This window comes from Streptosporangium sp. NPDC000239, assembly GCF_040300765.1.
Lineage (GTDB): Bacteria > Actinomycetota > Actinomycetes > Streptosporangiales > Streptosporangiaceae > Streptosporangium.
On the sequence record NZ_JBEPEI010000008.1, the window covers coordinates 1 to 55,911 of the forward strand.

53 protein-coding genes and 1 riboswitch (1 of these 54 only partly in view) are annotated in these 55,911 nt (G+C 71.2%); of the genes, 25 read left to right on the forward strand and 28 right to left on the reverse strand.

What is annotated here, in order from left to right; all coding sequences use genetic code 11:
- The 5 genes from ABT340_RS20820 to ABT340_RS20840 all read right to left on the reverse strand — a co-directional run.
- Positions 1-5,208 (reverse strand): non-ribosomal peptide synthetase (locus tag ABT340_RS20820; RefSeq protein ID WP_352012431.1); only part of this gene is annotated, 5,208 nt, incomplete at its 3' end.
- A 37-nt stretch (positions 5,209-5,245) separates the two neighbouring features.
- On the reverse strand, positions 5,246-5,461 hold the full coding sequence (locus tag ABT340_RS20825) for an MbtH family protein (RefSeq protein WP_352012432.1): 216 nt from the start codon (positions 5,459-5,461) through the stop codon (positions 5,246-5,248).
- Between the two features lie 34 nt (positions 5,462-5,495).
- Positions 5,496-6,302 carry a thioesterase II family protein gene (locus ABT340_RS20830; protein ID WP_352012433.1) on the reverse strand — a complete coding sequence of 269 codons (807 nt, stop codon included), beginning with the start codon at positions 6,300-6,302 and terminating at the stop codon, positions 5,496-5,498.
- A 346-nt stretch (positions 6,303-6,648) separates the two neighbouring features.
- Positions 6,649-6,807 (reverse strand): hypothetical protein, encoded by a 159-nt coding sequence (locus tag ABT340_RS20835; protein WP_352012434.1) that lies wholly within the window; start codon positions 6,805-6,807, stop codon positions 6,649-6,651.
- Between the two features lie 177 nt (positions 6,808-6,984).
- Complete coding sequence (locus ABT340_RS20840; RefSeq protein WP_352012435.1) at positions 6,985-7,317, reverse strand: hypothetical protein; 333 nt, start codon at positions 7,315-7,317, stop codon at positions 6,985-6,987.
- Positions 7,318-7,530: 213 nt separating this feature from the next.
- Between ABT340_RS20840 and ABT340_RS20845 the strand changes: the two genes are divergently transcribed.
- Positions 7,531-8,469 carry a helix-turn-helix transcriptional regulator gene (locus ABT340_RS20845; protein ID WP_352012436.1) on the forward strand — a complete coding sequence of 313 codons (939 nt, stop codon included), beginning with the start codon at positions 7,531-7,533 and terminating at the stop codon, positions 8,467-8,469.
- On the opposite strand, the gene ABT340_RS20850 is transcribed toward ABT340_RS20845, so the two are convergent.
- Positions 8,466-9,725, reverse strand: a complete 1,260-nt coding sequence (locus ABT340_RS20850) for an MFS transporter (protein ID WP_352012437.1) — start codon at positions 9,723-9,725, stop codon at positions 8,466-8,468. The two genes, ABT340_RS20845 and ABT340_RS20850, sit on opposite strands and share 4 nt — an antisense overlap.
- 125 nt (positions 9,726-9,850) lie before the next feature.
- Between ABT340_RS20850 and ABT340_RS20855 the strand changes: the two genes are divergently transcribed.
- Positions 9,851-10,492 (forward strand): helix-turn-helix domain-containing protein, encoded by a 642-nt coding sequence (locus ABT340_RS20855; RefSeq protein WP_352012438.1) that lies wholly within the window; start codon positions 9,851-9,853, stop codon positions 10,490-10,492.
- Here the strand turns inward: ABT340_RS20855 and ABT340_RS20860 are convergent.
- Positions 10,472-11,647, reverse strand: coding sequence for an MFS transporter (locus tag ABT340_RS20860; protein WP_352012439.1), 1,176 nt, complete (start codon positions 11,645-11,647; stop codon positions 10,472-10,474). The two genes, ABT340_RS20855 and ABT340_RS20860, sit on opposite strands and share 21 nt — an antisense overlap.
- Positions 11,648-11,910: 263 nt before the next feature.
- Here ABT340_RS20860 and ABT340_RS20865 point away from each other — a divergent pair, with 263 nt between their 5' ends.
- The 6 genes from ABT340_RS20865 (at position 11,911) to ABT340_RS20890 (ending at position 16,917) form a co-directional block, all read left to right on the forward strand.
- Positions 11,911-12,705, forward strand: a complete 795-nt coding sequence (locus ABT340_RS20865) for a hypothetical protein (RefSeq protein WP_352012440.1) — start codon at positions 11,911-11,913, stop codon at positions 12,703-12,705.
- The gene (locus ABT340_RS20870) at positions 12,705-13,817 is read left to right on the forward strand and encodes a sensor histidine kinase (protein ID WP_352012441.1); all 1,113 of its coding nucleotides are present in this window, start codon (positions 12,705-12,707) and stop codon (positions 13,815-13,817) included. Before ABT340_RS20865 ends, ABT340_RS20870 begins: the two co-directional genes overlap by 1 nt.
- Positions 13,814-14,455 (forward strand): response regulator, encoded by a 642-nt coding sequence (locus tag ABT340_RS20875; protein ID WP_352012442.1) that lies wholly within the window; start codon positions 13,814-13,816, stop codon positions 14,453-14,455. Before ABT340_RS20870 ends, ABT340_RS20875 begins: the two co-directional genes overlap by 4 nt.
- Positions 14,456-14,688: 233 nt before the next feature.
- Positions 14,689-15,591 (forward strand): NAD(P)H-binding protein, encoded by a 903-nt coding sequence (locus tag ABT340_RS20880; RefSeq protein WP_352012443.1) that lies wholly within the window; start codon positions 14,689-14,691, stop codon positions 15,589-15,591.
- The gene (locus tag ABT340_RS20885; RefSeq protein WP_352012444.1) at positions 15,588-16,424 is read left to right on the forward strand and encodes an NAD(P)H-binding protein; all 837 of its coding nucleotides are present in this window, start codon (positions 15,588-15,590) and stop codon (positions 16,422-16,424) included. The genes ABT340_RS20880 and ABT340_RS20885 overlap by 4 nt, the downstream gene beginning before the upstream one ends.
- A 187-nt stretch (positions 16,425-16,611) precedes the next feature.
- Positions 16,612-16,917, forward strand: coding sequence for a hypothetical protein (locus ABT340_RS20890; protein WP_352012445.1), 306 nt, complete (start codon positions 16,612-16,614; stop codon positions 16,915-16,917).
- Between the two features lie 175 nt (positions 16,918-17,092).
- On the opposite strand, the gene ABT340_RS20895 is transcribed toward ABT340_RS20890, so the two are convergent.
- Positions 17,093-17,524, reverse strand: coding sequence for a winged helix-turn-helix transcriptional regulator (locus tag ABT340_RS20895; RefSeq protein ID WP_352012446.1), 432 nt, complete (start codon positions 17,522-17,524; stop codon positions 17,093-17,095).
- A 97-nt stretch (positions 17,525-17,621) separates the two neighbouring features.
- Here ABT340_RS20895 and ABT340_RS20900 point away from each other — a divergent pair, with 97 nt between their 5' ends.
- Together ABT340_RS20900 and ABT340_RS20905 are read left to right on the forward strand one after the other, a co-directional pair.
- Positions 17,622-18,956, forward strand: coding sequence for an MFS transporter (locus ABT340_RS20900; protein WP_352012447.1), 1,335 nt, complete (start codon positions 17,622-17,624; stop codon positions 18,954-18,956).
- Positions 18,953-19,423 carry a pyridoxamine 5'-phosphate oxidase family protein gene (locus ABT340_RS20905; RefSeq protein WP_352012448.1) on the forward strand — a complete coding sequence of 157 codons (471 nt, stop codon included), beginning with the start codon at positions 18,953-18,955 and terminating at the stop codon, positions 19,421-19,423. The genes ABT340_RS20900 and ABT340_RS20905 overlap by 4 nt, the downstream gene beginning before the upstream one ends.
- Positions 19,424-19,500: 77 nt before the next feature.
- Here ABT340_RS20905 and ABT340_RS20910 read toward each other — a convergent pair whose 3' ends face one another.
- The 3 genes from ABT340_RS20910 to ABT340_RS20920 all read right to left on the reverse strand — a co-directional run bounded on the left by ABT340_RS20910 (position 19,501) and on the right by ABT340_RS20920 (position 20,982).
- On the reverse strand, positions 19,501-19,857 hold the full coding sequence (locus tag ABT340_RS20910) for an arsenate reductase family protein (RefSeq protein ID WP_352012449.1): 357 nt from the start codon (positions 19,855-19,857) through the stop codon (positions 19,501-19,503).
- A 117-nt stretch (positions 19,858-19,974) separates the two neighbouring features.
- On the reverse strand, positions 19,975-20,400 hold the full coding sequence (locus ABT340_RS20915) for a hypothetical protein (protein ID WP_352012450.1): 426 nt from the start codon (positions 20,398-20,400) through the stop codon (positions 19,975-19,977).
- Positions 20,401-20,457: 57 nt separating this feature from the next.
- Positions 20,458-20,982 (reverse strand): DUF2231 domain-containing protein, encoded by a 525-nt coding sequence (locus ABT340_RS20920; protein ID WP_352012451.1) that lies wholly within the window; start codon positions 20,980-20,982, stop codon positions 20,458-20,460.
- 117 nt (positions 20,983-21,099) lie between these two features.
- Here ABT340_RS20920 and ABT340_RS20925 point away from each other — a divergent pair, with 117 nt between their 5' ends.
- Positions 21,100-21,843, forward strand: coding sequence for a helix-turn-helix transcriptional regulator (locus tag ABT340_RS20925; RefSeq protein ID WP_352012452.1), 744 nt, complete (start codon positions 21,100-21,102; stop codon positions 21,841-21,843).
- 19 nt (positions 21,844-21,862) lie between these two features.
- Here ABT340_RS20925 and ABT340_RS20930 read toward each other — a convergent pair whose 3' ends face one another.
- Entirely contained in the window at positions 21,863-22,480 is a 618-nt protein-coding gene (locus ABT340_RS20930) for a TetR/AcrR family transcriptional regulator (RefSeq protein WP_352012453.1), read from the reverse strand.
- 116 nt (positions 22,481-22,596) lie between these two features.
- Between ABT340_RS20930 and ABT340_RS20935 the strand changes: the two genes are divergently transcribed.
- Positions 22,597-23,622: a glycoside hydrolase family 113 protein gene (locus ABT340_RS20935; protein ID WP_352012454.1), complete on the forward strand. Its 1,026-nt coding sequence runs from the start codon at positions 22,597-22,599 to the stop codon at positions 23,620-23,622.
- Positions 23,623-23,631: 9 nt separating this feature from the next.
- Here the strand turns inward: ABT340_RS20935 and ABT340_RS20940 are convergent, their stop codons facing one another.
- The 3 genes from ABT340_RS20940 to ABT340_RS20950 all read right to left on the reverse strand — a co-directional run bounded on the left by ABT340_RS20940 (position 23,632) and on the right by ABT340_RS20950 (position 28,774).
- Positions 23,632-24,621, reverse strand: a complete 990-nt coding sequence (locus ABT340_RS20940) for an NADPH:quinone reductase (protein WP_352012455.1) — start codon at positions 24,619-24,621, stop codon at positions 23,632-23,634.
- A gap of 109 nt (positions 24,622-24,730) precedes the next feature.
- The gene (locus tag ABT340_RS20945; RefSeq protein WP_352012456.1) at positions 24,731-25,582 is read right to left on the reverse strand and encodes an alpha/beta fold hydrolase; all 852 of its coding nucleotides are present in this window, start codon (positions 25,580-25,582) and stop codon (positions 24,731-24,733) included.
- Positions 25,583-25,888: 306 nt separating this feature from the next.
- Positions 25,889-28,774 carry an AfsR/SARP family transcriptional regulator gene (locus ABT340_RS20950; RefSeq protein WP_352012457.1) on the reverse strand — a complete coding sequence of 962 codons (2,886 nt, stop codon included), beginning with the start codon at positions 28,772-28,774 and terminating at the stop codon, positions 25,889-25,891.
- Between the two features lie 233 nt (positions 28,775-29,007).
- Here ABT340_RS20950 and ABT340_RS20955 point away from each other — a divergent pair, with 233 nt between their 5' ends.
- Positions 29,008-29,268, forward strand: coding sequence for a hypothetical protein (locus ABT340_RS20955; protein WP_352012458.1), 261 nt, complete (start codon positions 29,008-29,010; stop codon positions 29,266-29,268).
- Between the two features lie 53 nt (positions 29,269-29,321).
- Here the strand turns inward: ABT340_RS20955 and ABT340_RS20960 are convergent, their stop codons facing one another.
- The 3 genes from ABT340_RS20960 to ABT340_RS20970 form a co-directional block, all read right to left on the reverse strand.
- Positions 29,322-30,149 (reverse strand): alpha/beta fold hydrolase, encoded by an 828-nt coding sequence (locus ABT340_RS20960; RefSeq protein WP_352012459.1) that lies wholly within the window; start codon positions 30,147-30,149, stop codon positions 29,322-29,324.
- Positions 30,150-30,353: 204 nt separating this feature from the next.
- Positions 30,354-30,896, reverse strand: a complete 543-nt coding sequence (locus ABT340_RS20965; RefSeq protein WP_352012460.1) for an MmcQ/YjbR family DNA-binding protein — start codon at positions 30,894-30,896, stop codon at positions 30,354-30,356.
- A gap of 154 nt (positions 30,897-31,050) precedes the next feature.
- The gene (locus ABT340_RS20970; protein WP_352012461.1) at positions 31,051-33,087 is read right to left on the reverse strand and encodes a catalase; all 2,037 of its coding nucleotides are present in this window, start codon (positions 33,085-33,087) and stop codon (positions 31,051-31,053) included.
- A gap of 382 nt (positions 33,088-33,469) precedes the next feature.
- Here ABT340_RS20970 and ABT340_RS20975 point away from each other — a divergent pair, with 382 nt between their 5' ends.
- Positions 33,470-35,728: a PxKF domain-containing protein gene (locus tag ABT340_RS20975; RefSeq protein WP_352012462.1), complete on the forward strand. Its 2,259-nt coding sequence runs from the start codon at positions 33,470-33,472 to the stop codon at positions 35,726-35,728.
- A gap of 171 nt (positions 35,729-35,899) precedes the next feature.
- Here the strand turns inward: ABT340_RS20975 and ABT340_RS20980 are convergent, their stop codons facing one another.
- The gene (locus ABT340_RS20980) at positions 35,900-36,787 is read right to left on the reverse strand and encodes a TetR/AcrR family transcriptional regulator (RefSeq protein WP_352012463.1); all 888 of its coding nucleotides are present in this window, start codon (positions 36,785-36,787) and stop codon (positions 35,900-35,902) included.
- Between the two features lie 54 nt (positions 36,788-36,841).
- On the opposite strand from ABT340_RS20980, the gene ABT340_RS20985 reads away from it, so the two are divergent.
- The 3 genes from ABT340_RS20985 to ABT340_RS20995 are packed head-to-tail and all read left to right on the forward strand — an operon-like array spanning position 36,842 to position 39,752.
- Positions 36,842-38,584 (forward strand): right-handed parallel beta-helix repeat-containing protein, encoded by a 1,743-nt coding sequence (locus ABT340_RS20985; RefSeq protein ID WP_352012464.1) that lies wholly within the window; start codon positions 36,842-36,844, stop codon positions 38,582-38,584.
- A gap of 43 nt (positions 38,585-38,627) precedes the next feature.
- Complete coding sequence (locus ABT340_RS20990) at positions 38,628-39,122, forward strand: nuclear transport factor 2 family protein (RefSeq protein WP_352012465.1); 495 nt, start codon at positions 38,628-38,630, stop codon at positions 39,120-39,122.
- Between the two features lie 51 nt (positions 39,123-39,173).
- Positions 39,174-39,752 (forward strand): TetR/AcrR family transcriptional regulator, encoded by a 579-nt coding sequence (locus tag ABT340_RS20995; protein WP_352012466.1) that lies wholly within the window; start codon positions 39,174-39,176, stop codon positions 39,750-39,752.
- A gap of 10 nt (positions 39,753-39,762) precedes the next feature.
- On the opposite strand, the gene ABT340_RS21000 is transcribed toward ABT340_RS20995, so the two are convergent.
- Both ABT340_RS21000 and ABT340_RS21005 read right to left on the reverse strand, forming a co-directional pair.
- Positions 39,763-40,296 (reverse strand): MFS transporter, encoded by a 534-nt coding sequence (locus tag ABT340_RS21000; RefSeq protein ID WP_352012467.1) that lies wholly within the window; start codon positions 40,294-40,296, stop codon positions 39,763-39,765.
- Positions 40,254-41,231, reverse strand: coding sequence for an MFS transporter (locus ABT340_RS21005; RefSeq protein WP_352012468.1), 978 nt, complete (start codon positions 41,229-41,231; stop codon positions 40,254-40,256). The genes ABT340_RS21000 and ABT340_RS21005 overlap by 43 nt, the downstream gene beginning before the upstream one ends.
- A gap of 24 nt (positions 41,232-41,255) precedes the next feature.
- Here ABT340_RS21005 and ABT340_RS21010 point away from each other — a divergent pair, with 24 nt between their 5' ends.
- Positions 41,256-41,705 carry a MerR family transcriptional regulator gene (locus ABT340_RS21010; protein ID WP_352012469.1) on the forward strand — a complete coding sequence of 150 codons (450 nt, stop codon included), beginning with the start codon at positions 41,256-41,258 and terminating at the stop codon, positions 41,703-41,705.
- A 155-nt stretch (positions 41,706-41,860) separates the two neighbouring features.
- Here the strand turns inward: ABT340_RS21010 and ABT340_RS21015 are convergent, their stop codons facing one another.
- A complete protein-coding gene (locus ABT340_RS21015) occupies positions 41,861-42,199 on the reverse strand; it encodes a P-loop nucleotide/nucleoside kinase family protein (RefSeq protein ID WP_352012470.1) in 339 nt (112 codons plus the stop codon).
- A gap of 381 nt (positions 42,200-42,580) precedes the next feature.
- Between ABT340_RS21015 and ABT340_RS21020 the strand changes: the two genes are divergently transcribed.
- The gene (locus ABT340_RS21020; RefSeq protein WP_352012471.1) at positions 42,581-43,135 is read left to right on the forward strand and encodes an RICIN domain-containing protein; all 555 of its coding nucleotides are present in this window, start codon (positions 42,581-42,583) and stop codon (positions 43,133-43,135) included.
- Positions 43,136-43,226: 91 nt separating this feature from the next.
- Positions 43,227-44,021 carry a peptidylprolyl isomerase gene (locus tag ABT340_RS21025; RefSeq protein WP_352012472.1) on the forward strand — a complete coding sequence of 265 codons (795 nt, stop codon included), beginning with the start codon at positions 43,227-43,229 and terminating at the stop codon, positions 44,019-44,021.
- 71 nt (positions 44,022-44,092) lie between these two features.
- On the opposite strand, the gene ABT340_RS21030 is transcribed toward ABT340_RS21025, so the two are convergent.
- Positions 44,093-44,350, reverse strand: a complete 258-nt coding sequence (locus tag ABT340_RS21030) for a hypothetical protein (RefSeq protein ID WP_352012473.1) — start codon at positions 44,348-44,350, stop codon at positions 44,093-44,095.
- Positions 44,351-44,510: 160 nt separating this feature from the next.
- Between ABT340_RS21030 and ABT340_RS21035 the strand changes: the two genes are divergently transcribed.
- Entirely contained in the window at positions 44,511-45,842 is a 1,332-nt protein-coding gene (locus ABT340_RS21035) for a serine hydrolase domain-containing protein (RefSeq protein WP_352012474.1), read from the forward strand.
- 46 nt (positions 45,843-45,888) lie between these two features.
- Here ABT340_RS21035 and metH read toward each other — a convergent pair whose 3' ends face one another.
- Positions 45,889-49,527 (reverse strand): methionine synthase, encoded by a 3,639-nt coding sequence (metH, locus tag ABT340_RS21040; RefSeq protein WP_352012475.1) that lies wholly within the window; start codon positions 49,525-49,527, stop codon positions 45,889-45,891.
- 16 nt (positions 49,528-49,543) lie between these two features.
- A riboswitch (S-adenosyl-L-homocysteine riboswitch) is annotated at positions 49,544-49,620 on the reverse strand.
- 241 nt (positions 49,621-49,861) lie between these two features.
- On the opposite strand from metH, the gene ABT340_RS21045 reads away from it, so the two are divergent.
- Positions 49,862-50,209 (forward strand): RNA polymerase sigma factor, encoded by a 348-nt coding sequence (locus ABT340_RS21045; RefSeq protein ID WP_352012476.1) that lies wholly within the window; start codon positions 49,862-49,864, stop codon positions 50,207-50,209.
- A gap of 6 nt (positions 50,210-50,215) precedes the next feature.
- Here the strand turns inward: ABT340_RS21045 and ABT340_RS21050 are convergent, their stop codons facing one another.
- Positions 50,216-50,920: a bactofilin family protein gene (locus ABT340_RS21050; RefSeq protein WP_352012477.1), complete on the reverse strand. Its 705-nt coding sequence runs from the start codon at positions 50,918-50,920 to the stop codon at positions 50,216-50,218.
- Positions 50,921-51,382: 462 nt separating this feature from the next.
- Between ABT340_RS21050 and ABT340_RS21055 the strand changes: the two genes are divergently transcribed.
- The 3 genes from ABT340_RS21055 to ABT340_RS21065 all read left to right on the forward strand — a co-directional run bounded on the left by ABT340_RS21055 (position 51,383) and on the right by ABT340_RS21065 (position 53,340).
- Positions 51,383-51,802 carry an ArsR/SmtB family transcription factor gene (locus ABT340_RS21055; RefSeq protein WP_352012478.1) on the forward strand — a complete coding sequence of 140 codons (420 nt, stop codon included), beginning with the start codon at positions 51,383-51,385 and terminating at the stop codon, positions 51,800-51,802.
- Positions 51,803-51,907: 105 nt separating this feature from the next.
- Positions 51,908-52,555 (forward strand): amino acid ABC transporter permease, encoded by a 648-nt coding sequence (locus ABT340_RS21060; RefSeq protein WP_352012479.1) that lies wholly within the window; start codon positions 51,908-51,910, stop codon positions 52,553-52,555.
- Positions 52,552-53,340 (forward strand): amino acid ABC transporter ATP-binding protein, encoded by a 789-nt coding sequence (locus ABT340_RS21065; RefSeq protein ID WP_352012480.1) that lies wholly within the window; start codon positions 52,552-52,554, stop codon positions 53,338-53,340. The genes ABT340_RS21060 and ABT340_RS21065 overlap by 4 nt, the downstream gene beginning before the upstream one ends.
- A gap of 338 nt (positions 53,341-53,678) precedes the next feature.
- Here the strand turns inward: ABT340_RS21065 and ABT340_RS21070 are convergent, their stop codons facing one another.
- The 3 genes from ABT340_RS21070 to abc-f form a co-directional block, all read right to left on the reverse strand.
- Positions 53,679-54,296, reverse strand: a complete 618-nt coding sequence (locus ABT340_RS21070) for a hypothetical protein (protein WP_352012481.1) — start codon at positions 54,294-54,296, stop codon at positions 53,679-53,681.
- Positions 54,297-54,353: 57 nt separating this feature from the next.
- Positions 54,354-55,307: an aminoglycoside phosphotransferase/kinase family protein gene (locus ABT340_RS21075; protein ID WP_352012482.1), complete on the reverse strand. Its 954-nt coding sequence runs from the start codon at positions 55,305-55,307 to the stop codon at positions 54,354-54,356.
- 64 nt (positions 55,308-55,371) lie between these two features.
- Positions 55,372-55,911 carry the final stretch of a ribosomal protection-like ABC-F family protein gene (gene abc-f, locus ABT340_RS21080; RefSeq protein ID WP_352012483.1) on the reverse strand. It continues 1,104 nt past the right edge of the window, so 540 of the gene's 1,644 nt are visible here — the last part of the coding sequence; its start codon lies beyond the right edge, outside the window — the gene reads right to left on this strand; it ends in the stop codon at positions 55,372-55,374.

Sequence of the window (55,911 nt, forward strand, 5' to 3'; positions counted from 1 at the left end):
CCCACCACCGGACAACAACCGGGCGAAATCAGCCGTGGCGAGCTGCCCCGGCGGCGCCACGACCACCCGGCCACCCGACAGCAACGGCACCCACAGCTCGTAGGTCGAGGCGTCGAAGGCCAGCGGGGAGTGGACCAGCACCCGGCGGTGCTCCTCTCCACCGAACCGGCCGTCGGCGGCCAGCGCCACCACGTTCCCGTGGGTGACGGCCACGCCCTTCGGCACCCCCGTGGACCCCGAGGTGAACATCAGGTAGGCCCGGTTGTCCGGCAGGACGCGGACGGCGGGACGTTCCCCGGCCTGCTCCGCCGCGTGCACCCGGATGGTCCGCAGCCGGTCAGAGCCGGTCAGCGGGTGTCCCTGGTGCGCCTCGTCCACCAGCAGCAGCCCGGCGCCGCTGTCGGCCAGCACGCGGCTGAGCCGTTCCAGCGGGTGGCGGTCGTCGAGCGGCACGTACAGGCCGCCGCCCTTGAGGATCGCCAGCAGCGCGGCCACCTGGTCGGCGGAGCGGTCCATCAGCAGCGCGACCGGCGTCTCCAGGCCCATGCCCGCCGCGGCCAGCCGGTCGGCCAGCCGTTCCGCCCGCAGGTCGAGGTCCCGGTAGGTCAGCTCCTCCTCGCCGCAGCGCAGAGCCACCGCGTCCGGGACGCGCGCCACCTGTTCGGCGAACAGCTCAGGGAGGCTCCGCTCGGGGACCGGCCCCGCGGTGCCGTTCCATCCGCCGAGGATCTCGGCCCGCTCCCCGGGCGTCAGGACTCCGGCCTGGCCGACCGGCGCCCCGGGGTCGTCCAGCAGGTGGCCGAGCAGTCGTTCGAACCGGCCGAGCAGGGTCGTGGCCGCCTCTCCGGTGATGACGGAGGGCTGGTGGTCGAGATGCAGGCCGAGCCGTTCGCCGGGGGTGACCGCGAGCAGCAGCGGGTAGTGGGCGCTGTCGGCGTCCTCGACGAGTGCGACGTCCAGGACGCCTTCGACGCCGAGAGGCGCGTTGTCCGGGTAGTTGCCGTAGACGACGACGGTGTCGAACAGGCCGCCGAGCCCGGCGCACCGCTGGATCTCGGCCAGCCCCAGATGCTGGTGGTCCAGGAGTTCGGCCTGTTCGGCCTGCACCCGGGTGAGCAGCGCCGCCCAGCTCTCCGCGGGGCGGACCCCGATCCGGACGGGGACGGTGTCGATCAGCAGGCCGACCATCCGCTCCACTCCGGGGATCTCGTGCGGGCGGCCGGAGACCGTCATGCCGAAGGCGACGTCGCCCCGGCCGGTCAGCCGGGTCAGCAGCACCCCCCAGACCGCCTGGATCACGGTGTTGACGGTCACGCCGTGCCGCCGGGCGAGCCGTACGAGCCGGTCGGTGGTCTCGGCGGGCAGCTCCCTCCGCAGCCGCTGGGGCGGTTCCGGCGCCCTCTGGCCGGGCGCGACCAGCGTGGGCTCCTCGAATCCGGTCAGCGCCGCGGTCCACGCCCGCCTGGCGGCCTCCCGGTCCTGCCGGCCGACCCAGGCCAGATAGTCCCGGTACGGCACGCGGCGCGGCAGCGCGGAGTCGTCGCCGGAACTCGCGTACAGGGCCCACAGCTCCTCGGCGAAGATCGGCATGGACCAGCCGTCGAGCAGGATGTGGTGGATGGAGGCGACGAGCCGGTGACGTTCCGGTGCGGCGCGCAGCAGCAGCCAGCGCACCAGCGGTGGGCGGGACAGGTCGAAGCGGCGGGCGCGTTCCTCCTCGACGATCCTCGCGGCGTGTTCCTCGAAGTCGTCCACGCCGGACAGGTCGATCTCGGTGAAGGGCGCCCGCGCGCCGTCCACGACGACCTGGAGCGTCGAGCCGTCCTCGCCCCGGTGGAAGGCGGCGCGCAGGTTGGGGTGGCGTTCCAGCAGCGCCGTGGCGGCGGCGCGCAGCCTGGGCACCTCAAGCTCCCCGGTCAGGTCGAAGCTGCACGCGGCGGTGTAGACGTCGGCGGCCCCCAGGTCGTACTGGGAGTGGAAGGCCATGCCGCTCTGCGTCGCGGACGCGGGCCACACGTCGCCGATCTCGGCGGGCCGGTGCGCGGCCACCAGGGCGTCCAGTCCGGCCTGGTCGATCTCGACGAGGGGGAAGTCGGAGGGGGTGTAGGTGTTCACGGTGTTTCGCCGTACGTGGGCGGCGATACCGCGCAGCGCGGTGAACCAGGCCTCGGCGAGTTCGGCGGTCTCCCGCTCGGTGAGCAGTTCGCCCGCCCAGGTCCACTCGGCCAGCAGCGCCGGGCCCTTCGGGGTGTCGAGGGTGAGGGCGTCGAGGCCGAGGGCGTGCGGCAGCGACATGCCGGGTTCGCCGCCCTCGCCCACCAGGTCGGCTCCGGCCAGCCAGTCCTCGCCGGTGACGTCGTCCATCGGGAAGCGGCCCAGGTAGTTGAACTCGATCCTCGGTTCGGGGTGTTCGCCCAGGACGGCCCCGGTCTCGGGGTTGAGGTATCTGAGCAGGCCGTAGCCGATGCCGTGGTCGGGGATGGCGCGCAGTTGTTCCTTGACCCGTTTGAGCGCGGCGCCGACTCCCGCGCCTCCGGCGGTCACCTCCGGCCAGGGAACCGTGCCCGGGTCGAGCCGTACCGGGAAGACCGAGGTGAACCAGCCGACCGTCCTGGACAGGTCGACCCCGTCGACGATCTCCTCCCGGCCGTGTCCCTCGACGGCCACGAGCACGGGCGTCCCGGAACCGGGAGTGCGGCGTGCGCGCCAGTGCCCGAGAGCGAGGGAGAAGGCGGTCAGCAGCACGTCGTTGACCTGCGCGTGGAAGGCGGCGGGGGCCTGGGTGAGCAGTGGTTCGGTGATCTCGGGCGGCAGCGCGAGGCGGAGTGAGCCGACGGTGGCGTAGGTGTCGCGGGCCGGGTCGAAGGCACGTCCGCCGAGCGGTGTCTCCGGTGTCCTCAGGGTCTCGGCCCAGAACGGCAGTTCGGCCACGCGGGCGGGGGACAGGGCCGCCTCGCCGAGCCGCCGCGCCCAGTGGCGGAAGGAGGTCGGCACCGGTTCGAGCGGCGTTCCCGGTTCGCGCAGCGCCGCCAGCAGGTCCGCCTGGAGGGTCCGCCAGGACACCCCGTCGACGACCACGTGGTGGACGACGAGCAGCAGGCGCGCGCCGTACCTGACCGCCTGGAGCATCACCCCGGCCTCGGGCCGCAGCCGGGCCGGTGCCGTGCGCGCCGCCGCCGCGAAGTCCGCCTCGCCGGTCACGAACTCGACCACGTCCCCGGCGCGCACGGCGCCCTCGGGCCGGGTCCAGAGCCGCCACGGCCGTACGGCGGGCGCCGAGGTCCGCATCCGCAGCACGTCGTGCCGGTCCAGTACGGCCTGCAGCGCGGCGGTCAGCCGTTCGTCGGTCGTCTCCGCGGGGATCGACAGGCTCATCGACTGGTGGTAGCCGTCCAGCGGGCCCCGCTGCGCGGCCAGCCAGGCGATGACGGGGGTCTGCGGGACCTCGCCGAGATTGGCGCCCGCCTCCTCCGTCACGGCGGGTCGTTCCTCGACCGTCCCGGCGATCCTGGCCAGGGCCGCCACGCTGCCCGCGGTGAAGACGTCACGCGGGCTGATCCGCAGCCCGGCCCTGCGTGCCTCGGAGACCAGCTGGATCGCGGTGATCGAGTCGCCGCCGAGTTCGAAGAAGGACTCCTCGACCCCCACGTCGGCCAGGCCGAGGACCTTCCGGTAGAGCTCGTGGAGGGTCCGCTCCAGCTCGTCGGCCGGGGCGGGCGTCCCCACGTCGGCCTGGCCGAAGACCGGGGCGGGCAGGGCCTTCCTGTCGACCTTTCCCGCCGCGTTGAGCGGGAACGTCTCAAGCACGACGACGGCGGCGGGCACCATGTAGTGCGGCAGCCTGCCCGCGCAGTGCTCACGCAGTTCGGCCGGGTCGGCCTGGCCGGTGACGTAGCCGACGAGGAGCCTGCGGCCGGGCTCGTCCTGCCTGGCCAGCACCACGGCCTGCCGTACGGCGGGGTGCCCGGCCAGGACCGCCTCGACCTCGCCCGGTTCGATGCGGAAGCCGCGGATCTTCACCTGGTCGTCGGCTCGGCCGACGAAGTCGAGCTGCCCGTCGGGGCGCAGCCGTACCCTGTCGCCGGTGCGGTACATCCGCTCGCCCGGCTCGCCGAAGGGGCAGGCCACGAAGCGTTCCGCGGTCAGGCCCGGCCTGCCCACGTAGCCCCGGGCCAGTCCGGGTCCCGCGACGTACAGCTCGCCCTCGACGGCCGGGCGCAGGGCGTCGTCCAGGACGTGGACGTGGGTGTCGCGGCAGGGCAGGCCGATCGGCGGTTCCTCGTCACCGGTCAGGGGGCCGCTCATGGTGGCGGTGACCGTGGTCTCGGTGGGGCCGTAGCCGTTGAAGACGGCGTGCCCGGCGCTCCATCGGGAGACCAGTTCGCGGGGGACCGCCTCCCCTCCGACGACGATGGCGCGCAGGGTCGGCAGCGGCACGTCGGGCAGGGTGGCCAGCATCGCCGGCGACAGGTCGGCGTGGGTGATCCCGTACTCGTCGATCAGGCCGGCGAGCTCCTCGCCGACCATCTGGCTCTGTTCGCGCGGCAGCACGAGGGTGGCGCCGTTGGCGAGGGTGTTGACGATGTCCGAGACGGAGACGTCGAAGCTGAGGGAGGCGCCCTGCAGTACGCGGCTGGTGCCGTCGATGCCGGTCAGGCCCGCGTGGGTGGCGACCAGGGCGGCGAGCCCCGCGTGGGTCACGGCCACGCCCTTGGGGGTGCCGGTCGAGCCGGAGGTGTAGATGACGTAGGCGGTGTTGGCCGGGGAGAGGGGCCGCAGCGGGACCTCCCCGGTCCCGGTGTCGGTGGAGGAGTCGGCCAGGAGGAGGGGGACGCCGCAGTCGGGCAGGCCCGGAGCCGTCTCCGCCGAGGTGAGGACCAGTTTCGCCCCGGAGTCGGCGACCATGCGTGTGATCCGGTCCGCGGGCAGGGAGGGGTCGACCGGCAGCCAGGCCGCCCCTGACTTGGCGATCGCGTAGACGGCCGCGATCGCCGTGACGGACCTCGGCAGCGCCAGGGCGACGACGTCCTCCGTGCCGACTCCCCGCCCGGCCAGCAGCCGGGCCAGCCGACCGGCCCGAAGGTCCAGCTCGGCGTAGGTGAGCCGGGTGTTCCCGGCCACCAGGGCGACGGCGTCCGGTGTCCTGGCCACCTGTGCCCCGATCAGTTCCGGCAGCGTCGCCGGGGGCACCCCACCAACCGCGGACATGCGGTTCCCTCCTTCGGCTTTCCCGTACGCGTCGTCGTCAGCTGTTGTCTTCCATGGCGGCGATCAGGCTCTTCGGCCGCATGTCGGTCCACGACCGCTCGATGTGGTCGAGGCACTCCTGACGGGCGGCCTCCCCGAACACCACCTCCCATCCGGCCGGGACCGGGCTGAAGGTTGGCCAGAGCGAGTGCTGGCCCTCGTCGTTGACGAGCACGAGGTAACGGGCGTCCGGGTCCTCGAAGGGGTTGGCCATGACGGTGTTTCCTTTCTCAGCGGTTCTGGGTCTTTCACCCGAGGACGAACAGGAGGTTGGAGCGGGAGGGGCGGCCGGCTGGCGGGGTCTCCAGGCGGGCGAAGAGGTCGCGGGCCAGCTCGGGAAGGTGTTCCGCGAGGTAGAAGTGGCCGCCGGAGAAGGCTCGTGTGGAGAAGGCGCGGGCGGTCGCCCTGGACCACGCGGCGACCGTTTCCGCCCCGACGCCCGGGTCGTCCGTGCCGTGGTAGACGTGGACGGGACAGTCCAGCGCGGTCGTGGCCGGTTCGGTGTAACGGTCCAGCAGGCGGTAGTCGGCCCGGATCGCCGGCATGATCAGTTCACGTAGTTCCAGGTTGTCGAAGACGCTCATGTCGGTCCCGCCGAGCCGTCCGACCCGTTCGATCAGGGCCTCGTCGTCGGCGTCCCCGAGCCCGAGCCTGGGCGCCAGCCAGGGCGCCGCACAGCTGGAGGCGAAGAGCGTTCTGAGTGTGATGCCGTACCGCGCCGACAGTCGTACGGCCACCTCGTAGGCGACCAGCGATCCCAGGCTGTGGCCGAAGAAGGCCAGGGGCGCGTCGTCGAACCGCGCGCAGGCGTGGGCGATGGAGTCGGCCAGTTCACGCATGTCCTCGGCGAACGGGTCGCAGAGTCGTTCCTCCCGTCCGGGGTAGCGGACCGCGAGGAGTTCGACGCCTTCCGGCACCGCCGATTTCCAGGTGCGGAAATACCCGGCGGAGCCGCCGGAGTGCGGGAAGCAGACCAGCCGGAGGTTCGGTCTGGGGCACGGATTTATCGCGTGGAACTGACGCTCCGAGGTCGCGACCGGGTTCGTCGGCGGCATGTCGCGTCCTTTCGTCGCTGGACGGTGGCTTTTCATGAGGGTTCTCGGGAGAGGCGGGGAAACCCGTGACGGGCGTCCGCGAGAGGGTTTTTTCCGCGCACACGGCAGCAGAATGTTCGTCTGAGGAAAGGGGTTCACCGGCGCCCGCTGTCAATGGGCGACTTCGGTGACCTGCAATAACGGCCGGCCGGAGTAAGAAGGGGCGGTGATCCGCCGTCATAAAGTCCGTGCCGAGGCGGGGGAGTCAAACAAATGGCGAGCCGGGTTCCGGGACCGGGTCCCACGGCCGGGCTCCATGTGCGTGGCCCGAACAGGCCACACGGGCCGCCGCCGGACTACCGCCGGGTCACTGCCAGCCGGTTCCGCTCTGGGCGACCACGGCGGCGGAGACGCCGGGTGCGGCGGTGTCCACGGCTCCGGCGGCGAAAGCGGCCAGGACGGCGAGGGCGGAGACGGCCAGGAGGGTGACGACGCGGGAGGGGAGGGTGCGCAGGCTGTCGAACATGACGAGAGTCCTTATCGGATCAGAGCCGTGTGGCTCCGGCTGGGCGGTCGGCGCCTCGTCAGGCCGCCTTCCAGGTTGCTCATCCCGGGGTGTGAGACTTATCTTCATCACCGTTTCCCCTGCTCGGAAGGGGATCGAGCTGGCCTGTCTATGCCGTGGCCGGAACCGTTCACCGGTTCATCCGGAGAACTCTCCGGGGGTTTCCCGCTCGACGAGCAGCTCGTAGAAGGGCCCGACGAGGGGCACCTGTGCCGTGACCTGCTCCCACTCCCGCAGTTCGTCGTGGGCGGCCAGGGCGCGGCGCACCACGGCGGCGGCCCGCTCCTCCGCCTGCTCAAGCCCGTCGGCGCCGAGGACGACCCCGAGCACCGGGTACGGCCTGGCGTGCGGGTGCACGGCGACATGCTCGATTCGCTCGTCGGGGACGGCCGTGGCCAGGACCCGGCCCGCCACGTCCGCCGGCAGGCCGCTTCCGGCCGACGACCTGACCTGCACGTGCACGAGGTACATCGGCGCTCGCTTTCTCGTGGCGAATTGCGATTGCCACTGACCGGCAGTGGGGAGGTATGTCATAAAAAATTAAAGTTTTTGGCGAAATGAACCTTGCTATCCCGGTTGGGGCTCTGCGACGATTCCGGTCAACGGCGATGTTCGATCCAAAAGGAAATGCAGGTGCTCACTTCCCTGGGGTTGACTAAGGTCGCTGAGTCTGTCTATCGTGCGATGCTGACCCGGCCGAACGAGGGCGTCAGCGAACTCGCCGAACGACTCTCCTGCGAAGCGGGCGACATAAGGTCCGCACTGGATGAGCTGAGCGAACTCGCTCTGATCCGCCCCTCGCAGCAGCAGAACGGACATCTGCACGCGGTCTCGCCCGACATCGGAATGCAGATTCTGCTCAGCAGGCAGCAGGCCGGTCTGATCGCGCAGCAACAGCGCCTTGAGGAGTCCCGCGCCGCCGCCGCCCGGCTCATCGCCGACCACGCCAGCCTCAGATCCGAGACCGGGGGCGCCGGGGTCGAGCAGATCGTCGGCATCGACAACATCCGCGACCGGATCGCGGTGCTCTGCCGTGCGGTGAGCAGGGAGATCATGACCTTCGCGCCGGACGGCGCCCAGACACCGGAGAACCTGGAGAGCGCCCGCCCGCAGGACGCGGCGGTGCTGGAGCGGGGAGTACGGCTGCGCGTCGTCTACCTCGACAGTCTGCGCAACAACCAGCCGACCGTCGACTACGCCAACTGGATCGTCCAGCGCGGCGCCGAGGTGCGGACCGTGGCGACGCTCCCCAACCGGATGATCATCCTGGACCGTGACACCGTCGTCATCGCCGTCTCCAGCGACAACACCGCCGCCGGGGCGGTCGTCCTGACCGGTGAGGGCACCGTGACCGCCCTGTGCGCGCTGTTCGAGAGCGTCTGGGCCAACGCCAGACCGCTGTCCAGCGCCGTCCCGATCAACGCGCACGGCCTGTCGCCGCAGGAGCAGAGCGCGCTGGCTCTGCTGGCCGAGGGTCACACCGACGAGGCCATCGCCAAACGGCTGGGCGTCTCGCCCAGGACCTCCCGGCGGCTGGCCGCCACGCTCATCGAAAGGCTCGGAGCCCGCAGCCGGTTCGAGGCCGGCGTGCGGGCGGTGCGCCAGGGCTGGCTTGAGCATTAGGCCCCCGAGTCCTGTGGTTGCGGCCACCGGGCGGTGCGGATGACACGCTTGCTCAGGGCGTAGACCCCGGCGGCCAGGAAGACGCCGCTGACGGTGAGCACCGCGGGAACGGGCCCGGCGTACTGCAGCAGGAGCCCGGCGACGAACGGGCCGAGGGCCGCGCCGACCGTGAGCATGGTGATGGTCGCGGTGATGGTCCGCCCGCGCAGGGCGTCCTCGACCTGGCGGAAGATCAGAATGTCGACCAGCACCATGGTCGCGGGCAGCGGCAGGACCGCCAGCGCCAGCACCACGCCGTACCACCAGAAGCCGAGCGGCACGGCCAGTGCCGCGGTGAGGGCGCCGCCCCAGGCGTAGAGCCCGATCAGCAGCGCGCCGGGGCTCAGCCTGCTGTGCAGAACTCCGATCAGACCGGCTCCGGCCAGCCCGCCGATCGACACGATCGTGAAGGCGAACCCGACCTCCGCCTCCGAGCCGCCGTTGGTCTTGATCAGGACGACCACCAGCAGGTCGAGTGCGGAGCCGCCGAGGTTGAGCACGCTCAGCGCGATGATCGAGGCGCGCAGCACCGGGACGCGCAGCAGCAGCGCGAGCCCGTCCAGCATGCCTCCGCCGGACCGCGCGCGCCGCTCCCTGCTGGCCTCCCTGTCCCGGGGTACGGCCAGCGCGCAGAGCGCGGACAGGAGGTACCCGGCCGCGATGCCGATGACGGGCAGGGTGCGGGATGCGGCGTAGAGCATGCCGCCGAGCGCCGGGCCGATGATCGAGGCACTGTGCGACCTGACCTCCTCCTGGGTCAGCGCGCTGGTCAGCTGGGCGGGCGGGACGACGCTTCGGGTGGCCAGCATGCGGGCCCCGCTGGACAGCGGCTGCGTGGCTCCGGTGACCGCCGCGACGGCGAGGAGGTGAACGACGCCGAACGTGTCGTAGGCCAGGGCGAGCAGGAGCGTGGCGAACGCCAGCGCCCGCACGAGTTCGGAGACGATGAGCAGGGTCCTGCGGTCGTAGCGGTCGAGCATCGCCCCGGCGGGGACGCCCGCCGCGAAGGCGGCCACCCCGGTGACCAGGCCGTACAGTCCGGCGACCATCGCCGACCGGGTCACCGCGAGCACCAGCACGGGGATGGCGACCAGGGCCATGTTCACCGACATCGCCGCGCCCGCGCCGCCGACCCACAGGGCCTGGAAGCGCCGGTTCCTGCGTAACGGCAGGTCAGCGGAGTCTGCCTGCGCCTGGGGCGTTTCTGTCACCGTCATCGTCTTCACTCTCGTTCTCGACGCCGTGATCATTCACATCATCACACCCATTCATGCTAACGTGAATGTTGACGGATGCGCTACTGTAACGCAACCAGTGAAGCTGACCGGCGATGGAGCCCGAGATGATGGAAGCCAGCCTGTCCGAGAGCGCGGTCGTCGACGTCCGCAGGATCACCGACCTGGAGACCCTCCGCATGGTCGCGGACCCCCTGCGCCTGTCGATCCTGGCCGCCTTCCCCAGCGGAGAGCAGGCCGACCCCCTCACGGTCAAGGAGCTGGCCGAACGGCTCGGCGAGAACCAGACGAAGCTGTACCGGCACATCAAACAGCTCGAAGAGGCCAACCTGATCTACGTGGCGCAGACCAGGGTGGTCTCCGGGATCATCGAGAAGCGCTACCGGCCGACGTATCGCAGGCTCACCATCGAGAACGACGTGTTCAACCTGGCCCAGGACTCGGAGGACTTCAGCGACACCACGCTGGCACTCCTCGAATCGGCCCGTGACCGGCTGCGCGCCGACCTGCGCGCGGGCCGGGTCCCGCTCGACCCGCCCGCCTACGGCCCCGACCTCAGCCTCCAGATCAGCAGCGTCCGGGTGAACATGACGCCGGAGCGGTACGTGCGGGTGCGCACCGCGATCACCGAACTGATCGAGAGGGAGGCCTACAGCGACGAGAGCCCCGGCGCCCTTCCCGTCGTCATGAACGCCCTCCTCTACCCGACCCTGGAGGAACGCGCGCCCTCAGCGGGGCCTGGCGAGTGACCACAGGGACACCGCCATGAGCAGGGCGACCAGCCCGCCGCAGATCATCACGGTGGAGACCGAGAAGGCGTCGACGACACGGCCACCGAGGAAGGCGCCGAGGGCGAAGGTCGCCTGGAAGGAGGAGGTGAAGACGACCGTGGCGGCCTCGGGCGTGTGAGGGCTCGCGGCGATGAACGACGCCTGCGAGCAGACGGGCACACCTCCGTACGCCAGGCCCCAGAGCACGAGCGACGCCACGGCCCCGACGACTGTTCCTCCGACCGAGGGCAGCACCAGGGTGGTGGCCGCGATCAGGCAACCGCAGACCGCGAAGGTGGCTCGCGGGTGTGCGACGACGGCCCTGCCCGCCAGGAAGTTGCCTGCGACTCCCGCGACGCCGTACGCCAGCAGGACGGCGCCGACGGCCGCGGGAGCCAGGCCGGTGACGTCCTGGAGGAAGGGCGTGACGTAGGTGTAGGTGCCGAAGTGGGCCAGGACGACGAGGAAGGTCGCCGACAGGGCGACGGCGGTACCCCGGGCGCGCAACAGGTCGAGCAGGACACGAGGGCTGGTGGCCTGCTGGGCGGGCAGTGGCGGTAGCAGCGTCAGCAGGGCGGCCAGAACCAGGACGGCCAGCGCGGCCAGGACCAGGAAGGCGGTCCGCCAACCGGCGAGGTCGCCGATGAGGGTACCGGCCGGTACGCCGAGCACGGAGCCCAGCGGTACGGAGGAGAAGATCACAGCGGTGGCGGTGCCGACGGCGGGCGGGGGCACCAGGCGACCGGCCAGCCCCGCTCCGATCGACCAGAAGCCGCCGATGGTGAGACCGACGAGCGCCCTGGAGATCAGCATGACCCAGTAGGAGGTCGCCACCGCGGCCAGCACGTCGGCCATGGCGAGCACCGCCATGAGGACGCACAGCATCACGCGGCGGTCCAGGCGCGCGGTGGTCAGTGTGACGGTGGGCGCGGCGACCGCGGCGACGACTCCGGGCAGTGTCATGGTCAGCCCTGTGGTGCCGTCGGAGACGCCGAAGTCGGCGCCGATGACGGGCAGCAGGCCGATCGGCAGGATCTCGCTGGTGACGATGGTGAAGATGCCCAGCATGAGTGAGACGACCGCGAGCCAGCCGATGAGGGGCGAGCGGGGCCGGGCGAGCGTGATGGTGGACATGGTTCCCGTTCGGACAGGTGCGTGTGGCGTACGGGCACTCAGCCAAGCAGCGACGAAGCACCGGGTACCGGCATGTTTCAGACCTGACCGATTCCTTTTCGCGGTGGCCGGGGTCTCCATGAGAGAGCGGCCGAGCACCGGGCCGATCTCTCATGGACGCACTGACCCGCCGGGTGCGGGCCGTGTCAATACCTCTCAGGTCAGATCTCGTCCGGACCTGACGGAGACGCGGCCCGCGGGCCTCGGCCGGAATCGTTGACGTCATGCGACTCCAACGAATGCAGATCTCGGCGCTGATCGTCCTCGCGCTGACCGCCGCGCTCGCCCTCGTGCCGCTGCCGGCGCTTCCCTACACCACGGGCTTCGCTCCCCACTGGGTGACCGTATCGGCCGCCGTGCTGGGCGCGGTGTTCGTGGTGCGACCGCACGCCGCGGGGTTGCTGCCCGCCGTCCTGCTGCTGTGGTCGGCGGGCGGCATCGTGCTTGACGCGTTCCGCGCGTTCTTCGCCGTCACGGGCATCCCGGCGGGGGAGTTCGCGCGGGTCGACTGGCCCGGGATGGCGCTGCGCGGGCTCAGCCTGGCGGGATGCGCGCTGCTGGGGGCGCTGGTCCTGCGTCACATCCGGGTGCCCGGCGGGTCGTGGCTCGGGTACAGCGCCTTCGCGGTCGGGTTCGTCTATCCGACGGCCAAGCTGTACTGGTCGTTCGGCGGCACGTTGCTGCGTCCCACGGGGTACGACGAGGGCCTGCCGTACGGCGAGCTGATCATGCTGGTCGTCGGGGCGGCCGGTTCCCTGGCGCTGGTCCAGCGGTGGGGGCGGTGGCTGCCGAGGCGGCTGGTGCTGGCGGGCGGTTGGACGGGCGCCGCTATGTTGACCACCATGGGAACCATGTCCGTTTTCGGTACGCTGTCGCAGCTGCTCGGCCTCACGCGGGGGCCCGTACCGCTGGCCGATCCCTCGGCCGTGGTGACGGTCGGGCTGGTGTACGGGAGCTGGCTGCTGTTCGGGCTGGCGGTCGGCGGGGCCACGCTGGCCTACCAGCGGGCGACGGTGTGATGACGCCACGGCGCGCGGACATGGTGTCGGCCTTCGTCGCCGGGGTGCCGTTGTTCTCGCTGTCGGTGGTGGTCGCGGTGCTCTCGGTGCCGGGAGCGCGCGCGGGCCTGCTCGTGGCGGCATGCCTGGTGGCGCACGTGGCCGTCGCGTACCGCCGGGCATACTGGGCGTTCCTCGTGGTCGCCGCCGCCTTCGCCGTCCAGGTCGCCGTGACCGGGCTGTTCCTCGTGCTGCCGTCGGCGTTGGTCTTCCCGTTCATGGTCTACTCCTGCGCCGCGTACGACCGGCGCCGCCCTCCGCTGGCCGTGGGCATGGCGGGGGCCGGGGTGGCGGCGGCCAGGTTCGCGACCGACTCCAGCGTGGCCGCCGCGGCCCTGGGACCGAACCCGTGGCTGCTGTTCGGGCTGCTGGCCGCGGTGGTGGTCTCGGCGTGGGGGTTCGGTCTGTACCGGCGGACCCAGCTCGCCTACGTCGACCTGCTGCGGGAGCGGGCCCGTGACGCCGCCGCGCGGGCGACCGCGGCGGAACGGGCCAGGATCGCCAGGGAGATGCACGACGTGGTCGCGCACGCGCTGGCGGTCATCGTCGCCCAGGCCAGGGGCGGCCGGTTCGCGCCCGCGCGCGCGGCGGAGATCCTGGCCACGATCGAGGACACCGGGCGCACGGCGCTCACGGACATGCGGGCCGCCGTCGGCGTGCTGCGCGCCGTACCCGGCGGGGCGCGGCCGTCACCGGGACTGGCCGACCTGCCGGAACTGCTGGAGCGCACCAGGGGGGCGGGGCTTCCCGTGACCGAGATCGTGGGGGGCACGGTCCGCCCTCTCGGACCGGGCGTGGAACTCGTCGTCTACCGGACGGTTCAGGAGGCGCTGACCAACACGCTCAAGCACGCGGGCCCCGGTGCCCGCGGCACGGTCATGCTGGAGTGGGCACAGGACGACCTGCGCCTCACCGTCAGCGACGACGGCAAGCCCCCGGCGGGGGCGACAGGGACGGGGAACGGGTTGACGGGAATGCGGGAGCGGGTGGGCGCCGTGGGCGGAACCCTGGAGATCCGGACGGGGGAGGCGGGCGGGTTCGTCGTCGAGGCGCGCCTGCCGTATCGGGCATGACGATTCGGGTCTACGTCGTCGACGACCAGGATCTGGTGCGTACCGGCACGGCGATGGTGATCGACGCGCAGGAGGACATGCGCGTGGTGGGGCAGGCCCGCGACGGGGCGGAGGCCCTGGCGGGGCTGCGCGCGGTGACGGCGGACGTGGTGCTCATGGACGTGCGGATGCCGCGCATGGACGGGGTCGAGGCGATCAGGCGGCTGCCGATGACGGACGAAGGGCCGAGGGTGATCGTCCTGACCACCTTCGACCTGGACGAATACGCCTTCGCGGCGCTGCGGGCCGGAGCGTCGGGTTTCCTGCTCAAGGACGCCCCCGCCGACGAGTTGCTGTCCGCGGTGCGGACCGTCCACCGTGGGGACGCGGTGATCGCGCCGTCCACGACGCGGCGTCTGCTCGACCACGTCGCGCGGCGCCTGCCGGACGTCACGCCGGACCCGCTGACGGAACGCGAACGCGAGGTGTTGCGGCACATCGCCTGGGGCGAGACGAACGCCGAGATAGCGGGATCGCTGTTCCTCGCCGAGGGCACCGTCAAGACCCACGTCGGCCGCATCCTGGGCAAGCTCGGGCTGCGCGACCGGGTCCAGGCCGTCATCTGGGCGTACGAACACGGCCTGAACAACCGTTCCTGAGCCCGCGTTCCCGCGCGAGACGACCCGGCGGGCGGGGAAGCCTGAGGGCCCGTCGAGCACCGTTTCCGGTGGTCACGCGGTTCTCAGGCGGCGCTCCGCCGTGACGCCCTGGAACGATCCATATGCGAGCTCCTCGGGAACCGGCCTACCATCCCGGGGCCGGGGCGCCGCCGCGAAACCACGGCAACGGACGCGGCGGCCCCCATTGCCCATCCGGAGTTCAGAGGAGCAACGTGACGATTTTAGTGACGGGGGCGACCGGCAACATCGGCCGCCATGTGGTGCGGGGGCTGGTGGGCGCGGGCCAGCGGGTACGCGCCATGGTCCGCGACCCGCGGGCGGCCAGGACGCGGCTTCCCGAGGGGGTCGAACTGGTCCACGGGGACTTCACCCGGCCGGACACCTGGCCGCGGGCGCTGAAGGCGGTCGAACGGGTCTATCTGTTCCCGTACGCCTATCAGGAGCCGGGGTCCGCCGGGCCCGGATTCACGGAGGAGGCCGTGGCGGCGGGGGTGCGCAGGTTCGTGGTGCACTCGGCCGCCGCGGCCGGGTTCGCCCCGTCCGACGATCCGAGCGCGCTGGGCCGTCACCTGGAGGAGGAACGCCGGGCCCATCGCGGCCTTGAGACGGCGGTCGAGGCCACCGGCAGGGAGTGGACCCACGTCCGCCCGGGTCTGCTCGCCGCGCGCGCCCTCGGCTGGGCGGGTTCGATCCGCGCCGAGCGGACGGTGCGCGAGCCGTACCCCGCCTCGGGGTATCCGCTGGTCCACGAGGCGGACGTGGCCGAGGTCGCGGTGGCCGCGCTGCTGACCGACGAGCATCTCGGCGCGGCGTACACCGTCACGGGCCCGGCCAAGGTCACCCAGGCCGAGCAGGTGTCGGCGATCGGCGCCGCCATCGGCGCGCGGGTGCGCTTCGAGGAACTGACCCCGTCACAGGCCCGCGTCCGGTGGCTCGCGGAGGGCTGCCCACCGGAGATGGCCGACTGGCTGGTCGAGTTGCTGGCCGCCGCCGTCGAGGGCACCGGCGCGTTGGCGCCGACCGGCACGTACGAGGAGATAACCGGCCGTCCACCGCGCACCTTCGCCAGGTGGGCCCGGGACCACGCGGCGGACTTCACGGGGGAGGCGGCATGACGATCCTGGTGACCGGGGCGACCGGGGAGGTGGGCCGGTGCGTCGTCACGGAGTTGCTGAGGTCCGGCCACGCCGTACGGGCCCTGACCCGGCGTTCCGCCACCGCCGGCCTGCCCGGCGGGGTCGAGGTGTTCGAAGGGGACCTGGAGCGTCCCGAGTCGCTGCGGGAGGCGCTGACCGGCGTGGAACGGCTCTATCTGTTTCCCGTGCCACAGGCGATCTCCGAGGTCGTCGCGCTGGCGGCCGAGTCCGGGGTGCGGCGGATCGTGAACCTGTCGGGTGCCCTGGCCGACGACGCGATGTTCGCGGACGGCTACCAGGTGGTCGAGCGCGCCGTCGAGGAGTCCGGTCTGGAGTGGACGCACATCCGGCCGGGGGAGTTCGCGCGCAACTGGCTGGACTGGGCGCCGTCGATCCGCGCGGAGCGGGTCGTGCGCCGTCCGTACGGCGGGGCGGTGACCCAGCCGATCCACGAGGCGGACGTGGCCGCCGTCGCCGCGGCGGTCCTCCTCGGGGAGGGTCACGCGGGCCGTACCTACACCTTCGCCGGACCGCGGTCGCTCACCGTCGCCGAGCAGGCCGAGGCGATCGGGCGGGCTCTCGGCGAACGGGTGCGCTTCGAGGAGCAGGACCCGGTGACGGCGCGGGAGCAGTGGGTTCGGCACGGCTATCCGGCCACCGTGGTGGACTGGCTGTTCGGGATATGGGCCGAGTCGGCACGTGATCCCGCCCCGCTCAACGAGGAGTGGGCGACGCTCGTCCCGCGTCTCACGGGCCGCCCGGCCCGGACCTTCGACGAGTGGGCCGCCGATCACGTGACGGCCTTCAGATAGTCACCGTCCGGGGAGGGGCCGGGCCCCCTCCCCGGGTTCGGCATGGGCCGCGGGGCTTACGAAAAGGGCACCCGAAGTGGGGAGCGAAGGTTACATCAACCCAGCTGTAACGCTAGATAGTCACCCGACTACCGTCGGTAACATAACGGGTGGTTGTCTCTCCTATCTCAGAAAGGACACCACCCCCATGCGTTTCTCCAGCCACCTGCTCACCATCGCCTTCGCCGCCGTCTCGGTCGCCGGCGCCCTGGCCGTCGCGGCCCCCGCCCAGGCCGACGCCACCCCCACCTACACCTGCGACCAGGTCCTGCCCGGTGCGGTCGTGCTGGGGCACGGCAACTGCGTCGCCTCCAACGGAGCGGCCACCGAGGGTGAGTTCCAGGGCGAGTCGCTGGTGGTCGCCCGCCAGGCGCCGGTGAGGTTCCACTGCCAGGCCGGTGGCCGCGCGCAGCTGCCCGACGGCGTCGTCGCGGCCGGTTGCCGACCGGCTTAGAACGTTCCAGGCGTCGTTCGTCCCGCGCGGCCAGGCGCACCCCCTCGCCCGCGCGGGACGGCCTCGCCGGACCGCACGGCCCCCGTTCCGGCTCCGGCCGGCGGGGGCCGCGTTCGTTCACGGCGCCCCACCGCGGAGCACGCGGAAGCCGCGCGGCGACAACGCGGCGACACGGCTACGGGACGGCCGCCTCAAGCTCCCGCTGGTCGAATTCGGAGCGGGCGTCGGAGATCTCCTGCTGGTGGTCCTCCGTCCAGATCACCAGCGTTTTGATCACCTCGTGGAGAGAGATGCCGAGCGGGGTCAGCTCGTACTCGACCCGAGGCGGCACCACGGGATAGACGGTCCGCTTGACCAGCCCGTCCCTCTCCAGGTTCCGCAACGTGACGGTGAGCATGCGCTGACTCACGCCGTCAACGGTGCGGCGCAACTCGGAGAAGCGCATCGTCTGGCGGTCAAGAAGGGCGATCACCAGCAGCGACCACTTGTCGGCGACACGGTCGAGGATGTTCCGTACGTCGCAGTCCGCCCGGACGTCCCACTGTCTTGCCTGGTCGGCATCGGTTCCCGTGCAGTAACTCAGTGCCTTTGAAGTGCCGTCTTCCATAGTTCCCCCACGGTGACGCAAGATTCCTTCGTTACTAAAGAGAACCACGGGAGAAGTCACTGTGTCTACCATCGTGAGATCCCCCCGGACCTGGGGGATGTTGTTCGTTCTTTGCGGAGCGATCTTCCTGGAGGGCATCAACGTCGCCATGCTCAACGTGGCGCTGCCGGCGATCCGGGCCGAACTCGGCCTGTCCACCGGCGAACTCCAGTGGGTCATCAGCGCCTACGTCCTGGGCTACGGCGGGTTCATGCTGGTCGGCGGCCGTGCGGCCGACCTGTTCGGCCGCCGCCGGATGTTCCTGGCCTGGCTCGGGGTCTTCCTGGTCGTCTCGGCCCTGGGGGGCGTCGCCGACAGCGGCGGGGTGCTGATCGCGGCCCGGTTCGTGGCCGGCGTCGCGGCCGCCGTCATGACCCCCGCCGGGCTGTCGATCATCACGACCAGCTTCGAGGAGGGTCCCCAGCGCAACCAGGCGCTGCTCGTCTACTCCGGTACGGCGGCGGGTGGCTTCTCGCTCGGGCTGGTGCTCGGCGGCCTGCTGGCCGAGGTGAACTGGCGGCTGGTGCTGTTCGTGCCCGCGGTGCTCGCCCTGGTCATCCTCGTGCTGGCCGTACGGCTGATTCCCACGACCCCGGCGGAGCAGGCCACGGACCGGCGGGTGGACGTGCCGGGCGCGGTCACCATCACCGGCGCGATCATGCTGCTGGTGCTGGGCATCGAGCGGGCCGCCCACGTGAGCGCCGGTCTGACCGCCGCCATCCTCCTGGCCGGACTCGCTCTCCTGGTGCTGTTCGTCCTGATCGAACGGAAGTCCCCGGCTCCGCTCCTGCGGCTCGGCATCCTGCGCTCCGGATCGCTGGTCCGGGCCAACCTTGCGGGCCTGCTGTTCGCCGCCGCCTTCTTCGGTTTCCAGTTCATCGCCGTGCTCTACCTGCAGGAACTGCGCGGCTGGAGCTCGATGCAGACCAGCCTGGCCATGCTCGCCATCGGCGCGGACGCCATCCTCGCCCCGACCCTCACCCCTCGGCTGGTCACCCGGTTCGGCAACGCCAAGGTCATCCTGGGCGGGCTGCTGCTGGCCGTCCTGTCCTACGTGTTGTTCTTGCCGATCGGGACGGACACCGTCTACCTGGCGATGTTCCCCACCATGCTCATCCTCGGCCTGTCCTTCGCCCTGGCCTACGGGCCGCTGACCATCGTCGCCACCGAGGGTGTCGACGAGAGCGAGCAGGGGCTGGCCGGCGGCCTGCTGTACACGTCCTTCCAGTTCGGCGCGGCCCTCGGGCTCGCCGCCAGCACCGCCGTCATCGTCGCCGCCGGCGAAGGTGATCCGCTCGGCGCCTACCGCGCCGCCCTGTCCGTCCCCATCGTCGCCGCCGTCCTCGCCGCCGCCTTCAGCGCGTACGGCCTGCGGAAGGAGTCCCTCCGATGACCACGTCCTTCGCCGAGATCGAGAGCGAGTTCAACGCCTACATCGGTGCCATCCGGTACGCCACGATGGTCACCGTCGACTCCGGGAACCGCCCCCGCACGCGCATCCTCATTCCCATCTGGGAGAACGTGGACGGTAAGCCGCGCGGGTGGCTGGCCACCTACAAGACCCCGGTCAAGGCGGCCCACCTGGCGGGCAACCCGCACACCTCCTTCTCCTACTGGAAGCCCGGCAACAGCTCGGTCGCCATCGAGGCCACGGCCACCTGGGACGACGACCTGGAGACCAAGCGCCACGTCTGGGACCTCTACCGGGCGACCAGCCCGCGCGGGGCCGGATACGACCTCGGGGCCTTCTGGAAGTCACCCGCCGACCCCAGGCTGCACGTCCTGCGCCTCGAACCCTGGCGTATCCAGGTGATCCGCGGCACGGATCTGCGCAGCCGCATCTGGACGCCTCCGGTATGACGCGGGCTACAGGGGTGGGGCCTTCGCCGACGTCGGCGAAGGCCCCACCCCTGAACGCCGTGGTGCGGGACCGGCCGTCACGGCAGGAGGGACCGCACGGATTCGGGTGTGCGGCCGACCACCGCCGTTCCGTCGTCCGCGGTGATGATGGGCCGCTGGATCAGGATCGGGTGAGCGGCCAGCGCCGCGATCCACCGGGGGCGGTGGCTCTCGTCGCGTGGCCACGTGGTGAGGCCCAGTTCGGCCGCCGCGGGTTCGGCGAGACGGGCGATGTCCCAGGGCTGCATGCCGAGACGTCGCAGCACGTCTTCGATCTCCTGGGCGGTGGGCGGCTCCTCCAGGTAGCGCCGCACGGTGTAGGCGGCGCCCGCCTCGTCGAGCAGTGAAAGAGCGGAGGCGCATTTGCTGCACGCGGGGTTGATCCAGATTTCCACGATGGTGATCCTTCCAGCTGCGGGCGTGCCGGCCATCCGGGCAGGGCGGTCAGGGCGGGGAACCGGCGACGCGAGCGGGCCTCGGCGCGCGGGGCGCCGAGGAGGGCGAGGCCTCCGTCAGCCGCCGCCGACGCCCAGGGCGGAGAGCAGGACGAGAAGCACGGTCACGACGGCGAACAACCCGTGCGCGGCGACCACGACGACCGGGAAGTGCCGCTCGGCGGGGGCGGTGCGCTCACCCGCCGACGGGACGGTGGTGGCACGGGCCCGGTACACCGGGATCCACCGGGCCAGCATGACGAACCCGAGCAGGGCGACGGGTACCAGCAGGACGAAGGCGATCCAGGCCAGCGCGTTCAGGTCGGCGATGAGGTAGACGACCCAGACGACCAGGCCGACGGCGGCCAGCGCGAAATGGCCGAAGATCACCGGGACCGGCAAGTGGCTACCGCCGCGGGCACCGCCGCGTGAGAGCCAGGTGCCGAGCATGTGGAAGCCGCCGAGCGCGGTGACCACCCAGGTGACCAGTGCGGCGATGTTCATGAAAACTCCAGATTGCTCATGGTGGCCGCCCCGGGGACCGTGCGGCGACCGATGCTGTCAGTGGGTACGGCCCGCGGGTGCGAACCCCTCGGCCTGTGTCGCCTCGTCGGCCACCCGGACGCCGTAGCGGTAGGAGAGCCTGCCGCCCAGCCATCCCGCCACCGCCAAGGTCAGGAAGGAGGCGGCGTTGAGGGCCAGCGGCCCGGCGGGGACGCCGCCGGTGACGGCCTCGGAGTACCGCCACAGGAAATTGCCGAGGTAGGCGACGGTCGCCAGCAGGTTCAGCGTCATGTGGATCAGCGCCAGCCGGAACGCGCGGGTGCCCGTGGGGATGGCGAACAGGTCCAGGAATCCGGCCATGGCCGCGCCCAGGGCGCCGACCACCCCGATCGCGATCAGCCACATCGCTCCCTGGGACAGGAAGCGCGGATCCGCCACGAACCGTGAGGCGATGTCGAAGGCCAGGCCGGCCGCCCAGGCACCGATCGGGATCGTGACCAGCATGGGGTGGAACGGGTGTCCGTACGGGCCGGCGAGCGCGGCGCTGACCGGCTGCTTGGCCTGGTGTGGCCGGGTTGTCATGACCACCTCCTTTTCACCAATGGATTTTGGTCTTATTAGGGGTGGCGGTCAAGCGATGCCGATGAGAAAGGCCTCCACCCATCATCCGACAGCGCATGCTGGCGTTATCGTGAAGGTGTGACCTCTGACATGAGCCAGCCGGCCTCTCCGGCGGACGCCGCGCTCGACTCCCTCAGCGTGCTCGGCGAAGGCACCCGGCGGCAGATCTTCGCCTTCATCCGCCGTGCCCGCCGGCCCGTCACACGCGAGGAGACCGCCGCCGACGTCGGCATCTCCCGCAAGCTCGCCGCGTTCCACCTGGACAAGCTGGTCGACGCCGGGCTGCTCCGCACCCGGCATGCGTCGCCGACCGGCCTGCGCAAGGTCGGACGGCAGCCCAAGCTCTACGAGCCGACCGACAGCCCCATCCAGGTCAGCATTCCCGACCGCCGCCACGAACTGCTGGCCGCTCTCCTCCTCCGGGCCGTCCTGGCCGAAGGCGAGAACGAGACCGCCGCGAACGCCGCCATACGCACCGCCAGGCAGCACGGCGACGAACTCGGCGGCCAGGACCGCGCGCGCCTGCGGCCTGGCAGGCTCGGCGCCGAACGCGGCCTGACCCTGTGCGAGCAGATGCTCAACCAGCACGGCTTCGAGCCTGCCCGCGAGGCCCCCGACCGGCTGCGGCTGCGCAACTGCCCCTTCCACCCCCTCGCCGCCCAGGCCCCCGACCTCGTCTGCGGCATGAACCACGCCTTCCTCACCGGATACCTGCAAGGGCTGCAGGCCGGAGCCGTTCAGGCGGTTCTCGCTCCGCGCTCCGGCGAATGCTGTGTCCAGCTGCAGCACGCGCAGCCGCAGGACCCGCCCAAGGCCGGCTGACACCCGGGCGGGCGCGAGGTCAGTTCCGGGCCGGGGCGCGCCGCCGTACCAGGGGGAGGTAGACCTCGTCGACGATCTCGACGAGGACGTCGTCGGGAGCGGTGGGGACCCCGCGCACGACGAACTCGTTGCGCAGCAGGACCATGGCCACGGTGGCGACCCGTGGAGTGAGCGCCTCGGGGGCCACCTCGCCGCGCGCGAGCGCGCGTTCCAGGACGGTCAGCCACGGGGCCGCGGCGTCGTCACCGGACCGGTCCTGCAACTGTTCCAGGAGTTCCGAGGTCCCTCCGGCCGCGGCGAACAGCTCGCGCAGGATCGCGCCCTGCGGGGAGCTCCAGTAGCGGTTGGCCTGGCGGAGCAGTGCCAGGACGTCGCCCCGCAGGTCGCCGGTGTCGTCGGGGGAGATCGTCGTGGTCAGCCGCCGGTAGGCGGCGACGCCGAGCGCGAGGCGGTTCGGCCAGCGACGGTAGATGGCGTTCTTGTTGGTCCCGGCTCGCGCGGCGACCCTGTCCATGGTCAGCCCGGCGTATCCGGCCTCGGCCAGTTCGTCGGCCGCGGCGCTCAGGATCGCCTCCTCCAGGGCGGCCCCACGCCTCCTGGTACGTCCCGCCGGACTGCCTGCCGCGTCCTCTGTCATGGCTCTTCCCGTAGTCGATACCGGCCGTGCCCTCCCATCCTTGTTGCCGTCCCCCCCCTCGCACAAATAGGGTACTTGGAGTACCTTAAAACTCCCTCCAGAGAAAGGCACAGCACGTGCGCGCCAAGGGCATCAGCTATGACACCGGCTTCGTCGTCAACGGAACGATCGGTCACCGGCGGTTCGCCGCGGAGAACGTCAGACGTGACATGCGCGCCATCCGCGACGACCTGAACTGCACCGCGGTCCGCGTCATGGGCGGCGACCCCGAACGGATCGAACTCGCCGCGGAGTGCGCCGCCGACCTCGGCCTCGAAGTCTGGTTCTCCCCGTACCCGCTCGAACTGACCGCCGGCGAGATGTTGTCGCTGTTCGCCGACTGCGCCGAGCGCGCGGAGCGGCTCCGGCTGAGGGGAGCCGAGGTCGTGTTCGTCACCGGCGCCGAACTCTGCCTGATGAACAAGGGATTCCTGCCCGGTGACAGCATCGACGAGCGAGTCGGGCTGCTGAGCAGGCCGGACCAGGTGCGTGAACAGATCGGCACGGTCGGCGCACGGGTCAACGACTTCCTCGCCGAAGCGGTGGCGCTCGTCCGCGAACGCTTCGGCGGAAAGGTGACCTACGCCTCCGTGCCGCTCGAACGCGTCAACTGGGAGCCCTTCGACATCATGTCCGTGGACCTCTACCGGTCGGCTGAGATCGCCGACCGGTTCGCCGCCGGTGTCCACGGACTCGTCGCGCAGGGCAAGCCGGTCGCGATCACCGAGTTCGGCGCGGCGAGCTACCGGGGGGCGGGGGACAGGGGAGCCCTCGGCCTGGAGGTCGTCGAGTACGACCCGGCCACCCGCGCGCCCGTCCGGCTGAACGGCGAGTACGAACGTGACGAGGCCGGACAGGCCGCGTACGTGCGTGAACTGCTTGAGGTCTTCGACGCCGGAGGCGTCGACAGCGCCTTCGTGTTCACCTTCGCGCTCTACGACCACCTGTACCGCCCCGGCGGCGACCCCCGCGACGACCTGGACCTGGCCAGCTACGGCGTCGTCAAGGTCCACGAGGACCCGCAGAGACCGTGGGAGCCCAAGGCCGCCTTCCACTCCATCGCCGCTTACTACCGCTCCTCGCCGGAACCCGCGGCCCGGTGACCACCGCCTCTACGGGGAGAGCACGAGCCTGCCGTTGACGTCTCCCGTCTCCAGCCTGCGGTGTGCCTGGGCGGCCTGCGACAGCGGGAGCCGCCCGGCGACGCGGGGACGCCACCGGGTCTCGCGCAGCAGGAAGGCGACGCCGCCGGCCGCGTCGGCGAGATCGGCGACGGAGGCGTTGCTGATCGCGAACCCCACGACGGAGGCGTCCCGGGTGTAGAGGGAGCCGAGCGGCAGCGCCGGGGTGGCGTGCAGCCCGGCCATCACCACCAGCCGCCCGCCGTGGGCGAGAAGACCGACCCTGGCGGCCAGGTCCCCGCGCCCCGAGGTGTCCACCCACACGCGGTAGCCGCCGGGCGCGGCCGTACGCAGGCCGTCGGCCAGGTCGGGGTCGCGGTAGTCGAGGACCTCGGCGGCGCCCAGCGCGCGGACGGAGGCGAAGTCCTCCGGACGCGCGGTGGCGACCACGCGCGCCCCCGCCGCCACGGCCAGGGCGACCGCGGCGGACCCGACGTTGCCCGCCCCGCCTCCGACGTGGACGTTCTCCCCTGCCCGCAACCGCCCGTGCCGGAACAGGGCCAGCCACGCGGTCGCCGCCGGGTGGGCGGCGGCGACCAGGTCGGCCTCGTCGACGCCCGGCGGAACCGGGTACAGCCGGTCGGCGGCGACCACGGCGTACTCGGCGAAGGAGCCCTGCCTGCCGGCGTGCCCCAGGCTGTTGCACCACACCGGCAGCCCCGGGGAGAAGCCGGTCGCGCCGGGTCCCACGGCGGCCACCTCACCGACCAGGTCCCGGCCGATCACGAACGGCGACGGCATGGGCGTGGGGTAGGCGCCCGAGCGCACGAAGATGTCCACCGGGTCGGCGGCGACCATGCGCACCCGCACCAGGACGTCGGTGGGGCCGATGCCCGGCACCGGTATCCGGCCGTAGCGGATGGCCTCGGCGGGACCGGGGCCCGTGACGTGGGCGGCGTACATGTGCGTGGGCAGGGACATCGGTGCGCTCCGTCGTGTTCGTGGTCCTCGGGTGCCGTAAACGCTCCCGAGCGGCACGGCCGTACAGAAGGACCGACACGCCCGTCGTCTCGATCTCACCGTGAGGAGCTCACTGCGTGGCGGACGTCCGCCGCAGATGGGCGAGGACGACCTCGCTCTGGCCGACGACGGAGTGCCCGACCCCCGGCAGCAGGCGAACCGTCGCGTGCGGGACGGTCTCGTTCAGGCGCCGGACGGTGTCCTGCGAGTCGAGCATGGCGTCACGGTCACCGACGACGGCCAGCACGGGCATGGTCAGCTTCCGCAGGGTGTCGTCGGAGAAGACCGGCAACCGCTTACGGGGGAGGAACTGCCGGAAGGTGAGGGCCATCCCCTCAAGGAACTCCTCGGAACCCGGCATGTCGAGCCCCGCGACCGTCTCAAGCGTTTTGCGCTGTCCCCACAGACCGAACCGGTTCAGCAGTACGGCCTTCGGCACCCAGCCCCACTTCTGCCTGCCGATTCCGGCGGGGCACAGCAGAGCCAGGCACTCCACCCGGTCCGGGCGGCGGGTGGCGTAGTCCAGCGCCAGCCAGCCACCGAGCGAGGCACCGACCACGGACGCCCTCGACACCCCGAGTTCCCGCAGGACGTCGTCCAGCCAGAGGGCGTACGCCTCGGAGTCAAGCGGAGGGCGGGAGGGGGCGCTCAGGCCGGGCTCACCGATCATGTCGACGGCGTGGACGCGGAAGTGTCCGGCCCAGGAGGCCACCTCCGCGACCCACATCGCCGCGTTGGTGCCCGAGCCGTGCAACAGCACCAGCGGCGGCGCGTCCTCGGGGCCGGAGACCACGACGAAGGTCTCTCCCTCGCGGGTCGGGACCCTCCGGTGCTCGTAAGGAACGGGCCAGGTACGCAGGGTCTGGACGTACCGTTCGCGGATGCGCCGGCCGCCGTCCTCGGTCCGGTAGATGGCGGTCATGGCCCGACCACCGCGCCGGTGTGCCTCGGAGTCCGCCCGCCGCCCGCGACGATGACCTTCATGTGACCCTCTCCTTCGTCGATGCGCCGTCCCCGCCCCGCCGGGTGCTCGCGCATCCGAACGAAGAGGGGAATCGCGATTCCCTAAAATTACCTTAACACCCCTCTTTGAGGGAAGAATAGGGAATATTAGGGAGTCGAGCAGGCCGGTCGCCGCCCAGGAAGCAGGAGGCAAGGGAGGCCGGAAGTCTCGACGGCCACCGTCTCAAGACCCCGCGGGGCCTCCGGGCCCGAGACGGGACGACCGTCACCGGGTCGCCCCGCTCTCCGAGGAGGTGTGAACCACCCCATGCCTCTCCAGGGCCTCGACCAGGCAGGACGGCCACGGGGAGGCGTCCTCGGTCCTAGCCCCCCGTTCGAGGGCCGCGGCGTAGGAGCGGGCGTCGAGGTTGCCGCGCACCAGCCGTACGGCCTCGATGTGCATCTCGTGGAAGGGGCGCAGGGTGATGAGGCCGACGCCCACGGCCTGGCGCAGATGACGGGCGGCGCCGAGGAGCTCGGCGGCCCGGTGGTACTGCCCGGCGGCGGCGACGGCCCAGGCCAGCGCCTCCGCTCCCCAGACGGGACCCCAGCGGTCGTCGATGTCGCGCTGGCGGACCAGAGAGTCGCGCAGCAGCTCGATGGCCGCGACGGTGTCGCCGAGCCGCAGCCTGGTCAGCCCGAGCGTCCACAGTGCCCATGATTGGGCCCAGGCCGCGCCGTTCGCCTCGGCCTCCTCCAGGTAGGCGTCTCCCGCGGCGCGCGCGACGTCCGGGACGCCGAGGAAGGCGCAGGCCATCGCCCAGAGCATGGTGGCCATGTGGGCGTCTCCCCGGGCACCCGCCCGCCGGAACATGTCCCTGGCCCGCGCCAGCACGGGGATCGCCCCGGCGTCGGAATGGGTGAGCATCGCATGGGCGCCCTCCAGATAGGTGGCGACGGGCGAGGCCGGAGCGCGGTGTTCGGCGAGATACCTCTCGGCGAGCCGGTGGTCGCCCTGCAGGAGGGCCACCCAGCTCAGCATCGCCAGCGCGTCGGTGCGCCGGGGGCCGGGCGCGGACAACGCGCAGGTGCGCTCCAGCCAGTGGCGGCCCTCACCGATGGTGCTGGTGAAGAACCAGGACCGGACACGGGTGAGGTTGACGGCGATCTCCAGGCCGTTGTCCGCCTGCCCCGGCTCGGTGACGCAGAAGTCCAGCGCCGTCCGCAGGTTGGGCAGCTCCCTTCGCAGCCGGGACAGCCACTCGACCTCGCGGACGCCGCACCACTCGGCCGCGGCGGTGGCGACCAGTCTCTGGTAGTGGTCGCGGTGGAGCCGCCGCAGCCGGGCTTCCGCGCCCATGTCGGCCAGTCTCCGCCCGCCGTACTGACGGATGGTCTCCAGAAGACGGTAGCGCGTACGGAGACCCTGGGTCCGCGCCAGCAGGACCGACTTGTGGCACAGGCTCGCCAGCAGATCCACGACGTCCCGGCGGGCGATGCCCGAGCCGGAGCACACGGCTTCGGCCGCCTCCAGGTCGAAACCGCTGGAGAAGACCGAAAGGCGCGCCCAGAGCAGGCGTTCCGGCTCGGTGCACAGCTCGTGGCTCCAGTCGATGACGTCCCACAACGTCCGGTGGTAGCGGGGCATGGCCCGGATGTCGCCGCCCAGCGGACGGAAGCAGTCATCGAGGCGCTCCAGGATCTCCGCGATGGACAGCGTGCCCAGCCGTACGGCGGCCAGTTCGATGGCCAGCGGGATGCCGTCCAGGCGCCTGCACAGCTGGACGACGAGGTCGTGGTTGTCGTGGGTGACACGGAAGTCCGGTGCCGCCGCCGCGGCCCGCGTCACCAGCAACGCCACCGCGTCGTAGCCGGTCAGCGGACGCTCCCGGGACGCGGCGGCCACGGGCGGCAGGGTGAGCGGGGGCACGACCAGCACGTGCTCGTGGCGCAGGCCGAGCCGGTGCCTGCTGGTCGTCAGCATCCGCAGGCCCGGGGCGGCCCTGAGCAGGGTGTCGGCCAGAGCGCCGACCGCGGCGGCCACGTGCTCACAGTTGTCCAGCACCAGCAGCAGCCGCCTGTCACGCAGGAAGTCGGCCAGGACGTCGGCGGGCGGACGCGCGGACTGGTCGCGGATTCTCAGCGCCTGGACCACGAGGTGCTCAAGTGGCCGTCCTTCCGGCAACGCGGTCAGGTCGGCCAGCCACACCCCGTCGGGGAAGTCCCCGGACAGCTCGGCCGCCGCCCGCAGGGCCAGCCGGGTCTTGCCCACCCCGCCCGCGCCGGTCAGGGTGACCAGCCGGTTTCCTCTCACCAGGCGCCCGATGTCGGCGAGCTGACGTGCCCGGCCGATGAACGTCGTCACCTCGGCGGGCAGGTTGCCGCGCACCCGCGGTGGGCTGACGTAGGCCAGCGCGGGGCTGGCGGTGAGCAACCGCCGGTGCAGTTCACGCAGCTCGTCGCCGGGATCGACGCCGAGTTGCTCGACCAGCGCGTCCCTGGCGTTGTGATAGCAGCGCAGGCTCTCGCCCCGGCGTCCCGACCGGTACAGCGCGAGCATCCGCTGTCTCCACAGTCGCTCCCTGAGCGGGTGCGCGGTGGTCAGCCCGTGCAGCTCGGCCAGCACGTCCTCGTGCCGTCCCAGCGCCAGGTCCGCCTCGATGCGAAGCTCAAGGGCGTCGAGCCTGCGTTCGTCGAGCACGGGGACGACGTCACGGCGTATGACCTCTGATCCGATGTCCGCGAGCGCCTCTCCGCGCCACAGGCGCAACGCCTCCCGAAGCAGCGTGGCGGCCTGCTCCGTCTCCTCGACGGCGGCCGCCGCCCGTGCGCGGCGCACCAGTGCGTCGAAACGGTGCAGGTCCAGCGTGTCGGCGGGCAGCTCGATCGCATACCCCCTCGGGTGCGTCGTCAGCGGGCACTCCCACCCCGCCCCGTTCAGCAGACGACGCAGCCGCAGCACGTAGTTCTGCAGCGTGTTGCGGGCGCCGTTGGGGGCGTCGTCCCCCCATACGCGTTCGATCAGCGTCTCGACGGTGACCACGCGATTGGCGTCCAGGAGCAGCGCCGCGAGCAGGGTGCGCAGCTTGGCCGCTCGGATGGTCAGGCGGTTGCCGTGGTGCAGGACCTCGACCGGCCCCAGAATCCTGAACTCGAAACCCAACCCTTTCACAGCGAATTGTAATCACATCATTACCCTCAGCTCGCAACGCGTCACGTACGGGCCCACGACGGAGCGGTGCGCGTGACCGGCGGGTGACCGGCGTGTCGGCGGCCTCCACCACGCTACGAGTGACCGGGGCGCGCGACCCCACGGCACTGGACGCGGGATCCCGGGTCGCGCCGCCCCGGTCCGCCGGAACGGGCACCGCCGTACGGCGTGCGAAGACAAGCGAAGGAGACGACATGACGACCAGGTTCCGTCCGGTGGCGCTGGCCGCCGCCGTGCTGGGCTCCGCCTGCCTGCTGACCGCGGGCCCGGCACACGCCACCGTCGCGACCGAGGGCACCGCCGTGCAGGCGCTCGGCGACGACGTCTACCGTGACTGGTTCACGAGCCACGCCAGGTGCGTGACCGCGGGCCAGGGCGGGATCGACCGGGGGCACTGGGGGCACTACACCTGCTCCGAAGGCGACGTGTTCTGGCACCTGTGGACCGACCGCTGAGCCGGCCCGCCGTGAGGGTGGTGCCCGTCGTGCGGACGGGCACCACCCGCGGGTCATGAGTTCAGGAATTCCAGCAGGTCGGCGTTGAACTTCTCCTTGTCGCCGGGCACCAGCGCGATGCCGTGTGAGCCGCCCTTGTACACCTTGTAGGTCGAGTTCGGGATGAGCTTCGAGGACTTGTCCGCCGAGGCCGCGATCGGCACGACTTGGTCGTCGTCACCGTGGATGATCAGGGTGGGAATGTCGAACCTCTTCAGGTCCTGGGTGAAGTCGGTGGCGGAGAAGGCGTCCACGCAGACCACCCCGGCCTCGATGTTCTCGGCCATGGCCATCAGCCAGAAGGCGTCCTTGTTGCCCTGCGTCACCTTGTTACCGGGCCGGTTGGCGCCGAAGAAGCCCTCCGCGGAGTCCTTCCAGAACTGCGAGCGCTCGGCGAGGATACCGGCCTTGATCTTGTCGAACACCTCCTGGGGAGTGCCCTCGGGGTTGTCGTCCGTCTTGAGCATCAGCGGCGGGACCGCCGACAGCAGCACGGCCTTACTGATGCGGTCGGTGCCGTGCCGGCCGATGTAGCGGGCCAGCTCCCCGCCTCCCATGGAGTGCGCGACCAGCGTGACGTCACGCAGGTCGAGCTTGGTGATGAGGTCGTTGAGATCGTCGGCGAAGGTGTCGAAGTCGTAGCCGTCGTGGGGGTGACTTGAGCGGCCGTGCCCCCGGCGGTCGTGCGCGATGGCCCGGAAGCCGTGGTCCTTGACCAGTTTCAGCTGGTCCTGCCAGGCGTCCGCGTTCAGCGGCCAGCCGTGGATGAAGACGACCGGCGGCCCGCTGCCCCAGTCGTAGAAGAAGATCTCTGTGCCGTCGCGCGTGGTCACGTAAGGCATGCCGTACCCTCCGAAGGTCTCCTGGGACGCGGCCTGGCCATGGATGGCCGGTGGCTCCGGTGTCGTCACGGAGGCGATACCGCCGGAGGGGCAGAAATAAGGCCAAAGCGAGGTCTGCGGATTTTTACCCGTCGGCCGGAATCGCTCCGCCGGTCCTGGGCGGACGGATTCCGGCCGGGGACCTCTCGACGTGTCCCGGCGAGGTCAGTTCCCGCGTTCGTGCCCGGCCGCCCTGAGCGCCTCGCCGAGAACGCGAACCGCCTTCGGCCCGACTCCGTGCATCGCCATCAGTTCGGCCTCGGTCAGTTCGGCGACCTGGGCGAGAGTGGTGATGCCGACGCCGGCGAGCGCCCGGGTGGCGGGCCCTCCGATGGCCTTGGGCAGGTCCCCGGTCTCACCGGCGACCGCCGTCTCTCCGGCGGCGGCCTGCCGCGCGAGCTGTCGCGGCGCGTGGGAGAACCAGGCGCGGCGCACCCAGTGGTTGAGCTGCTGACCGTCGATGTCCACGAGCGGGACACGTACGCCGGCCGACGTCCCGTCGTGGGGCAGCGGCTCCGCGGTCGGGTACGCCGCGAGAACCTTCTCCGCCTCCGTTGCGGGGAGGTGAAGGTGCACGTGGTCGTTGTCTCCCGTCGAGGCGAACAGGCTGCCGTGCACGGTGAACGCGATCACGCCGGGGCGGTCACCCTGCTCGGCGGTCCCGGGGAGGGAGAGCGCGGTCTTGCGAAGCTGGGCGAAAGTCGTCATGGGCCACTTTGGCATGCAGGACCGACAGAAGCTCCGTACGGCACGGATCGGGGGACCTCTCGGCGTCGTCATCGACGCCGAGAGGTCCGCCGTGTTCCCGCGCCGGCGAACGGCTCGGATGTCCTGGCGGCCTCCGGCCCGAAGGCCGGAGCGCTCAGGCGGGGAAGGACGCCACGTCGCGGTCGTAGTGCCGGTGCCGGACGACGGCGTCGACGAACCGCTGGACGAAGTCGTCTCCCGCTGAGGCCTCGACGACCCCCTGGCGGCCGGGCAGCGCGGCGGCCCGCAACAGGGCCTCACCGTCCGGCAGCACACCGATGGCCTTGCCGTGCTTGAAGGCCTCGCGGACGAACTGTACGGCGTAGCCGTCGTCCGCCTGCCCCTCACCGCCGGTGCACAGCACCGCGTCGTACAGTACCGACGAGGCCGCGCTGACCTGCTTGTCGACCGACAGCGGCCCGGCCATGCCCTCGTGCGGGGCGACCACGTCGCAGATCGCCTTCCCGTTCTCCAGCTCCTGGATCACGGGGTAGAGCGCCTCGGCGTCGGTGTGGTCGCTCACCAGGACCGCGATCTTGCGGGTGGCCAGGGACGAGGGCTGGTCGGCCTGGCTGAGCGCGGGGGAGGACCTGCCGTGGTTGACGCCCCTGGCCGTCGGCGCGGGCAGGCCGAGCCCCGCGGCCACGTGCGCGGCCAGCCCGGTGTCGACGTTGGTCAGCCGCTCGACCACCTGCTCCTTGATGTAGCGGCGCTCGACGTGCCCGAGTTCGAACAGGAACGCCTTGACGATGTGGTCCTTCTCCCAGGGGGCCATGCTGTTCCAGAACAGCGTGGCCTGGCTGTAGTGGTCGCCGAAGCTGGGGCTGCGCTTGCGGATCTTCTCGCCCTCGACCCGTTCGGTGTAGTGCCGGAAGACCCCGGTCATGTCACCGCTGAGCACGCCGGTCGCCGGGCAGCCCCCGCTGATGGAGTTCTTGGAGTAGCTCGTCCGGCTGGTGTGGATCATGTGCTGGTGGAAGCCGTCGCGGTTGTCGTTGTGCACCGGCGCGACCGCCCTGTTGATCGGGATCTGCTGGAAGTTCGGGCCGCCGAGGCGGAGCAGCTGGGTGTCGAGGTAGGAGAAGTTGCGGCCCTGCAGCAGCGGGTCGTTGGTGAAGTCGATGCCCGGCACCACGTTGGCGGTGCAGAAGGCGACCTGTTCGGTCTCGGCGAAGAAGTTCTCCGGGTTGCGGTTGAGGGTCAGCTTACCGACCGCCCGCAACGGCACCTCCTCCTCCGGAATGATCTTCGTGGCGTCGAGGAGGTCGAAGTCGAACTTGTGCTCGTCCTCTTCCGGCACGAGCTGGAGGCCCAGCTCCCACTCGGGGTAGTCGCCGTTCTCGATGGCGTCCCACAGGTCACGGCGGTTGAAGTCGGGGTCGTTGCCCTGGATGCGCAGCACCTCGTCCCACACCAGCGAGTGGGTGCCGAGCTTGGGCCGCCAGTGGAACTTGCAGAAGGTGCCCCGCCCCTCGGCGTTGACCAGCCGGAAGGTGTGCACACCGAAGCCCTGCATCATCCGGTAGCTGCGCGGGATCGCCCGGTCCGACATCAGCCACATGATCATGTGCATGGTCTCCGGCTGCAGTTGTACGAAGTCCCACAGGGTGTCGTGCGCCGACTGGGCCTGCGGGATCTCGTTGTGCGGTTCGGGCTTGACCGAGTGCACGAAGTCGGAGAACTTGATCGCGTCCTGGATGAAGAACACCGGGAAGTTGTTGCCGACCAGGTCGTAGTTGCCCTGCCGGGTGAAGAACTTGGTGGCGAACCCGCGCACGTCGCGCACCGTGTCGGCCGACCCGCGCGAGCCCGCGACGGTGGAGAAGCGCACGAAGACCGGGGTGACCAGCGAAGGGTCGCACAGGAAGTCGGCGCAGGTGTACTCGGCCAGGGACTCGTACACCTGGAAGACGCCGTGCGCGCCCGAACCGCGGGCGTGCACCACCCGCTCCGGGATGCGCTCGTGGTCGAAGCGCATCACCTTCTCCCGGAAGTGGAAGTCCTCCAGGATGGTCGGGCCGCGCTCACCGATCGACAGTGAGTTGTCGGTGTCGTCGACACGGACGCCCTGGTCGGTGGTGTACCGGGTGTCCGCCGAGTCCACCCGATACTGGTCGAGCTGCTGCTGTTTCCGGTTGCCGTCGTCTGCCACAGGTCCCCCACGGTCGAGATGAGATCGAAGCCGGGGGGCCAATCGCGCTTATACCCCCATCACCCACCCGGTCACCCCGGTCAGTCGTGAGCACCGTGGGATTCCCGGCGGATCCGGCGCGTCGCCGGACCCCTAGGAAGACTCATCCGCCGTTTCCGCGAGGACGGCCGGTACTCCGGGCGTCGTCCTCGTCCCAGCCGCGTGGAACGGTCCCGTCCGCGAGGCGCGTCTCCTCCGGGGTGCGGGCGAGGCGACCCTTGACCCTTGGTTTGCCCGCCTGGTACTAATCGCCAACCTTGTCCTCACCCTCCGCACCCCGGAGGGTCCAGAGGGTGGGGACGCCATGCGGACTTTCACGTCCGCCATGACCAGGAGGTTCTCCGTGAGGAGTTCACTCAGACGACCTCGGCGACTTGAGCGACTGACCGTCATCGGTGGCCTGGCGACCGCGTTGTCCCTCGGGACCGTTCCGGCGTCCGCCGGTGGCGTACAGCTTCAGGCGCTGCCAGGCTCCAACCTGACGGCCGCGGCGTCCGCGACGGCGGACGCGCCACTGCCGGACTACGACAAAGAGATCGTCGGCCGGTTCGACTCGGCCAACTCCGTCAACCACATCCGGCACCTCGCCGTGGACATCGGCCCACGCCTGAACGGCACCCCGCAGGAGCGGGAGGGCGCGGAGTACATCGGCGGGATCCTGAAGTCCTACGGCTTCAAGGTGACCCTCCAGCAGTGGGGCCCGGTCTCGACCAAACGCGTCGCGAAGGTCACGTCCTCGGACGCCGACCTGCCCGGCGGGCCGAACTGGCAGATGGCAGCCTCGGCCAGCGGGAAGTTCACCGGCGACACCGGCGTGAAGGGCCAGGTGGTCGACGCCGGGACGGGCCAGTCCGCCACCGAGTTCCCGGCCGACACCGAGGGCAAGATCGTGCTGATGGACTACAGCACCAACGCCACGGTCCGCAACACCGCCGTGGCCAACGCGGTGAGCCGCGGCGCGCTCGCGGTCGTCCTGGCCTACCCGACCGGCAACTCCGCACCACCGTCGTTCACCCTCACCACTCCCCAGCCGGGGATTCCGGTGGTCGGCGGCGGCAGCGCGCACAGCGCCTGGCTCAGGGGACTCCTGGCCAAGGGGCCGCTGACGCTGACGATCGCGACGAACGAGTACGCGAACCCGATGGGCACCAACGTCATCGGCATCCGGCCCGCGGTCGGCGACCCGGACGGCACCACCGCGCCCATCGTCATGGTCGGCGCGCACATCGACTCGGTGCTGGGCGCGCCCGGCGCCCACGACGACGCCTCGGGCAACGGCGTCTCCCTGGAGGTCGCCCGGGTCCTCAGCCAGTACCCGCTGGACAAGGAACTGCGGATCGGCGGCTTCGGCGGTGAGGAGGGCGGTCTCCTCGGTGCCCGCGCGTACGTGAACACGCTGACCGCGGCGGAGAAGGCGCGGTTCGTCGGCGAGTGGCAGATGGACATGGTCGGCACGCCGTACGAGCCTGCCCGGCTGTGGGCGCTGACCCCGAACGGTCAGTCGAACTACGTGGTCCAGGAGGCCTACGAGTCGGCCGCCCGCGTCGGGTTCGACGGGCTGCGCAACTGCAGGCTCGGGCAGAGCGACCACCAGGCGTTCTACGACGTGGGCATCCCGTCCTCGCTGTTCATCTGGCTCGACTATCGGCCGCCGGCCCCGCCGGCCGTCTGCGGTCCCACGGGCGGGACGTACGTCACCGAGCCGCAGTACCACAGGCCGACGGACACGATGGACAACATCAGCCCCGAAAGGCTGCAGACCACCCTGGACGTCGTGGGCGGCGCGGTGGCGCACAACGCGCTGAACGCGGTGACGGTGTCCGCGCTCTCGGACGCCGGTCAGCCGCTGGCCGGGGCGCAGGTACGCGCCGACTGCGGCAACGGCCCGCGTGCCCTGGGCACCACCGGAGCCGACGGCAGGCTCAAGGCTGTCTTCCCGCACATCACGTGCGACTTCTCCGTGACCGCCGAGGGCGCGACGGCCACCGAGCGCGGAGTGGCGATCTCCGGTGACCGCGCGGTGAAGGTGACCGTCGACCTCACCAAGCCGACGATCTCCCTCACCAGGCCCGCCGACGGCGCGGTCTACACGCTCGGGACGGCCACGACCGCGTCGTACCGGTGCGAGGACAACCTGTCCGGGATCGCCGGCTGCACCGGCACGGTGCCCGACGGCGGCCCGCTCGACACCTCCTCCGTCGGCTTCCACGACTTCACCGTCAAGGCCGTCGACAACGCGGGCAACACCGCGAGCCGGAAGGTGACCTACCAGGTCGTCTACCCCTGGCAGGCCTACTTCCCGGAGACGATGTCGGGCAAGGCGGGCAGCGCCGTACCGATCAAGTTCAGCCTCGGCGGTGACCGCGGCCCCGACGTCTTCGCCCCCGGCTACCCGGCTTCTCAGCAGGTGGCCTGTGACACCGGGAAACCGATCGGCCCGGCCGAACCGACCCGTAACCCGGGCAACTCGAAGATCAGCTACGGAGGCGGCCAGTACAACTACGTCTGGAAGACCGACAAGAGCTGGTCCGACACCTGCCGTCAGCTCCAGCTGAAGCTCGACGACGGCACCGGCCATTTCGCCGTGATCACGTTGAGGTAGCGGCGTAGCCGCGACACGACCGCCCGGCCGGGAGACGGGATCGGCCCCGTTCCCCGGCCGGGTTTCCATCGGCGCCGTACCGGCCCGGTCCGTCGCCGGAAACCGGATCCGGGCCGGCGGCGCGGCTCCGCCCGCCGCGACCTCGGTGGGGATGTCGAGCACGGTCCGCCGTCACGTGGCGTCGGACTTGCGTCTGCGGTAGGCCCGCTGGCGGCAGGAGGGGGAGCAGTACGCCCTGGGGCGTCCCGAGGAGGGTTGTTCGACCGGCGTGCCGCACACGACACACACCCCTGTTTCGTCACTTGTTTCGTAACGTTTTTTGACCAGCAGTTCGATGCCGTCCAGCAGCCGGGCGAGGCCGAACTCGAAGGGGTCCTCCGGCCGGTCGTAGCCCCCCTCCTCCCACAGGCGAGCGATCACGGGGTAGCCGTTCAGCTGCTCGAACAGCGTGTCACGGCTTCCCCACCACTCCTCCTCACTGAGGCCGCTGTGCCGTTCGGCCTCGGCCGCCTCGACCAGCAGCAGCGCCTCCGAGTCGACGAACCTGCCGACGAGACCGGCCACCGCGATCACCTCGGAGGGGGGCAGGCCGGTCTCGGCGACCACGCCGAGCATCTGCTCGTAATGCGCGATGACGTTGGGGCCGGGCACGTGGCGCCCGCCCCGTATCTCCGACAGCCAGGGATGACGGCGGCGCAGCTCCCACCCCTGCCTGGCGCACGCCTCAAGCCGCGCCCGCCAGCCGTCCCTCCCCGTCGCGTCCACGTCCGCGTCCACGTCCGCATCCACGGTGCCCGGGCTCTCGCCCGTCACCGCGTCGCGCATGAGGTCGATGAGCTGCTCGCGGCCGGACACGTGCCGGTAGAGCGACATGGTGGTGAAGCCGAGCCGCTCGGCGACCTTGCGCATGGACAGCCCGGCCAGCCCCTCGGCGTCGGCCAGCTCGATGCCCGCGCGCACGATCCGGCCCAGGCTCAGCCCCCGCCTCGCCTCCGCGCCGTCCCGCCGCCACAGCAGTTCGACCGTGCGCTCAGGATCGTTCACCTTGTCATCCCTCATGTTTATGGTATACACCATGTGCACACCATAAACATGTTTCGAGGGGACACATCCATGATCGAACTGTTCGTCGCCCCCGACGGGGACGACTCCGCCCCGGGGACGCGGGAACGCCCGTTCGCCACCCTCGGCCGTGCCGGGCTGGCGGCCCGCGCCCTGACCGGCGAGGTCGTCGTGCGGCTCAGGGCGGGCGCGTACGCGCTGACCGAGCCGCTCGAACTCACCGCCGCCCCCGGCCGTGACGGCCGTGACGGCCGTGTCACCTACCAGGCCCACGGGTACGGCACCGCCGAACAGGAGGAGGTCGTCGTCAGCGGCGGCCGTACCGTCACCGGCTGGCGGGAACTGGACGGCGTGTGGCTGGCCGACGTCGGCGACCTGGAAACCCGCCAGCTCTACGTGGACGGCCGGCGGGCCGAACGGGCGGGTGTCGAGGCCCTGCCCGGCGAGATCACCCTGACCGAGACCGGCTACACCACCGACAGCACGGCGCCGTCGGCCTGGCGCAATCCGGGCGACGTGGAGTTCGTCCACCGGGGCGTCTACCCGTGGACCGAGGCCCGCATCGGTGTCGCCTCGGTCACGACCGGCGGCGACGGCACGGTGATCACCATGGCGCAGCCCGCGTTCGGACGCGCCCTGGAGCTGTACAACTCCACCTGGCAGGGCCAGACCTCACGGGGACCCGGCCTGCCGACCAGGGTGGAGAACGACGCCTCCTTCCTCACCGAGCCCGGCACGTTCGTCCTGGACCGCTCACGCCCCGGGCGGCACGTCCTGCGTTACCTGCCCCTGCCCGGTGAGCACCCGGAACGCACCCGGGTGGTCGCGCCGGTCCTGGAGACACTGGTGCGTGTCACCGGCGGGCGCGGTGTGACCTTCCTCGGGGTGACGTTCGCCGAGGCCACCTGGCTGCGGCCGAGCGGGCCCGAGGGCTTCCTGCACTACCACGGCAGCGGCTTCCACGTCGGCGGCCCGATCGACACGGTCCCGATCGACGACGCTGGCTCCTCGGTCACGGTGCCCCGGGAGCCCGTCACGATCCCGGCCTGCGTGGTGGTCGAGAACGCCTCCGGCGTGCGGTTCGAAGGGTGCCGCTTCACCCGGCTCGGCGCCACCGGACTCGGTGTCTCCACGTCGGAGGACGTCACGGTGCGCGGGTGCGACTTCGACACGCTCTCCGCCGGGGGGATCGTGGTCGGCGGCAGTCGTTCGGTCCTCGTCGAGGACAACCGGGTCCACCGCGTCGGCCTGGAGTTCTCCGGCTCGCCCGGCGTCGCGCTGAACGGCACGACCGGATGCACGGTCGCGCACAACCACATCGCCGACGTGCCCCACTGCGGCATCGTCGCCGGGCCCGGCACGGGCACCCGCGTCCTGAACAACCTCACGAGCGGCACGATGCAGGTGCTGGCCGACGGGGGAGGCGTCTATCTCGCCGGTCCGCAGGGCGGCTCCCACGACTCGGGGGCGGTCATCCGGGGCAACGTCATCGAGGACACGCGCACGCCGTACAACTTCGGCCTCTACACCGACTACGGCGCGGCGTGGGTGACGGTCGAGGAGAACCTGGTCGTCAGGGCCGACAGCACGGCTGTCCTGCACGTGTCGCCGCCGCTGGACAACGTCGTCTACCGGGGCAACCTGTGGGACGCCGACCCGGTCGGCGCCGACGCTCCGCCGCCGGGGGTTCTCTACGAGGACAACGTCACCTTCACCGGCGGGCCGGAGCCGGAGGCCGCCGCCGCGATCCGGGCCCGGGCCGGTCTCCTGCGGAAGGCCCCGGCGCCGTCCTGATCCGGGGTCCCGTTGACGCCCTCCCGCCCGCCGTACGGCTCTAATGGAGGGACTGCCGGACAACGTCGAGGAGACCGTCGTGACGACACGACCGCCCCTGCCGCCCTTCACCCTGGAAACCGCGCTGGAGAAGGTCCAGGCCGCCGAGGACGCCTGGAACACCCGTGATCCGGAACGGGTCGCGTCGGCCTACACCGAGGACTCCGTGTGGCGTAACCGCGACCGTTTCGTCACGGGCCGGGCGGAGATCGTGGCGTTCCTGCGGGAGAAGTGGGACCGGGAGCTTGACTACGCGCTCCGCAAGGAGCTGTGGGGGTTCCACGGTGACCGGATCGCGGTGCGCTTCCAGTACGAGTGCCGGGACTCCTCCGGTCAGTGGTGGCGCAGCTACGGAAACGAGCTGTGGGAGTTCTCCCCGGAGGGGCTCATGAGCCGGAGGGAGGCCAGCATCAACGACACGCCGATCTTCGAGGACGACCGGCGCATCCACGGCCCCCGTCCGGCCGACCAGCGTGGCGTCCCGCTTCCGATCCGCTGAACAGATCGTTTCGATCGACGCTCGGATGTCTAGCGATGCTAGAATCGGGGGATGTCGGTACGGGAACGCAAGGAGCGCGAGCGGGCGCACCGCCACCAACTGATCGTCACGACGGCTCGGGAGCTCGCCGAGGAGCAGGGGTGGGAGGCGGTCACCACACGCCGCCTGGCCGAACGCATCGAGTACAGCCAGCCCGTGCTCTACAGCCACTTCCGCGGCAAGCGTGAGATCGTCGGGGCCGTCGCCCTGGAGGGGTTCGCCGAACTGGCGGCGGCGATGCGTCGCGCGGTCGCGGACTCCTCCGGGGGGCGGGCCGCGGTGTCCGCGCTCGCGGAGACGTACGTCGGCTTCGCCGAACGCAACCCCGCGCTGTACGACGCGATGTTCCTTCTCGACACCGGCCTGCCCTTCGCCGACGCGGCGACCCCCGCGCCGCTGCGCGAGGGGTTCGGCGCGCTGCTCGACACGCTTCGCGACGTGGCGGGGGACGCCGACCCGGGTCTGTTCGTCGAGGTCTTCTGGGCGGCCATGCACGGCCTGGTCGCGCTCACCCGCTCGGGCCGCCTGCCCGCGGAGGGGTCGGCACAGCGGCTCGACCTCCTGGTCGACAGGTTCGCCGGCAGGCCGTGACGGCACACCGTCACGGCCTGCCGTCCAGGTCCTCGAACAGCGCGGCCGTCCGGTCCGCGCTCTCCAGGGCCCGGCGCCCGGTGGCGAGCAACCCCAAGGCCACGACGCAGACACCGAGCCCTGCCACCAGCCACCACACCCCCCGCTCGGCCGCGGTGAACGCCGTACCGCCGCGGGTGAGGGCCGGCCCCGTGATCATTCCGGCGATCGCGACGCCCAGCGTGGTGCCGCTCTGCCGTCCCGCCGAGGCCAGTGAGGCGGCCACCCCGGCCATCGAACGGGGCATCCCGGAGACCGCCGTGTTGGTGATCGGCGGGTTGACGGCCCCCAGGAAGACGCCGAACAGCAGGAACGTCACGAGCACGGCCGGCAACGGGGTCGCGGGGCCGAGCCGGAGCGAGGCCAGAGCGCCCAGGGCCAGGGCGCTCCCGGCGACCACCAGCGGCAGCCGGGGGCCGCGCGCGCCGACCAGCCTTCCGGTGAGGGGGGAGAGCACCACGGTCAGCGCCCCGACCGGCAGCAGGCACAGCCCGGCAGCAGGCACAGCCCGGCCGCCAGCGCGGACATGCCGCGCACCTCCTGCAGGTACAGGGTGGTCACGAACAGGAAGGCGCCGAACCCGCACAGCGCGAAGAAGGTCATCAGGATCGCCGACCCGAACGGCACACTCCGGAAGAGCCGCAGTTCGAGCAGCGGATCGGTACGGCGTGGCTCGTGGCGCAGAACGCCCAGCACGCCGAGCGCGGCGACCACGAGCAGCCCCAGGATCACCGGTGAGGTCCAGCCGAGCCGCCGGGACTCGATCACCGCGTAGACGACGCAGCCCAGCACCACGACCACCAGGGCCTGACCGGCCGGGTCGAAGCGGCGCGGGCGAGGGGCACGGGACTCGGGGACGAACAGCGCGGCGCACCCGATCGCGGCGGCCACGACCGGCACGTTGACCCAGAAGACGGCGTGCCAGCCGAAACCGTCGACCAGGAGGCCGCCGAGAACCGGGCCGAGCGCCAGCGCCAGGCCGGTCGTCGCGCCGAACACGCCGATGGCCCTGGCCCGGTCCGCGGGCTCGGGGAAGGCGGTGGCGACGATCGCCATGGCCACCGGGTTGAGCATCGTGCCGCCGACGGCCTGGACGACCCGTGCCGCGACCAGCCAGCCGACGCTCGGCGCCAGCCCGCACAGCAGCGAGCCGATCCCGAAGGCCGCCAGGCCGATCTGGAAGACGCGCCTGCGGCCCACCCGGTCGGCGGTCGAGCCCGCCGGCACCAGGAAGGCGGCGAGCACCAGGGTGTAGGCGTCCACCGTCCACTGCAGGCCCGAGACCGAGGCGTGCAGGTCACGGCGGATCGAGGGAAGCGCGACGTTGACGATGGAGATGTCCATGACCACGACGGCCGCGCTGACGCAGCAGATCGCGAGCACCAGGAGCCGGTGACCGGGCTCGTCGGCCGTGGTCCGGAATCGTGTCGGATGAATCACGACCGCGAGGCTAAGATTTAGAGCGTGCTCGAAGTCAATCCGCAGACGGCCCTCCCCGACGCCCAGGAGGGGCTGAGCATCGCCGAGGCCGCCCGCCGTACCGGGGTCAGCGTGCACACGCTGCGCTACTACGAGCGTGCCGGGCTGGTCGTCACCACCGTCGACCGCACCGTGGGCGGATGGCGGAGATACCGGAAGATCGACCTCGACTGGATCGTCGTCTGCACCAAGCTGCGGGCCACCGGCATGCCCATCAGGACCATCCGGCACTACGCCGAGCTCGTGGCGGCCGGACCGGGCAACGAACGGGAACGGCTCGCCCTCCTGGAGGCGCACCGCGGCGAGGTGACCGCCAGGCTCGCCGAGGTACGGGAAAGTCTCGACCTCATCAGCCACAAGATCGACGTCTACCGGGGGCGGCTCGCCGCGGGAGACGCCGACCGGCTGTGGGCCCCCGACCCCGGCCACGACTGAGGCGGCCCCCTCACGACAGCGGTTCGTCGAAAAGGGCGAGCTCGTCATCGCCGGGAGCCTGGAAGAGCCTCAGATACTCCTCAAGCAGCTCACGGCCGACCGGAGCCGTCCCAGGCGCCCCCTGTCTGTTGCGGACCTCCAGACGGCGGCACAATTCATCGACCGGTGTGGCCAGATAGCGCAGTTCGACAGGAAAACCGAGCGCGCGCCCGCAAACGCTTCTCGTCGCGTTCGGAACGCCCCCAGAAGCCGAACTCCAGGATCACGTTCTGCCCCAGTGCCGGCAACTCCTGGGCATGCTCCCAGAACCGCCGCTCAAGCCGGTCGCGCACGTCCGCGTCGAACAGGTCGACGCCGAGATCGGCCGTCCATTCGTCCGGGCACAGCCGCACCGCCGGAATCTCTCCCGCCAGCCGCTTGGCCGGCGTCGTCTTCCCAGAGCCGGGCGGTCCGCACAGCAGGATCAGTCTCGGCTCGGAGCCCGCGTCGCCCATCGGAATCCTCCATCGCTCCGGTACTCCGGCCGCCGCGCCGTCACGGCCGCCCTTCCGGTGGATCGTCCGCGTGACCGTACCGGCCGCCTTCGTGCGACCACGACGGCGGCCGACGTCCTGAGCGAATCCGGCCTCGTGCCCGGCTCGCCCACTGTGGCCGGATGCGTCCACGCGCCGCGACCGGCCGGCCGGCCGGCCAAAGGTGACGCGTCAGCACGTGTGCCGGCCACCAGGAGGACAACCCACGCCGGCCCATGACGAGTCAAACGGTGCCGCCCGTGAGGACTGTGTGACCCGGCGGGACGAAGAAGCCCCTCCCGGGAGAGCGCACGAAAAGTATCCGAGTGGCTACTTTGTGTGGCATCACGGAGGTGATTTCCCATGCCCAGCGCCAGCCAGATCGTGTGCGTGGCGGCCATGCTCGTCGCGGCCGTGCTGATCTGCGCGCCCGCCGCGCACGCCGACCCCCCGCAGACCAACCGGGAGCTCATCAACCGGATGGACGGCGGCCGTCTCGCCGTCCTCGGCGACAGCCTCGCCGACGGCGCCGAGGCGATCGCCCTGCGTCACCCCCGGTGGAGATACCGGACGGTCAAATGGACCTACACCGTCAAGGACGACGGCTACTACGTGATAAAGAACGAGGCGGCCAACAAGTGCCTGCAACCGGTGACGGGCCTTCCCAGGGAGGCCGACAAGGTGGTCGTACGAACGTGCAACGGCTCGCCCCTGCAGGACTGGTCGCGCCGCCCCGAGCAGGGTGACTCCGACCAGCGCACCGGCTGGGCCGCCTACCGTCCCCGGCTCAACACCACACTCGCGCTGACCCTGGACTCCTACCAGGGGCCCGGCAGCTGGGACACCCTCCACCTCGCCCGCGACCAGAACTCCACCGACCGGCTGTGGCGGTTCCTGCGTGAGGACGAGACCTGGTGACCGCCCGGCCGGCGAGCGGCGGCACCCTTGACGGCGCCGGTCAGATCGATTAGACCTCAGGGGTTCTGTTGATCACCCCCAGGAGGGCACCATGTCCGACAGCGCGTTGTTACGATTCGCGGCCCGCGCCGCACTGGCCGCCGCGACGGCCGGCTCCCTGGTCGCGCTCAGCTCCCTGCCCGCCTCCGCGGCCACGGACCCGGCCGCGCCCTCGGCCACCGACTCGGCCGCGAACCAGGCCGGGGGCAGGCCGCCGAGGCCGACGAACGGGCCGTGCCACTACACCCCGACGCCGGACGACCCCGCCGTACGGCGTGTGCCGCTGCCGCCGGACCCGCGTCGCACCCCCACCAGGACGGTCACCACGACCCTCAGCACCAACCACGGCCGGATCGGCCTGACCCTCAACGCCGCCAAGGCGCCCTGCACGGTGCAGAGCTTCGTGCACCTGGCCAGGCACGGCTTCTACGACTTCACCGGCTGCCACCGGCTGACCGCCTACGACCGCCTCAAGGTTCTGCAGTGCGGCGACCCCGGCTTCACCGGTGAGGGCGGCCCGGGCTACAAGTACAAGGACGAGCTGCCCACCGACCTGCCGCCGTGGCCCGGTGACACCACCGGCACGCGCAAGACCTACGCCCGCGGGGTGCTGGCCATGGCCAACGCCGGGCCTGACACCAACGGCAGCCAGTTCTTCCTGGTCTACGGAGACTCCGGCCTGCCGCCCAACTACACGGTCTTCGGCACGGTCGACGCGGCGGGCCTGGCCGCCCTCGACCGTGTCGCCGCGGGCGGCATCCAGCCGACGCCGGACGGCCCCACCCCGCCGGTCGACGGTAAGCCCGTCCTTCCGGTGAAGATCCGCCACGCCCAGGTCTGGCGCTAGTCTCCGTTGTCCGCGTGGTCCGCGGGTGCCCCCTCCATGCGGGAGTCACCGGCGGACCCCGGCACACGGTCTCAAACCCTGATGACGTCACTCTGAGACTCCGGGAACAGTGACGAGAGGAGACCGCCGTCGTCCACGGAGACAACGACGCGAATATCCTCGCCATCCCGGAATGCCTTTGAGGCGATCGTCCAGGTCTTCCCCTGTTCGTCCACGTACCTTTCGCGGACGCTCCCGTCGAGAAGCCTCTCCCCGACCTCGGACGCGGCCTCACCGGCCCAGTATCCGAGCTTTTCCACGGCTATGGCTCTGGCCTTCGATCGATTCACCTGTCTCCTCGCTTCCCAGGCCCGGGAAACCGGCCGAGCGTCTCCGGCGTGCGGACCCCGGAAGATCATGCATCCCGCTCTGGCTGCCGGACGAACCAGGCGCGGGAAATGGTGGAGGCCGACGAAGCCCTCGCGATCCGGTCGTCAGCAGGATGGGTGAATGGCTGACCTCACCCACCTGCGGGACCTGCTCGACAGTCAGGCGAAAGCCCTCCAGGTTCCCGGCGCAGCCGTCGGCGTGATCGTCGACGGCACCGAACACGTCCTCACCACCGGCGTCGCCAGCGTCGACGCCCCGGCCCCCGTGACGGGCGACACGCTGTTCCAGATCGGTTCGACCACCAAGACGGTCACCGCGACGGCGATCATGCACCTCGTCGAGCAAGGCCTGCTCGACCTGGACGGACGGGTACGGCGTTACCTGCCCGACCTGCGGCTCGCCGACGAGGAGGCCGCCGAGGAGCTGACCGTCAGGCACCTGCTCACCCACACCGGCGGCTTCCTCGGCGACGTCGACGACGGCGACAGCTGGGGCGCCGACGCCCTGGCGGCCTCGATCACCACCTACGACCGGCTGCCCCAGCTCTTCGCACCGGGGCGGCTCGCCTCCTACAGCAACGCCGGGTTCAGGCTGCTCGGCAGGATCGTCGAGGTCGTGTGCGGCAAGCCGTACGAGACGGCGGTCGGCGAGATCGTGCTCACGCCCCTGGGGATGGACTCCAGTTCCTTCTTCCCCTGGGAGGTCGCGACCCGGCCGCACGCCGTCGGCCACGTCGTCCGGCCGGACGGCCCGCACGTCGCGCACACCTGGGGGCTGTTCCGCGAGGGCATGCCCGAAGGGGGACTGGTCTCCTCGGTGCGCGACCAGCTCCGCTACGCCGCCTTCCACCTGGGCACGGGCGCCGTGGACGGCCAGGGGCCGGTCGGAGCCACGACCAGGGAGCTGATGCAGCGGGAGCACGTGCACCTCGGCGCGCCGTGGAGCGGCATCGGCCTGCCGTGGCTGCTTGAGGAACGGCCGGGCCTGCGGCTGGTCACCCACGGCGGCAACATCGGCAACCTGCAGCTGTCGTCGTTCGTGCTGGCCCCCGAGCACGGTTTCGCCGTCACCACGCTCACCAACTCGGCGCCGGGCAGGGTTCTGGGCACGCTGGTGACCGACTGGTGCCTGGAGCACCTGCTCGGCGTGCCGTCGCAGGCCGTACTGCTGCCGCTGGGTGAGCCCGGGCCGGAGTACGCGGGCAGCTACGACGCCGGGCAGTGGATCTTCGAGGTGGACGAGAAACTGACGGCGCGGTTCGTGCTGCGGCCCGAGCTGGTGGCCGCGGGGGTCGAGGGCATGCCCGACATGCCGCTCGCGCTGGTCGAGGGCTCCGACGACCTGACGATCGCCGCCGACCCCAAGCAGGTCATCGGCCGTTTCCTGCGGGACGACGCGGGCGAGATCGCCTTCCTGCACCTGGGCGGCAGGGCGGCCAGGCGCGTCCGCTGATCCGTGCCCCGAACGATCGGGGCACGGACCGCGCGAAGCAGGCGGATCAGGACTCGGGCTCGTAGGCGAGGTTCGGGCGCAGCCAGCGCTCGGTCTCCTCCTGGCTCATCCCCGTACGGCGCGCGTAGTCCTCGATCTGGTCGCGGCCGAGCCGTCCGACGGTGAAGTAGCGGGCGTCGGGGTGGGCGAAGAGCAGCCCGCTGACGCTCGCCGCCGGGGTCGTGGCGTACGACTCGGTCAGGACCATGCCGTGCGACTCCGCGCCGAGCAGGTCGAACAGCGTCCGCTTGCGGGTGTGGTCGGGGCAGGCCGGGTATCCCAGCGCGGGCCGGATGCCCCGGTACCGTTCGGCGTGCAGGTCCTCAAGGACGGGCTGGGAGTCCGGCTCGAACCAGGAACGACGCGCCTGCAGGTGGATCTGCTCGGCGAACGCCTCGGCCAGACGGTCGGCGAGCGCCTTGACCATGATCGCCTGGTAGTCGTCGTGGCTCTCCTCGTAACGGGCGGCCAGCTCCTCCGCGCCGTGCACGGCCACCGCGAACCCGCCGATGTGGTCCCCGGAGGGCGCCACGTAGTCGGCGAGGCTGCGGTTGGGCCGCCCCTCGGGCTTGAGCGTCTGCTGACGCAGCATCGGGATCCTGATGCCGTTCTCCAGCACCAGGTCGTCGCCCTCGGAGTGCGCCGGCCAGAAGCCGTAGACGCCCTCCGGCCGCAGCGAGCCGTCGGCGATGATCTGGTCGAGCAGCCGCTGCCCGTCGTCGTACAGGTCACGGGCGGCGGGCTGCTCAAGGATCGCCGGGAAGGTGCCCTTGAGCTCCCACGCCAGGAAGAAGAAGCGCCAGTCGATCATCTCGCGCAGCTCGGTCAGGCTCGGCCTGACGACCTTCAGGCCGGTGAACTCGGGGACGGGCAGCTCGTCGAACACCGGGCGTTCGGCGTTCGCGCGGGCCTCCTCCAGGGTGAGCATCGGCTGGCGCCTGCGGTTCTCGTGCGCCTCGCGCAGCGCCTGCTGCTCCTCACGGTTGGCGGCGTCGAGCGCCTCCGCCCGCTCGGCGTCCAGCAGGTCGGAGACCACCCCGACGACCCGGGAGGCGTCCAGGACGTGCACGACCGTGTTGGTGTAGGCGGGGGCGATCCGTACGGCCGTGTGCTGCCTTGAGGTGGTCGCGCCCCCGATGAGCAGCGGCAGCTTCAGGCCACGCCGCTCCATTTCGGCGGCGACCGAGACCATCTCGTCCAGCGAGGGGGTGATCAGCCCGGACAGGCCCACGGCGTCGGCGCCCTCCGCCACGGCCGTGTCGAGGATCTTCGCGGCGGGCACCATGACGCCCAGGTCCACGACCTCGTAGTTGTTGCAGCCCAGGACCACCCCGACGATGTTCTTGCCGATGTCGTGGACGTCGCCCTTGACCGTGGCCAGCACGACCTTGCCCTGGCCCTTGCGGGTCTCCACCTGCCCGGCCAGCCGGGCGCGCTCCTTCTCGGCCTCCATGAACGGTTCGAGGTAGGCCACCGAGCGCTTCATCACCCGGGCGCTCTTGACGACCTGCGGCAGGAACATCTTGCCCGAGCCGAACAGGTCACCGACGATCTTCATGCCGTCCATGAGCGGGCCCTCGATGACCTCAAGGGGGCTCGCGGCGATCTTGCGGGCCTCCTCGGTGTCCTCCTCGACGAAGTCGGTGATGCCGTGCACCAGCGCGTGCGCGAGGCGCTCGGCGACGGGCTGCTCCCGCCACGACAGGTCGACCTTGCGCTCGGTGCCGCTCCCGGAGACCGTCCGCGCGAACTCGATGAGCCGGTCGGTGGCGTCCTCCCGGCGGTCGAACAGGACGTCCTCGACGTGTTCGAGCAGGTCGGCGGGGATGTCGGCGTAGACGGCGAGCTGCCCGGCGTTGACGATGCCCATGTCCAGCCCGGCCCGTACGGCGTGCAGCAGGAACGCCGAGTGCATCGCCTCACGCACCACGTCGTTGCCGCGGAAGGAGAACGACAGGTTGGAGATGCCGCCGGAGGTGAGCGCGCCGGGGCAGCGCTCCTTGATGCGCGGCAGCGCCTCGATGAACTCCTTGGCGTAGCCGTTGTGCTCGCTCATGCCGGTGGCGACGGCCAGCACGTTCGGGTCGAAGATGATGTCCTCGGGGGCGAAACCGACCTGCTGCGTCAGCAGGTCGTAGGCGCGCCCGCAGATCTCGACCTTGCGGTCGGCCGTCTCGGCCTGCCCCTGCTCGTCGAAGGCCATGACGACGACGCCCGCGCCGAAGCTCTTGACCCTGCGAGCCTGTTCGAGGAAGGGCTCCTCGCCCTCCTTGAGGCTGATGGAGTTGACCACCCCGTTGCCCTGGACGCACTTGAGCCCGGCCTCCAGCACGCTCCACCGCGAACTGTCGATCATCACCGGGATCTTGGCGATCTCCGGCTCGGTCGCGATGAGGTTGAGGAAGGAGGTCATGACCTGTTCGCTTTCGAGCAGGTCGGCGTCCATGTTGACGTCCAGCAGGTTGGCCCCGCCCCGGACCTGCTCCAGCGCCACGTCGGCGGCGGCGTGGAAGTTCCCGGCCTCGATGAGGCGGCGGAACCGCGCGGAGCCGGTGACGTTGGTGCGCTCACCGATCATGACGAAGCCGGTGTCCGGGCCGATCTCGAAGGTCTCCAGGCCGGAGAAACGGCTGCGCCTGGGCGGGGTGGCGACCTGGCGCGGCGCCCGCCCGGCGACGATGCCCGCGATCTGCTTGATGTGCGCGGGGGAGGTGCCGCAGCAGCCGCCCACGAGGTTGACCAGCCCCTCGGCCGCGAACTCGCCGAGCAGGTGCGCGGTCTCCTCCGGCGTCTGGTCGTAGCCGCCGAACGCGTTGGGCAGGCCGGCGTTGGGGTGCGAGGCGGTGTAGGTGCCGGAGAGCTTGGCCAGCTCCTCCACGTGCGGGCGCATCTCCACGGCGCCCAGCGAGCAGTTCACACCGACGACCAGCGGCTTGGCGTGCTTGACCGAGTTCCAGAACGCCTCGACCGTCTGACCGGACAGGGTGCGCCCCGACAGGTCGACGATCGTCACCGAGATCCACAGCGGCAGGTCGGGCGCGACCTCCTGGGCGGCGGTGATCGCCGCCTTGGCGTTGAGCGTGTCGAAGATCGTCTCAACGAGGAGCAGGTCGACGCCGCCGTCGGCCAGCGCCGCGATCTGCTCGGCGTAGGACGCCTTGACCTGGTCGAACGTGACGGCCCTGTAGGACGGGTCGTCCACCCGGGGCGACAGCGACAGCGTGACGTTCAGCGGCCCGACCGATCCGGCGACGAACTTCCCGCCCGCCTCGTCGGCGGCCTGACGCGCCAGCCGCGCGCCCTGCAGGTTCATCTCCCGCACGTGCTCCTGCAGGCCGTAGTCGGCCTGGGCGATGCTCGTGGCGGTGAAGGTGTTGGTCGTGGTGATGTCGGCCCCGGCCGCGAGGTACTGCCGGTGCACGTCGAGAATGAGGTCGGGCCGGGTGATGTTCAGCAGGTCGGGGTCGCCGGTGACGTCCATCTCGTGGTCGGTGAACCGGTCGCCCCGGTAGTCCTGCGGGGTGAGCTTCGCGCCCTGGAGCATCGTGCCCCACGCGCCGTCGAGCACCGCGATCCGCTGGTCGAGGATGTCCCTCAGCCGCCGCGTACGCTCCGCACGCGTCTCGACCGGCGCTGTCTTCTCCACTTCGAGGCCTCCCTTCAGCTGGGAGGCGCCCTTGTTCGAATGGTGCGGGCCGAGCGTGGCGGGCGTGAGCCCGTTGCAGCGCCTCTCGACCTGAGAGCCAATCTTACTCACGCCCCAAGACGTTCTGTGATCCGATGGGCCGCGGGACGAATCCCCGGAAAGCGACCACCGTACGTCTCACCGCAGGTTGATCGTGGCCGAGGGCCGGTGACGTGGCGGTAAGGGAACAATCTTGAACCCTCCGGCGCCCGAGGGAACGGCTCCCGCCCGGACGGCCGGGTGAAGGGTGACGCGGATCACAGGAACCCGGCGGGGGCGGCGGACAGGTACGGGTGTGGAACGAACAATGCGTACCCGGCTCAGAGCCGGTGACCCGGCGGCTTTCAGCGAGCTGTTCGGCGAACACGCGCAGACGATCTACCGCTACGCCGCCCGGACCACGGGGGACCGGACGGCGGCGGAGGATGTGGTGTCGCTGACCTTCCTGGAGGCCTGGCGGCTCCGCGGACGGCTGAAGCCCGACGCCGACGGCGAGCGCACCGAGTGGATCTTCGACGCCGACTCCCTGGCCTTCCTCGGCACACGCGACTACCTGATCGCCGACTCCAGCCGGGGCAGGGCGGGAACCCTCATGAGCTCCAGCGCCGTCATGTCCCAGACGGTCACCGACCAGGCGGGCTGACCCCGCTCAGGAGGACGCGGCCGGTACGGCGCGCCCTCCCCGGATCAGGGGAAGGCCCGCGCTCAGGCGCTCACGCCGCGCCCCGGAGCGCACGCCGATCTCGGCGAAGTCGTCCGGCCCCGGCTCACCGTCCACCAGGACCTCGGGGACCATGAGAGCCGACAGCGGAACGTCGGGGTCGGGGTCTTCGAGGCCGCCCGCTTCCAGGTCCGTGAGATCCATGTATCGGGGGGCGAGCACCCTGCCCCGCAGGGTGCCGGCGACCAGATCGGGACAGAACTCGTTCCAGAGGATCGTCACCGCCGTGCGCAGGTCGCCGTGGACCTTCACGAGTTTGTCGGTCCAGTTGCCCACGAAGGTCTCGACCTCGACGTCGCCCAGCACGACGAGCTTGACGTCCCCCTCCAGCAGGACGTTGGCGGCGCGCAGGTTTCCCAGGACGACCAGTGCGGCGGCCCCGTCGTCGACGTTGACGATGTTGCCCTCGACGGTCAGGTCGCCGTCGATCACGTAGCCCGTCGCCTGGTCCGGGGTGTCGGCGCACCACGGGGAGCCGTCGTGGTCGTCGAGGGAGAGCTCCCCGGTGACCAGGGCGGCGCCGGGGTGCAGGATGTACTCCTCCTCGTAGAGGTCACGGTAGGTCTCCCGGGCAAGGCCGCGCCGCTCGAACAGCTCGACCGCGGCGGCCCAGGACAGGTAACTGCTCGGCATGGACGGTGACCCTAGCGGGGATCACCGACATCCCACCCGCCGTGCGCCGGGCGGCGGACCGGGTACGGCGCGGCGGAGGCCGCCGTGCGCCGGGGGCCTGGCACCGGGCCGGCCAAGCCGGAGGGGAGGTCACGCGGCGCCGCGGCACCGCCTCCGGCCAGGAAGGCGGCCGCCATCCGACCTCCCGAAGGGATATGCCAGCCTTTTCATGCGTAAGCCTGAAACAGGGACATCGGCCGGCCGAAGACCGATCAAAAACACAAAAAGGCGTTGGTTTTTGGGATTTTTCGCCACACGAAACCAATGGGCATCTCGGCAGTTCAAGCGAGGAGCAAGGCCCGTTCGGCCGGGCCCGCAATCGTCAAAAAAAAAGCGATTGTTAACTCACCTGACCATATCGCCAGGAAATTCATCCGGAATGAAATATGGCGGCGGGTGAAAACGATATCTACGCTTCTTCATATGAGCAGAGCTTCATATGTTTCCGCAGGCGAGGGCTGCGCGGTGCGCATGGTCGATCCGGATCGGGTCGGCACGGTCGCCGAGGCGATGCCGGGGGCGGAGTCGATCAAGGAACTCGCCGGGGTCTTCGCGCTGCTGTCCGACCCGGGGCGGTTGCGGGTGATCATCGCGCTGCTCGAGGGCGGGGAGATGTGCGTGTGCGACATCGCCGCGGCGTGCGGCCACAGCGAGTCGGCGGTCTCCCACACGCTGCGCCTGCTGCGCGCCTGTCACGTCGTGCGGGTGCGCCGGTCCGGGCGCATGGCCTACCACCGCCTCGACGACGCCCACGTCCGGATGCTGCTGGGCCTGGGCCTGTCCCATGTCAGCCACGCCCCGGACACGGCCCGCGGATACCGGCCTCCGGAGCAGGCCCCATGACCTCGCGCCACGACGACCACCGCGCCGATCCGCACGGCCCCCACCCGAACTCCGCGGGACACCGGCCGAACGGACCGGCTGAACGCCCAGAAGGGAACGCGCTCGATGGACCTGCTCTCCCTGCCGATGCCCGGCCTGCTCTCCGGCGTGGCCGTCACGCTGTTACTCGGTGTGGTGTCGTTCGTGTTCGGCCTAGTGCTGGGCGGCCTCGTCATGCTGGCCAGGCTCTCCCGGCGCCGGCCGCTCAGGGTGGCCGCGATCGTCTACGTCTCGGTGTTCCGCGGCACACCGCCGCTCGTCCAGCTCATGCTCGTGTACTTCGGACTTCCCCGGCTCGACGTGCGGCTGCCGCCCGTCCCGTCGGCGATCCTGACCTTCAGTCTCTACGCGGGCGCCCACCTGAGCGAGAACCTGCGCGGCGGCGTCCTGGCCGTCGACGGCGGCCAGTGGGACGCGGCGGGTTCGATGGGGATGTCCCACGGCCTGGCCCTGCGCCGGGTCGTCCTGCCGCAGGCGCTGCGGGTGGCCGCCCCCGCCATCGGCGGCCGGTTCATCTCGCTGATGAAGGACACCTCCCTCGCCTCGGTGATCACGGTGGTCGAGCTGACGCGCGTCGCCGAGACCGCGGGCAGCTCCTCCTTCCGCTACGTCGAGGCGTTCACGGTCGCGGGCGCCGTCTACTGGCTGATCAACACCGTTCTCTTCGCCGGGCAGGGGGCGCTGGAACGACGGCTGGGGAGGGCCTACGCATGAGCGGGAACGTCGCCGTCGACGTGCGGGGGCTGCACAAGCGCTTCGGTGACCTGGAGGTGCTCAGGAGCGTGGACCTGACCGTGTACAGCGGTGAGGTCGTGGTGATCATGGGGCCGTCCGGGTCGGGCAAGACGACTCTCATCCGCTGCCTGAACCTGCTCGACGAGCCCGACGCGGGCAGCGTCACCGTGCACGGCACGACGCTGAGCTATCCGGCGCGGGGGCAGGGCCGTTCGAGGAGGCGCCTGGTCCGTGACATCCGCGCCCGGACGGCCATGGTGTTCCAGCACCTCAACCTCTTCCCGCACATGACCGTCCTGCAGAACGTCATCGAGGGCCCGATCTCGGTACGGCGTCTGCCCCGCTCCCACGCCGTCGAGATGGGCGAGCGTCTGCTGGCCCACGTCGGCCTGGACGACAAGCGTGACGAGTATCCCGCGCGGCTGTCCGGGGGGCAGCGGCAGCGGGTCGCCATCGCCAGGGCGCTGGCCATGGAGCCGGAGGTCATCCTCCTCGACGAGCCGACCTCCGCCCTGGACCCGGAGCTGGGCGCGGAGGTGCTGCGGACCATCCGGAGCCTGGCGGCCTGCGGCACGACCATGGTGGTCATCACCCACGAGATCCCCTTCGCCAGGGAGGTCGCCGACCGGGTGGCGTTCATGGACGCCGGCCACATCCTTGAGGAGCAGCATCCGAACGTCTTCTTCGACGCCCCCGCGACCGCCCGCGCGAGATCGTTCCTGCGTCTCGTGCCCAAGGGCGGCGGGCCCCCGTCCCGGCCTTGAGAAAACAACACGCATCGGAGACGGGCCACGGAGCAGACGCCCGAGGGGCCCCTTCCACGACCACGACCGGTGATCCCGGGGGCGCCCCCGCGAAACCCTGAAAGCCTCGGTGAGGCACGGCATGAGCGAAGGACGCAGGGAACCCGGGGAACACGAGCATCCGCGCGGCGGAACGCGGCCGAGAACGGGGTGCCCCTGTCGACGGTGGGGATCGCGGTGGCGTTCGGTTTCCCGGTCGCGTCGCCTCCTTCACCAGGCGGAGGTGCGCCTGCCCGTCGGAGTCCGGCGGCCTGCACGCCCCGGGCCCCGCACCGGTCCTGACGGGCCCGCAGGGAAGGTCAGAAGAACGAGGCGCCGATGCCGGGGCCGTTCCTGCTGTCGTGGACGGCGACGGTCCCGGGCCCGTCCGCCGCGTCGCAGTACGGCCCATGAACGGTGAGGCCGCCCAGGTCGGCTGGGAACGCGGTGCCGGGCGGAAGGCGCCGCGCGTCGAGGGTGAAGGTGACCCGGGTACCGCTTCCAGGGGGCGGCTCGAACCGCCACACCGCGGTACGAGGCCGGAGACCGGCGAGTTCCTGGCCGAAGCCCCGGCCGTCGCACCACATTTCGGCGGTCGTCGTTCCGCAGAGCGCCGCGATGGCCGCCAGGGACCACCACTCCGGACCGATCAGGGAGCCGTGGTATCCGAGGGGCGGTGAGTCCGGCCAGGTGTGCCGCTGGTTGATCGTCACCGCGAAGCGAAGATCGCCAAGGATTTCGATCACAGAGGTCAGCGAATGGTCCTCCGCGACGTGTGCCGCCGGGTGCAGCGCGTGCTGAGCCGCAACGGACAGGAGCGTGACCGGCAGCCCCGGATCGTCCAGTCCGACGCCGAAGTACATACCGGGCCGTTTGAGAACCACTTCGTCGAACTCGAGCACGGTGATTTCGGCCGCACTGTACTCATGCTGCGCCACGGATCACAGGCTAGCCGCTGGCAGCCGGCCGGTGCGTTTCCAGCGGCCGGGCCGGTGTCAGACGTTCACGCCGCCGGCGAAGGGTGTCGCCCGCCAACGGTCGACGGCGGGTTCGAGGTAGCCCATCAGCTCGGGCAGCTGCGGGACCAGCGTGAGGGCGGCGATGATCCGCAGCATGCCCAGGGCGTTGACGAAGGCGAGGACCTCCTCGTTGAGCGGTCTCATGCCGTTGCGCCGGGCGCCACGGTTGTAGGCGGCCTCGTGCTCGGGCCCGAGAGCGGCCAGGTCCCACTCGACGGGCCCCAGTGTGACCAGTTCGAAGTCGGCGTAGAGATCGCCGTCGACCGCGTTGACGATGTTCGCGGGCGGGCAGTCGCCGTGGACAGGCTGGAGGCCGACGCCGGGGAAGCGGGCCTCGAAGGCGCCGCGTGAGCGTACGAGGGGTTCGAGGAGGCGCCATTCGCGGCGGGCCCGGTCGAGCTCGGCCGCTCCGATCAGGCCGGGATGCCGGTCGAGCAGGGCGAGGCCGTCGGCGATGAACCGCGGGTCGGCCGCGGACAGGAACTCCAGGCGGCGGCCCGGGTAGGCGCGCAGCGCCGCGTGCAGGCCGGCGACGCTCTCGGCGTTCGCCACGTAGTCGGGTTCCCTGTCCCGCGCCTGTTCGACGAACGTCCAGAACGTCATCGAGAACCCGTCGCGTCGCACGGGTTCGCGCGGCACGAGCGGGCTGGGCGCGATCACGGGGACCCCCTGGTCGGCCAGCCACCGCGTGACGTCCAGCTCGTCCCGCTGGCGGCGCGCGAGGGCGGCCAGGTCGCCGGGGCGGGGCAGGACGGTGGGAACCCGGGCCACGACCGGCGAGGGCGCCAGGTGGACGACGACCGAGAAGACGTCGTGGAGCACCGTGGGGCCGGTGACGGTCAGGCCGAGATCACGCCCGGCCGTGACGGCCGCCTCGACGGCGGCGGCGGTGCGGTCGGCGCGCTGCTGTGGTGTCAGGAAAGTGGTCATAATCCCTTGTTTCGGTGCGTTGACGGATATCAGGCGATTCAGGATGGAAGCAGGCCGGGCCGGGTCAGCGCCTGCGGCCGGCGTGCAGTTCCAGCCGCTCGGCTTCGAAGCGCGCACGGAAGCCCCGGTCGTGCGAGACCGCGACCACCGCCCCTGGGTACGCCGCGAGCGCGGACTGAAGGTCCTCGACCAGGTCGAGTGCGATGTGGTTGGTCGGTTCGTCGAGGACGAGAAGGTCCGCGGGCCGGGTCACCAGGGTCGCGATCTGCAACCGCCGCCGCTGCCCCGCCGACAGGGCGGCGACCGGGACGTGCAGGTCCTCCTCACGGAACAGGCCCAGGGACAGGAGCCGTTCGGCGTGCTCGTCCGGCGGCCCGGGCCGTCCCGCGGCGAACGCGGCGAGCAGCGTCAGCCGTGTGGTGTGCGCGGGCGGTTCCTGGGCGAGGTAGGCGATCCGGGCGGGCCGGTGTACCGTGCCCGCGTCCGGCGTCAGGTCGCCCGCCAGGACCCGCAGCAGCGTCGTCTTGCCCGCGCCGTTGTCTCCCGTGACCAGCAGCCGCTGTCCGGGCGTGATCGTCAGGAGCCCGTCCAGGCGCAGGCGTTC

Coding starts and splice junctions, on each gene's coding strand:
- ABT340_RS20825 (WP_352012432.1), bottom strand. CDS start 5,461: ATGGCCAACCCCTTCGAGGACCCGGACGCCCGTTACCTCGTGCTCGTC.
- ABT340_RS20830 (WP_352012433.1), bottom strand. CDS start 6,302: ATGCCGCCGACGAACCCGGTCGCGACCTCGGAGCGTCAGTTCCACGCG.
- ABT340_RS20835 (WP_352012434.1), bottom strand. CDS start 6,807: ATGTTCGACAGCCTGCGCACCCTCCCCTCCCGCGTCGTCACCCTCCTG.
- ABT340_RS20840 (WP_352012435.1), bottom strand. CDS start 7,317: ATGTACCTCGTGCACGTGCAGGTCAGGTCGTCGGCCGGAAGCGGCCTG.
- ABT340_RS20845 (WP_352012436.1), top strand. CDS start 7,531: ATGCTGACCCGGCCGAACGAGGGCGTCAGCGAACTCGCCGAACGACTC.
- ABT340_RS20850 (WP_352012437.1), bottom strand. CDS start 9,725: ATGACGGTGACAGAAACGCCCCAGGCGCAGGCAGACTCCGCTGACCTG.
- ABT340_RS20855 (WP_352012438.1), top strand. CDS start 9,851: ATGATGGAAGCCAGCCTGTCCGAGAGCGCGGTCGTCGACGTCCGCAGG.
- ABT340_RS20860 (WP_352012439.1), bottom strand. CDS start 11,647: ATGTCCACCATCACGCTCGCCCGGCCCCGCTCGCCCCTCATCGGCTGG.
- ABT340_RS20865 (WP_352012440.1), top strand. CDS start 11,911: ATGCGACTCCAACGAATGCAGATCTCGGCGCTGATCGTCCTCGCGCTG.
- ABT340_RS20870 (WP_352012441.1), top strand. CDS start 12,705: ATGACGCCACGGCGCGCGGACATGGTGTCGGCCTTCGTCGCCGGGGTG.
- ABT340_RS20875 (WP_352012442.1), top strand. CDS start 13,814: ATGACGATTCGGGTCTACGTCGTCGACGACCAGGATCTGGTGCGTACC.
- ABT340_RS20885 (WP_352012444.1), top strand. CDS start 15,588: ATGACGATCCTGGTGACCGGGGCGACCGGGGAGGTGGGCCGGTGCGTC.
- ABT340_RS20890 (WP_352012445.1), top strand. CDS start 16,612: ATGCGTTTCTCCAGCCACCTGCTCACCATCGCCTTCGCCGCCGTCTCG.
- ABT340_RS20895 (WP_352012446.1), bottom strand. CDS start 17,524: ATGGAAGACGGCACTTCAAAGGCACTGAGTTACTGCACGGGAACCGAT.
- ABT340_RS20900 (WP_352012447.1), top strand. CDS start 17,622: ATGTTGTTCGTTCTTTGCGGAGCGATCTTCCTGGAGGGCATCAACGTC.
- ABT340_RS20905 (WP_352012448.1), top strand. CDS start 18,953: ATGACCACGTCCTTCGCCGAGATCGAGAGCGAGTTCAACGCCTACATC.
- ABT340_RS20915 (WP_352012450.1), bottom strand. CDS start 20,400: ATGAACATCGCCGCACTGGTCACCTGGGTGGTCACCGCGCTCGGCGGC.
- ABT340_RS20920 (WP_352012451.1), bottom strand. CDS start 20,982: ATGACAACCCGGCCACACCAGGCCAAGCAGCCGGTCAGCGCCGCGCTC.
- ABT340_RS20930 (WP_352012453.1), bottom strand. CDS start 22,480: ATGACAGAGGACGCGGCAGGCAGTCCGGCGGGACGTACCAGGAGGCGT.
- ABT340_RS20940 (WP_352012455.1), bottom strand. CDS start 24,621: ATGTCCCTGCCCACGCACATGTACGCCGCCCACGTCACGGGCCCCGGT.
- ABT340_RS20945 (WP_352012456.1), bottom strand. CDS start 25,582: ATGACCGCCATCTACCGGACCGAGGACGGCGGCCGGCGCATCCGCGAA.
- ABT340_RS20955 (WP_352012458.1), top strand. CDS start 29,008: ATGACGACCAGGTTCCGTCCGGTGGCGCTGGCCGCCGCCGTGCTGGGC.
- ABT340_RS20960 (WP_352012459.1), bottom strand. CDS start 30,149: ATGCCTTACGTGACCACGCGCGACGGCACAGAGATCTTCTTCTACGAC.
- ABT340_RS20965 (WP_352012460.1), bottom strand. CDS start 30,896: ATGACGACTTTCGCCCAGCTTCGCAAGACCGCGCTCTCCCTCCCCGGG.
- ABT340_RS20980 (WP_352012463.1), bottom strand. CDS start 36,787: ATGAGGGATGACAAGGTGAACGATCCTGAGCGCACGGTCGAACTGCTG.
- ABT340_RS20985 (WP_352012464.1), top strand. CDS start 36,842: ATGATCGAACTGTTCGTCGCCCCCGACGGGGACGACTCCGCCCCGGGG.
- ABT340_RS20990 (WP_352012465.1), top strand. CDS start 38,628: ATGGAGGGACTGCCGGACAACGTCGAGGAGACCGTCGTGACGACACGA.
- ABT340_RS20995 (WP_352012466.1), top strand. CDS start 39,174: ATGTCGGTACGGGAACGCAAGGAGCGCGAGCGGGCGCACCGCCACCAA.
- ABT340_RS21015 (WP_352012470.1), bottom strand. CDS start 42,199: ATGGGCGACGCGGGCTCCGAGCCGAGACTGATCCTGCTGTGCGGACCG.
- ABT340_RS21020 (WP_352012471.1), top strand. CDS start 42,581: ATGCCCAGCGCCAGCCAGATCGTGTGCGTGGCGGCCATGCTCGTCGCG.
- ABT340_RS21025 (WP_352012472.1), top strand. CDS start 43,227: ATGTCCGACAGCGCGTTGTTACGATTCGCGGCCCGCGCCGCACTGGCC.
- ABT340_RS21035 (WP_352012474.1), top strand. CDS start 44,511: ATGGCTGACCTCACCCACCTGCGGGACCTGCTCGACAGTCAGGCGAAA.
- ABT340_RS21050 (WP_352012477.1), bottom strand. CDS start 50,920: ATGCCGAGCAGTTACCTGTCCTGGGCCGCCGCGGTCGAGCTGTTCGAG.
- ABT340_RS21055 (WP_352012478.1), top strand. CDS start 51,383: ATGAGCAGAGCTTCATATGTTTCCGCAGGCGAGGGCTGCGCGGTGCGC.
- ABT340_RS21060 (WP_352012479.1), top strand. CDS start 51,908: ATGGACCTGCTCTCCCTGCCGATGCCCGGCCTGCTCTCCGGCGTGGCC.
- ABT340_RS21065 (WP_352012480.1), top strand. CDS start 52,552: ATGAGCGGGAACGTCGCCGTCGACGTGCGGGGGCTGCACAAGCGCTTC.
- ABT340_RS21075 (WP_352012482.1), bottom strand. CDS start 55,307: ATGACCACTTTCCTGACACCACAGCAGCGCGCCGACCGCACCGCCGCC.